The organism is Rhodococcus sp. NPDC055112 (genome assembly GCF_053607505.1).
Window position 1 is genome coordinate 57,672 of sequence record NZ_JBSGTR010000012.1, and the last position, 46,301, is coordinate 103,972.

40 protein-coding genes and 3 pseudogenes (1 of these 43 only partly in view) are annotated in these 46,301 nt (G+C 64.8%); 18 read left to right on the forward strand and 25 right to left on the reverse strand.

Annotation, left to right across the window (positions count from 1 at the left end):
- A protein-coding gene (locus ACWFRB_RS08815; protein WP_452640343.1) for a hypothetical protein crosses the window boundary here: on the forward strand, positions 1-180 show its 3' portion. It extends 129 nt beyond the left edge of the window; only the last 180 of its 309 coding nucleotides appear in the window; its start codon lies off the left edge, out of view; its stop codon occupies positions 178-180.
- Positions 181-1,030: 850 nt separating this feature from the next.
- Here ACWFRB_RS08815 and ACWFRB_RS08820 read toward each other — a convergent pair.
- The gene (locus tag ACWFRB_RS08820) at positions 1,031-1,252 is read right to left on the reverse strand and encodes a hypothetical protein (protein ID WP_452640345.1); all 222 of its coding nucleotides are present in this window, start codon (positions 1,250-1,252) and stop codon (positions 1,031-1,033) included.
- 137 nt (positions 1,253-1,389) lie between these two features.
- Between ACWFRB_RS08820 and ACWFRB_RS08825 the strand changes: the two genes are divergently transcribed.
- The gene (locus ACWFRB_RS08825) at positions 1,390-2,181 is read left to right on the forward strand and encodes a helix-turn-helix transcriptional regulator (RefSeq protein WP_452640347.1); all 792 of its coding nucleotides are present in this window, start codon (positions 1,390-1,392) and stop codon (positions 2,179-2,181) included.
- A gap of 302 nt (positions 2,182-2,483) precedes the next feature.
- Here ACWFRB_RS08825 and ACWFRB_RS08830 read toward each other — a convergent pair whose 3' ends face one another.
- The 4 genes from ACWFRB_RS08830 to mqo all read right to left on the reverse strand — a co-directional run bounded on the left by ACWFRB_RS08830 (position 2,484) and on the right by mqo (position 7,322).
- Entirely contained in the window at positions 2,484-3,239 is a 756-nt protein-coding gene (locus ACWFRB_RS08830; RefSeq protein ID WP_452640349.1) for a GntR family transcriptional regulator, read from the reverse strand.
- Entirely contained in the window at positions 3,236-4,015 is a 780-nt protein-coding gene (gene trpA / locus ACWFRB_RS08835) for a tryptophan synthase subunit alpha (RefSeq protein ID WP_452640350.1), read from the reverse strand. Before trpA ends, ACWFRB_RS08830 begins: the two co-directional genes overlap by 4 nt.
- A complete protein-coding gene (gene trpB / locus ACWFRB_RS08840; RefSeq protein WP_452640352.1) occupies positions 4,002-5,180 on the reverse strand; it encodes a tryptophan synthase subunit beta in 1,179 nt (392 codons plus the stop codon). The genes trpA and trpB overlap by 14 nt, the downstream gene beginning before the upstream one ends.
- Before the next feature lie 726 nt (positions 5,181-5,906).
- Positions 5,907-7,322 (reverse strand): malate dehydrogenase (quinone), encoded by a 1,416-nt coding sequence (gene mqo / locus ACWFRB_RS08845; protein WP_452640354.1) that lies wholly within the window; start codon positions 7,320-7,322, stop codon positions 5,907-5,909.
- 174 nt (positions 7,323-7,496) lie between these two features.
- On the opposite strand from mqo, the gene ACWFRB_RS08850 reads away from it, so the two are divergent.
- The 10 genes from ACWFRB_RS08850 to ACWFRB_RS08895 all read left to right on the forward strand — a co-directional run bounded on the left by ACWFRB_RS08850 (position 7,497) and on the right by ACWFRB_RS08895 (position 18,053).
- Positions 7,497-8,411: a LysR family transcriptional regulator gene (locus ACWFRB_RS08850; protein WP_452640355.1), complete on the forward strand. Its 915-nt coding sequence runs from the start codon at positions 7,497-7,499 to the stop codon at positions 8,409-8,411.
- A 731-nt stretch (positions 8,412-9,142) separates the two neighbouring features.
- Positions 9,143-10,324 (forward strand): alpha/beta fold hydrolase, encoded by a 1,182-nt coding sequence (locus ACWFRB_RS08855; protein ID WP_452640357.1) that lies wholly within the window; start codon positions 9,143-9,145, stop codon positions 10,322-10,324.
- 430 nt (positions 10,325-10,754) lie between these two features.
- Positions 10,755-11,126, forward strand: a complete 372-nt coding sequence (locus tag ACWFRB_RS08860) for a hypothetical protein (RefSeq protein WP_452640358.1) — start codon at positions 10,755-10,757, stop codon at positions 11,124-11,126.
- A 720-nt stretch (positions 11,127-11,846) separates the two neighbouring features.
- Positions 11,847-12,401, forward strand: a complete 555-nt coding sequence (locus ACWFRB_RS08865) for an RNA polymerase sigma factor (protein ID WP_452640360.1) — start codon at positions 11,847-11,849, stop codon at positions 12,399-12,401.
- Positions 12,402-12,440: 39 nt separating this feature from the next.
- Positions 12,441-13,091, forward strand: a complete 651-nt coding sequence (locus tag ACWFRB_RS08870; RefSeq protein WP_452640362.1) for a hypothetical protein — start codon at positions 12,441-12,443, stop codon at positions 13,089-13,091.
- Positions 13,092-13,191: 100 nt separating this feature from the next.
- The gene (locus ACWFRB_RS08875; protein WP_452640363.1) at positions 13,192-13,344 is read left to right on the forward strand and encodes a hypothetical protein; all 153 of its coding nucleotides are present in this window, start codon (positions 13,192-13,194) and stop codon (positions 13,342-13,344) included.
- Positions 13,345-13,445: 101 nt separating this feature from the next.
- A complete protein-coding gene (locus tag ACWFRB_RS08880) occupies positions 13,446-13,736 on the forward strand; it encodes a hypothetical protein (protein ID WP_452640365.1) in 291 nt (96 codons plus the stop codon).
- Between the two features lie 572 nt (positions 13,737-14,308).
- Positions 14,309-15,277, forward strand: coding sequence for a LysR family transcriptional regulator (locus ACWFRB_RS08885; RefSeq protein WP_452640367.1), 969 nt, complete (start codon positions 14,309-14,311; stop codon positions 15,275-15,277).
- A gap of 336 nt (positions 15,278-15,613) precedes the next feature.
- Entirely contained in the window at positions 15,614-16,435 is an 822-nt protein-coding gene (locus ACWFRB_RS08890) for a polysaccharide deacetylase family protein (protein WP_452640368.1), read from the forward strand.
- A gap of 232 nt (positions 16,436-16,667) precedes the next feature.
- On the forward strand, positions 16,668-18,053 hold the full coding sequence (locus ACWFRB_RS08895) for a hypothetical protein (protein ID WP_452640369.1): 1,386 nt from the start codon (positions 16,668-16,670) through the stop codon (positions 18,051-18,053).
- A 698-nt stretch (positions 18,054-18,751) separates the two neighbouring features.
- Here ACWFRB_RS08895 and ACWFRB_RS08900 read toward each other — a convergent pair.
- The 5 genes and pseudogenes from ACWFRB_RS08900 to ACWFRB_RS08920 all read right to left on the reverse strand — a co-directional run bounded on the left by ACWFRB_RS08900 (position 18,752) and on the right by ACWFRB_RS08920 (position 22,733).
- Positions 18,752-19,240, reverse strand: coding sequence for a hypothetical protein (locus tag ACWFRB_RS08900; protein ID WP_452640371.1), 489 nt, complete (start codon positions 19,238-19,240; stop codon positions 18,752-18,754).
- A 288-nt stretch (positions 19,241-19,528) separates the two neighbouring features.
- Positions 19,529-19,612: pseudogene (locus tag ACWFRB_RS08905) on the reverse strand (hypothetical protein); the annotation flags it as partial.
- 846 nt (positions 19,613-20,458) lie between these two features.
- Positions 20,459-21,865 (reverse strand): annotated as a pseudogene (locus tag ACWFRB_RS08910) (MFS transporter); the annotation flags it as partial.
- 141 nt (positions 21,866-22,006) lie between these two features.
- Entirely contained in the window at positions 22,007-22,384 is a 378-nt protein-coding gene (locus ACWFRB_RS08915; RefSeq protein ID WP_452640372.1) for a RidA family protein, read from the reverse strand.
- Complete coding sequence (locus ACWFRB_RS08920) at positions 22,377-22,733, reverse strand: formyltransferase family protein (protein ID WP_452640374.1); 357 nt, start codon at positions 22,731-22,733, stop codon at positions 22,377-22,379. The genes ACWFRB_RS08915 and ACWFRB_RS08920 overlap by 8 nt, the downstream gene beginning before the upstream one ends.
- 280 nt (positions 22,734-23,013) lie before the next feature.
- Here ACWFRB_RS08920 and ACWFRB_RS08925 point away from each other — a divergent pair, with 280 nt between their 5' ends.
- A complete protein-coding gene (locus ACWFRB_RS08925; RefSeq protein WP_452640375.1) occupies positions 23,014-23,640 on the forward strand; it encodes an ArsR/SmtB family transcription factor in 627 nt (208 codons plus the stop codon).
- Between the two features lie 1,105 nt (positions 23,641-24,745).
- Here ACWFRB_RS08925 and ACWFRB_RS08930 read toward each other — a convergent pair.
- Positions 24,746-25,876 (reverse strand): nitric oxide synthase oxygenase, encoded by a 1,131-nt coding sequence (locus tag ACWFRB_RS08930; RefSeq protein WP_452640376.1) that lies wholly within the window; start codon positions 25,874-25,876, stop codon positions 24,746-24,748.
- 477 nt (positions 25,877-26,353) lie between these two features.
- On the opposite strand from ACWFRB_RS08930, the gene ACWFRB_RS08935 reads away from it, so the two are divergent.
- Both ACWFRB_RS08935 and ACWFRB_RS08940 read left to right on the forward strand, forming a co-directional pair.
- Entirely contained in the window at positions 26,354-26,509 is a 156-nt protein-coding gene (locus ACWFRB_RS08935; RefSeq protein ID WP_452640408.1) for a hypothetical protein, read from the forward strand.
- Between the two features lie 408 nt (positions 26,510-26,917).
- Positions 26,918-27,472, forward strand: a complete 555-nt coding sequence (locus ACWFRB_RS08940; RefSeq protein ID WP_452640378.1) for a hypothetical protein — start codon at positions 26,918-26,920, stop codon at positions 27,470-27,472.
- A gap of 163 nt (positions 27,473-27,635) precedes the next feature.
- Here the strand turns inward: ACWFRB_RS08940 and ACWFRB_RS08945 are convergent, their stop codons facing one another.
- From ACWFRB_RS08945 to ACWFRB_RS08955, 3 genes are all read right to left on the reverse strand, one after another.
- Complete coding sequence (locus tag ACWFRB_RS08945) at positions 27,636-28,694, reverse strand: serine hydrolase domain-containing protein (RefSeq protein WP_452640379.1); 1,059 nt, start codon at positions 28,692-28,694, stop codon at positions 27,636-27,638.
- Positions 28,695-29,070: 376 nt separating this feature from the next.
- Entirely contained in the window at positions 29,071-29,367 is a 297-nt protein-coding gene (locus ACWFRB_RS08950) for a hypothetical protein (RefSeq protein WP_452640380.1), read from the reverse strand.
- A 1,940-nt stretch (positions 29,368-31,307) separates the two neighbouring features.
- Entirely contained in the window at positions 31,308-32,990 is a 1,683-nt protein-coding gene (locus tag ACWFRB_RS08955; protein WP_452640381.1) for a CocE/NonD family hydrolase, read from the reverse strand.
- Positions 32,991-33,058: 68 nt separating this feature from the next.
- Between ACWFRB_RS08955 and ACWFRB_RS08960 the strand changes: the two genes are divergently transcribed.
- A complete protein-coding gene (locus tag ACWFRB_RS08960; RefSeq protein ID WP_452640382.1) occupies positions 33,059-33,679 on the forward strand; it encodes a TetR/AcrR family transcriptional regulator in 621 nt (206 codons plus the stop codon).
- Between the two features lie 80 nt (positions 33,680-33,759).
- On the opposite strand, the gene ACWFRB_RS08965 is transcribed toward ACWFRB_RS08960, so the two are convergent.
- Positions 33,760-34,869 (reverse strand): sensor histidine kinase, encoded by a 1,110-nt coding sequence (locus ACWFRB_RS08965; RefSeq protein WP_452640384.1) that lies wholly within the window; start codon positions 34,867-34,869, stop codon positions 33,760-33,762.
- Positions 34,866-35,507 (reverse strand): response regulator, encoded by a 642-nt coding sequence (locus ACWFRB_RS08970; protein ID WP_452640386.1) that lies wholly within the window; start codon positions 35,505-35,507, stop codon positions 34,866-34,868. Before ACWFRB_RS08970 ends, ACWFRB_RS08965 begins: the two co-directional genes overlap by 4 nt.
- A 99-nt stretch (positions 35,508-35,606) precedes the next feature.
- Here ACWFRB_RS08970 and ACWFRB_RS08975 point away from each other — a divergent pair, with 99 nt between their 5' ends.
- On the forward strand, positions 35,607-36,884 hold the full coding sequence (locus ACWFRB_RS08975; protein WP_452640387.1) for a DUF418 domain-containing protein: 1,278 nt from the start codon (positions 35,607-35,609) through the stop codon (positions 36,882-36,884).
- Between the two features lie 295 nt (positions 36,885-37,179).
- Here the strand turns inward: ACWFRB_RS08975 and ACWFRB_RS08980 are convergent, their stop codons facing one another.
- Both ACWFRB_RS08980 and ACWFRB_RS08985 read right to left on the reverse strand, forming a co-directional pair.
- A complete protein-coding gene (locus ACWFRB_RS08980) occupies positions 37,180-39,471 on the reverse strand; it encodes a phosphocholine-specific phospholipase C (RefSeq protein ID WP_452640389.1) in 2,292 nt (763 codons plus the stop codon).
- Positions 39,472-39,908: 437 nt separating this feature from the next.
- Positions 39,909-40,160, reverse strand: a complete 252-nt coding sequence (locus tag ACWFRB_RS08985) for a Ca2+-dependent phosphoinositide-specific phospholipase C (protein WP_452640390.1) — start codon at positions 40,158-40,160, stop codon at positions 39,909-39,911.
- A 388-nt stretch (positions 40,161-40,548) separates the two neighbouring features.
- On the opposite strand from ACWFRB_RS08985, the gene ACWFRB_RS08990 reads away from it, so the two are divergent.
- A complete protein-coding gene (locus ACWFRB_RS08990) occupies positions 40,549-41,235 on the forward strand; it encodes a TetR/AcrR family transcriptional regulator (RefSeq protein WP_452640391.1) in 687 nt (228 codons plus the stop codon).
- A gap of 456 nt (positions 41,236-41,691) precedes the next feature.
- Here ACWFRB_RS08990 and ACWFRB_RS08995 read toward each other — a convergent pair whose 3' ends face one another.
- The 7 genes and pseudogenes from ACWFRB_RS08995 to ACWFRB_RS09025 all read right to left on the reverse strand — a co-directional run.
- Positions 41,692-42,747: a hypothetical protein gene (locus ACWFRB_RS08995; RefSeq protein ID WP_452640393.1), complete on the reverse strand. Its 1,056-nt coding sequence runs from the start codon at positions 42,745-42,747 to the stop codon at positions 41,692-41,694.
- On the reverse strand, positions 42,744-43,277 hold the full coding sequence (locus ACWFRB_RS09000; protein WP_452640394.1) for an RNA polymerase sigma factor: 534 nt from the start codon (positions 43,275-43,277) through the stop codon (positions 42,744-42,746). Before ACWFRB_RS09000 ends, ACWFRB_RS08995 begins: the two co-directional genes overlap by 4 nt.
- 133 nt (positions 43,278-43,410) lie before the next feature.
- Entirely contained in the window at positions 43,411-43,986 is a 576-nt protein-coding gene (locus tag ACWFRB_RS09005) for a hypothetical protein (protein ID WP_452640396.1), read from the reverse strand.
- Positions 43,987-44,333: 347 nt separating this feature from the next.
- Positions 44,334-44,915: a GTP-binding protein gene (locus ACWFRB_RS09010; RefSeq protein WP_452640398.1), complete on the reverse strand. Its 582-nt coding sequence runs from the start codon at positions 44,913-44,915 to the stop codon at positions 44,334-44,336.
- A 6-nt stretch (positions 44,916-44,921) separates the two neighbouring features.
- Positions 44,922-45,311, reverse strand: a complete 390-nt coding sequence (locus ACWFRB_RS09015) for a DUF742 domain-containing protein (protein WP_452640400.1) — start codon at positions 45,309-45,311, stop codon at positions 44,922-44,924.
- 6 nt (positions 45,312-45,317) lie between these two features.
- Entirely contained in the window at positions 45,318-45,731 is a 414-nt protein-coding gene (locus tag ACWFRB_RS09020) for a roadblock/LC7 domain-containing protein (RefSeq protein ID WP_452640407.1), read from the reverse strand.
- 2 nt (positions 45,732-45,733) lie between these two features.
- Positions 45,734-46,301: pseudogene (locus ACWFRB_RS09025) on the reverse strand (sensor histidine kinase); the annotation flags it as partial.

Consider the following 46,301-nt stretch of genomic DNA (forward strand, 5'->3'; position numbering starts at 1 on the left):
GGGTCGGTGCACTCGTGGCTGTCGGCGGCGAACCTGTTCGAGCCGCTGCCCGAGGTCGACCCCGAGCGCACCTTCCCGATCGACGACATGTCCTGGGAAATGGCCGTCGACACCGACAACTCGATGCGCCACTTCGACGCCTGGGTCGCCCAGGCCGAGAAGAACATCCGCCGCGACTAGCTGAAGCGTCGCAGCCTCCTGCTCGCGCCGCACCCTCGCCATCACCGACACTAGGAGGGTGACGGTCGAGTCTGCGGCAACCGGCCAAACGCCGGCCGGCTCACCCGATGCACCGCATAACCGAACACCGGACACGAAAGGCCCGCATCCCGATCCATATCTGCGCGGCGACCACCCGGCCCAGAGCAGTGTCATAGCGTTTTCACTAAGTGCTGCAACCTTCGCTGTACTGCCCCGAACTCTTCTGCAAACGGTTTACGCAGGTAGAACACCACGGAGGGGACTCCGCCGGACTCCCGAATTCACCTCCGGCCGACTTCCCAAGCTGAATATGCGGGTTCGATTTCCGTCATCGATTCCAAGTCGTTCCCTTCCTCCATCCATCCATCCATCCATGCTGGCTCCAGGGTCCTCGGGTCTCCCCCTGGTGCCGCTTTCAACCACAGTCATTTCTGTCGCCCCCCCCCCAAAAAAAAATTGTTAGTTACCCTCGGGGTTTCGCCGCGTGTAAGAAGGTTCGAGGCGATCGATATCGTCGGGTTCGAGCGTCAGGCCGAGCTACGTGAGCGAATCGTCGAGATGCTCGAGCTTGGTCACCCGACGATCGGTGCCGTGACCAGGCCCCGCTGGCGAACCCAGGCCAAGCCGACCTGCGCCCGCGACACTTCGTGACGTTCGGCATGGTAGAACGCCTTCGCGTCCGCGAATGGCAGCGTCCACGCACGATTGCCGCGCCCGGGATCCCCGCAGCTCATGCAACCCAGTATCAGCTCCGAAACCTGCAGCCCACTGTCGCCGAGTCGGCGATACCGCATCGGCCGGTCCCTCCCGACCCCAATCGCAGCGGAGGTCACCGGCTCAACCATCCGTGGAAGCGCCGAGTGAGGAACGGCATGACGACCCACACCATGGAGGCAACCACCCCCGGCACGATCACGGCCAGCCGGGCCGGTACTGGGACACCACCCATCAGCGGGGTCAGGACGGTCACCATCACGGTCAGCACCGGATAGATCCCACACACGGTCAGCAGCCACACCTTCCATCGGCGAGGTGCGAATGTCGTTGTCACTGAGTCCTCCACGTTCGTCTGTTGCCAACACGGTTCAAACGAGTCTTGGACCGAGCCGGGCAGAAGTGAAGGCCGAACCGTTCCTGGCAGTGACACACCCAGGAACGAGTGGGCCCGGTATTGGCAGAATTCGACTTGTGAGCACATCCGGACCACTGGGCGAGTTTCTGCGATCACGCCGGTCGATGGTCGGACCGTCAGATGTCGACCTGCCCATCCGTCCCGGCCTGCGTCGAATCCCCGGGCTACGCCGGGAGGAACTCGCAACGATCGCCGGAGTCAGTTTCGACTACTACACGCGGCTGGAACAGGGACGCGAACGCCGACCGAGCCGCGCAGTCATCGATAGCCTGGCCCGTGCCCTGCGGCTGAGCCCCGACGACAGGCATCACCTCGACCACCTCGCTGCCTTGACCGCGGACCCGCCCTCAACCGCGACCCGGGCTCCCGCCGAGACGGTGCGGGCAAGTATCGAGCAGCTCCTGGCGCGGTTGAGCCCGTCGCCTGCATATGTGCTCAACCGGGTCAGCGACATGATCGCCACCAACCCCGAGGGGCTCGCACTTTTCCACGGCATCGGATTTTGGCCACGTCGGCAGCGCAACACAGTTCGGTACATCTTCACGCACCCTGCCTCGCGCAGACTCTTCGTCGACTGGGAGGCCACAGCACGGGCCAGTGTCGCCCAGTTGCGGACGATGAATGCGCACTGCCCCACAGATCCGCACCTGCTCAACTTGGTCGCCGAACTCGAGTCGGCCGACCCGGCCTTCCACGACCTCTGGACGAGCCACGCTGTCGGGCCACGCCGTCACACCACGAAGGAGTTCAACCACCCCGATCTCGGCGCCGTCGCGTACAACTTCGAGTCCCTGCACCTACCGGACGACGAAATGCGTATCTCCGTCTACACGAGCACCGCCACCTGAGACCGTTCCATCAGCGCACAGGCTCGATCGCGATCCAGTCACCTCGGCATGCAACCCACTCCAGACTGGTGTGATCAGGCGCCCCCGTTAAGTGGGATCACCAACTGGTCAGCCTATCCAATCCGTCTGCGGCCCAGAACGAACGGCATGGGTGAACACCCCCCATCTCTCCATCCATCCACATTCATCCATCCCACTCCGGCTCGCCATTTCCGTCGTCGACCGTCGTCGTCGAGCCAGCGTCTGCATTGTGGGGCCCAGGAGAAATTCGCACCGGCCAACCCGGCCGTGCCCACATGTCGTCAGGCGTCCCGGTCGTTGATTCGATAGGTGACTCGAAGCTGCTGGGGGCCGCGGTCGACGTAGATCTCGGCGATGTCGGACGGGATCAGGGCGGTGTCGTGCAGGACCGGGGTGCCGTCCTCAGCGACGTTCGTTCGATGACTGAGCATCGCCGGGCTCTGCTCCGGTCGTGCCAACAGTTCGGCTTCGGCAGCGCCGAGCGTGGTGATGGTGATCGACTCGTTTGCCGAGGCGACCGGGTAACCGTGTTGTGCGAGAACTTGATAGAGCGACGCGTCGACCAGTTCATCCGGCGAGATTCCCAGGCCCCACGGTATGTAGGAGTACTGGAGCACGGAGGGGTGCGTGTCGATCACGCGGTGGCGCGTGACCACGAGCACCTGCTCGGTCGGCCCGATGTGCAGGGACCGGGCGACCGCGAGTGGCGGAATTTCCCGCGCCGACCCGAGAATGCGCGTCTCGACGTTGGCGCCCTGCGCCCTGAGATCGTCTGCAAATCCCGACAGGTGGAGCAGATTGTAGGTGTACCGCTTGTTCGCCGGGAAGGTTCCCGCTCCCGGGCGCATTTCGATCAGGCCGTCGTTCTCCAGCAACTGCAGCGCCTGCCGGAGGGTCATGATCGTCACACCGTAGGACGCCGCGAGTTCACGCTGTGGGGGCAGTGCGTCGTCGGACTGCCATTCGCCGGTGTCGAGCCTGGCCCGTAGGTCGTCGTAGATCGCCAGGTACTTGGGCAGTCGGGAGTGCCTGGTCACGGAATTGCTGCCTCGTCGAGTCGTTGGCGGAAGTCTTGGACGGTTCCCATGATCGACGCCGCGGTAGCACCGTCGAGCACCGGGGCCATCAGCGCCGAGGCGACGACCACGCCGTCGGAGTGCCGAACGGCCCGTGCTGCCCGCTCGGGTGAGTCGATTCCGAACCCGATCACGACCGGCAGACCGTCCGCCGACCGGAGGCGGTGCGCGGACTCCCACCCGCCTTCGCCCGTGGTCCGGTGCGGCCCGGTCGGTGCCATCGAGCCCATCGCGTAAACGAATCCGCCACTGGCCCGTGTGATCTGCTGCGCCGTGTCCGCCGACGTGGACGGGGCCGCCATAAGTACCGGGGACACGCCCGCAGTGCGGGCGGCCGCGATGTAGTCCGACGACTCCTCGAACGGCAGGTCCGCGACAATGGACCCACCGATACCGGCGGCAGCGATCGCACCCAGGTAGTTCGGGACGCCGCGCGAGACCAGGTGGTTGCAGTAGGTCATGGCGATCAGCGGCACGGACACGTCCGGGAGTTCGTCGAGAATGCGCTCCACCCGTGCGCCCCGCTCCAAAGCGGCGAGCGAGGCGCGCTGGATGATCGCCCCGTCCAGCATCGGGTCGGAGAACGGAAGTCCGATCTCGACGGCATCAGCACCCCCGTCGATCATGGCCTGCACGAGGTCGGCCCAATCCTCTCGGATCCCGCCCATGACGTAGCCGATCAGGCACTTGGAGCCGCTGTCGCGGACCTGGTGGAGGGTCGTCTCAAGCACGTTCACGGTCGAGTCTCCTGACTTGTTCGGCATCCTTGTCGCCTCGACCGGACACCGTGACCAGGACGGTGGAGTCGGGGGCGAGCTGTCGGTCGCAGGCGGCCTGCGCGACCCAGGCGAGCGCGTGCGCGGACTCCAGGGCGGGGAGGATGCCTTCGAGTCGTGCGAGCTGGCCGGCGGCTTCGAGGACCTGCTCGTCGGTGACGGTCACGTACTCCGCGCGTCCGAGTTCAGCGAGGTGGGCATGCTCCGGCCCCAGTCCCGGATAGTCGAGACCGGCAGCGACGGAATGCGCTTCGAGTACCTGGCCAGCATCGTCCTGCAGATACAACGACATCGAGCCGTGCAGTACGCCGGGGGTTCCGTTCGTCGCACCAGCGCCACCGGCTCCCTCGACACCGACGAGTCGCGCATTCGACGAGGCGAACCCGGCGAACGTTCCTGCCGCGTTCGACCCGCCGCCGACGCACGCCACGACGACATCGGGGACTCCGCCGTCGAGCAACTGCGCGCACTGCGCCGCGGCCTCGATCCCGATCACCGATTGGAACTCGCGAACGATCCACGGGTAGGGGTGCGGCCCGAGCACCGAGCCCAGGCAGTAGTGGCTCTCGTCCGTGCGGGTGACCCAATGCCGAAAGGCCTCGCTGGTGGCATCCTTCAGCGTCCTGGCTCCACTCAGAACCGGAATAACTTGCGCGCCCAGCATTTCCATCCGGTAGACGTTGAGCTCCTGCCGGGCCATGTCGACCTCGCCCATGTACACGGTGCACTTCATGCCGAGCAGTGCTGCGGCCGTTGCCGTCGCGACGCCGTGCTGGCCGGCGCCGGTTTCCGCCATGAGTTCATGCTTGCCCATTCTGCGAGCCAGGAGCGCTTGTCCCAGAGCATTGTTGAGCTTGTGGCTGCCGGTGTGATTGAGGTCCTCACGCTTGAGTAGGACGCGGACGCCGAGCGCCTCGGAGAACCGCAGTGCCCGTGTGACGGGCGTCGGCCGTCCGCAGTACTCGGCGAGCAGTCGGCTGAGTACTGCCCGGAACTCCGGGTCCGCCCACGCATCACGGAAGCCCGCTTCGACCGCGCGGCATGCCGGTGCGAGCGCCTCGGGGACGTATCTCCCACCGAATCTGCCGAACCTGCCAGACAACCCGGGGTCTCCCATTGGTGACATGGCCACACCCACCTCCATACGTTCTAGTGTTCTAGTGTTCTAGAACAGTAGCAGAGAGTGGTCAGCGACAGAGGCGCTGCCAGAGCCATACTGTGGCGATCAACGGCAGCCGCGACTCGACTGCGACGATGAAGGAGCCTTCTGCACCCTGGAGCTCATCCAGATTTGTGTGATCTGGACCCGTCCTTAGGTGTGATTACCGACCGGTGGGCATACCCAATCCGCATGCAGCCCACCACGCTCCGTCATTGGTGAACACCCCTCCATCCATCCATCCATCGGATCGGTCTCTCTCAGTCGGTCTGTCTGTCGCGAGGGTGTTCACCCAGCAAGCCCGCTTGGGTTCACCAATGCGCACCGGCAGCGATCGGATTGTCCGGATTCCACCCCTATACGGTCGCCCCTTCATCCCTCCACGGCTGCGCGGGCGCGCGCATGAACGAGATCGCGAGTAACAACCGTCCAGTACGGCGCGACGAACAGGGCATGACGAAGTTGAGAGCTGCGATCACAGTGGGGCTGGTTGGTGCGCTCGTATTGCTCGGAGGAGGCGTGGCGAACGCAAGCCCGCCAGGGTTTGACCCGTTGGGTGGTCTACCTTTGCCGGTCGCCGACTTCCTTCGCTCCGTCCTCACACCCGTCGTGCAGTTGGCCGTGGATGCCTGGAACTTCTTCGGGGCCTTGTCGTCCTAGCTCTCACGTCACGCCTTGTAGCGCGATGGATCGCTATGCCACGCCGAGGATTCGTCCGGTGCGGTCGAGGTTGCTGTCGACACTGCGCTGGTCTGCGTCCACTCGAGTCTCGATCGCTGGCATGAGCTCAAGCAACGTCGGCTCCCATTGTTCGTGGTGTTCGGGGAAGCACGTGGCGAGGAGATCGACCATCACGGACGGGGCGATCGAGGCACCGGGTGATGCGCCTAGCAGTCCCGCGATGGTCCCGTCGGCCCCAGTGACCAGTTCGGTCCCGAAGGTCAGTACACCGACCCTTCGCGCGTCCGGCTTGATCAACTGGGCGCGCTGGCCCGCCCGCACCAGCTCCCAGTCGGCGGGGTCCGCGCCTGGATAGAAACGCCTCAGCTGCGCATGCTTTCGTCTCCGTGATGCCAGCAGCTCACCGATCAGGTAGCGCAAGAGCGGCAGGTTCTGGGCGCCGACGGCGAGCAGCGGCGTGATGTTGCGCAGTCGGATTGTGGTGAACAGGTCGGTGAGCCTGCCGTGTTTGAGGAGCCTGGTGCTGAAGGTGGCGTAGGGCCCGAACATCAGCGACGGGCGACCGTCGACCACTCGCCGGTCGAGGTGGGGCACCGACATCGGTGGGGCACCGACGGAGGCTTGGCTGTAGACCTTCGCGTTGTGCCGTGCGACGACGTCGGGGTTGCTGGTGCGCAGGAACTGCGCGCCGAGTGGGAAGACTGCGTACCCACGCACCTCCGGAACCTTTGCCTTCTGCAAGAGCTTGAGCGCGTATCCGCCAGCACCGACGAAGACGAACCGAGATCGGAGCCGAAAGCGTTTTCCGCCGGTGCGATCACGGCCCGCCACGGTCCACAGACCATCGGCTCCCCGCGCCAGTCGGGTGACCTCGTGACGCAGGCGGACCTGCGCCCCACGGTCGGTCATGGCGTGGACCAGGGCCTGGGCCAGAGCACCGAAATCAACGTCGGTGCCGGCCTCGTAGCGCGTCGCGGCGATCGGCTCGGCAACGGTACGGCCCTCCACCAACAGTGGCGCCCACCCGCGGATCGTCTCGGGATCCTCGGTGTACTGCATCGCCGAGAACAGCGGCGAGCGCTGCAGCGTGGCGAACCGCTGCCGCAGATAGTCGACATCACGATCGCCGAAGACGACGTCCATGTGCGGCGTCGAGTTGATGAACGACGCGGGAGTGGGCAGGTCACCGCCCTCGACCAGCGCGGCCCAGAGCTGGCGAGAGAGGTGGAACTGCCGGCCGATGGCCTCGGCCTTCGCCGAGTCCCCGGGATCGGGCATGTAGTTGAGCTCGCACAGCCCGGCATGGCCGGTACCGGCGTTGTTCCACGGACCCGAACTCTCACCCGCGATCTCGCCGAGACGCTCGAGTACGACCATCGACCAATCAGGCTGCAACCTGGCGAGCAACGCACCCAGCGTTGCGGACATGATGCCTCCACCGATGAGGACGACGTCGACTACCTCGTGGTCGATACCCGTTCCCGCGCTTACTGATTCACTGTGGTCCATGGGATCGCACTCCTCGTCGCCGGTGGTGGTACCCAGGGTGCTCCCACGCCACTCATCCGTCCAATGACCAGATCGAGGCCTTATGATCCGAATATGGATCGGTTCCTTTCGGACGAGGCTGCGGCCGCAGTTCCGCTGCTGGCCGCCTTCGACACCGCCGCCCGTGAAGGCCACATCACGCGCGCAGCGGAACAGCTCGGCGTGCCGCAGTCGTCACTGAGCCGACGCCTCAAGGCCTTGGAGCACACGCTGGGGGTGCCCCTGTTCCAACAGATCGGACGCGGAGTCTCCCTCACCACCGCCGGACGCGAACTCCACGAACGAACCCGAGACCTGGTGTGGGCACTCGATGACGCCGTGAGTGCGGTGCGCAGCAACGCCGACCCCGACAGCGGTCTCGTGCGCTTCGGGTTTCCTCTCACCCTCGGACCGGTGAGCATCCCCTCGTTGCTCGCCGAGTTTCACCGGGTAGCGCCGAGAATTCGACTGCATCTTGTGCAGGCACACGGTGAAGCGCTCGCCGGGATGGTGCGCGACGGCCGCCTCGACCTCGCCGTGATGATCCCGCCGCCCGACGACCTGCCCGTGACGGTCCTGGGACACCAGCGCATCCTGCTCCACGTCGCGCGCACCCACCCGCTGGCCAGACGCACGCAGGTCGACCTCGCAGAACTCGCCGCAGAGCGCTTCATCGCCAGCCCACCGTCCTACCACCTGCGGCAGAGCCTCGACTCATGGTGCGCCGATGCAGGGTTCAACCCGCACGTAGCATTCGAGATCAGCGAGTTCGAGACGATCCGGGTCCTCGTCGGGCACGGTCTCGGTATTGCCCTGCTACCGGCCGCGGAAACCCCTCACCCCGACCTCGTGAGCATCCCCCTGCCCGGGGTGAGCCACCGGACCATCGGGCTCGCCACGGGCAATCATCGGCCGACCGCCGCTGTCACCCGCCTGCACGACCACATCACCCACCGCGCGAACGAGTTCATTACGAACTCGACTAGGTGACTCTGCAACGCGAGGAACAGCTGCATCAGTGGCGACGGAACGATCGATCTGCACCCTGGAACTCATCCAGTTCTTGTGTGATCTGGAGCCCTCCTTAAGTGTGATAACCGACTGTTCAACCTATCCGATTCGCATGCATCCCAGCGCGAACCGGCATAGGTGAACACCCCTCCATCCATCCAGTTCCACCCACCATTCCATCGCGATTCAAGGGTGTTCACCCATCAGCGCTGTTTGGGTTCACCCATTGCCTCAGCAGGCCCCCTCTCGGCCGAATTTTCCAGGAATCGGGCAGTCAGTCGCTGTCAAGCGTGGCGGACGCCAGGCAACAAGTCGAATACCGCTCCCTTAGCGGGCCGATTGTGCTCTGTAGTCGCGGAATTGCCGGGCGACCCCGGGGGCGAGCCTGTGCAAACCCAGCTCCTCAGTTGAGGTGGCCGCCGAAATTCCAACACAGCAACAGAACCAGCGGAGTGGTTTCCCATGGGCTACAGTCCGTCCGCTCAATGAGCAATGGGCGGGACCGGCAGGGCACGGCGTCTGGTCTGTCCCATAACAGGGAGGGACAAGTGCGCTGATCACCATGCCTACTGTGCGGCTGTCGGTGCCGGGTCGGGCGTGAAGGCGGGTGGCGTCTTGTCGACTGAGGGAATCTCGTATGCGGGTGATTGTCAGTGGCTTGTGGGGTGGACTTCCGGCATGAGCGCCGGTTGTGGTGGAGAGGTTGGGCGTTGATCAGCAGTGTTCGGATGGTGCTGTCCGTGGCGGCGGTGGCGATGGTGTGTGGCCTGACCGGGTGCCGCGCAGCGCACATCGACCTTTCCCCGTTTGTACTGCCGGAACCGGGCGGGGCGTCAGAGGTCGGCACGATGACGTTTCACGTAAGAGCAGATCCCGTCGCGGAGCGGGAGCAGACCATGGTGCAGCTCTGGTATCCAGCCAAGACACGGGCCGACCAAGCGCGGGCCACATGGTTGGAGCCGGAGGTCGCCACCGTCCAGGCCCCCGCCCTGGCACAGCTGCTGGGGGTGGATGCCGCAAGCATCCCCGGCCTCGAGCGCATCGTCACGAACTCGGTGGCCGGTGCGGATGCCGCGGGGGCGGGGGCAGGCGTCCCGGTGGTGGTCTTCTCACCCGGGCTGGGCAGCACCCGGACCACCAGCACGGCGATCGCGGAGCAGCTTGCCAGCGATGGGATCGCGGTGCTAGCCGTGGATCATCCGGGGGACTCCGCGGCGATCCGATTCCCTGACGGGACCGTTCGGATAGGAACGCGGGCTGCACAGTTCGAGAATGCCGCCTCCGACACCGACCGTCTCCGCGCGCTGTCCGACGACGCGACTGCCGCGCGGGCGCGTGACCTCATCGGCGCACTCGATCTGCTCTCGGGCTTGAACGGTGGCGGAACGGATCCGGACGGGCTGGCTCTGCCTGCCGGCCTGGCGGGCGCGCTGGACACCTCACGGGTGATCGCGATGGGCCATTCGCTTGGCGGCGCCGCCGCGTTGCAGGCGGCAGCGGATGACCGGCGCATCGTCGGGGCCGTGGACCTGGACGGGACGCCGTGGGGGCCGGTCGCGAATGTGGGCGCCGCGGTCCCCACGCTCGTGGTCACGAGCGCCGATACCGACCCCGATACGGATCCTGCCCTCTCCCGGCTGCTCGGGCTCCCCGGACGGGACATCGCATATGTGGCCGTCCCCACCGCACGTCATTACTCGTTCACTGATCTGGAATGGTTTGCCCCCCAGCTCGGCGACCTCGGCGCGGAGATCGTCGGCCACGCCGACCCCGCCGAGCTGCATCGCGCGCTGGGCGCCCTCCTGACCGCGTTCGTCAAGGAAGGTGCTGCAGGCAAGACGGGGCTGGTGGATGCCGCGATCACCGACAACCCCATCCTCCACCACAACTGACGGCCCACGGCCGAGACGCATTCAGAAGTATGGGTGCAGCTCGAGCGGGCGGTCGACGCGGAGGAGGCGGTGAAGGGGCCAAAACCGCGTTCCACCGCCTTGCGGCCGCGGCCCGGCGCGCGGCGGTAACGCGACGCCCTGCATCGTCGATTTCCTGAATGTGCCACTCCCATCCCCCTGTGTGTGGCACACGAGCCCTGGCGGTGCGCAACATTCGGCAGGGCTCGTTTCATGGGCGAGGCCGTCGGCGCCCTGACACACCGGCGGCCTCTCGCAAGCATGCACGGCCCAAGGGAATACGACCGACGCCGTGCAGGCGCGGTCCGGTCACCAGACTCCACTCAGACCACCGCCACCACAAGACCTCGAGAGAGAATTCCCCGCCGATCTTCCACAAACCGGCCCGTCTCGCTACCGATACGATCAATCCGTGCTCGGCCTCCCCCTGGCGGTGGCCAGATTCAACTACCGGCTCGCACGCCTACCGCTCCAACTGATCGAGGACGTCGCCATCGTGCGACTCCCCGAAGAGTCCCCACTGCGTCTGGGATACGAGCGAATCCTCATCGACTGCGATCGCGCGGCCGCCTACCTGCTCAATGACGAGTCAGCCGCCGCTCGAGCCCGTCAACTGCACGACCAGACCGCACCGGCGCGCGTCACACGCGCACTCGAACTGCGCCGAGTCGAGCAGCACGAGGAAGCCATCGATGCCGCCGAAGCGGAGCTGCTCCGCGGACATCGCGAGAGGTTCCTGCACCGCCTACGGGATCACATCTCCCAGAGCCCTGCCGGGCGATAGCCGAAGGGCGCACGAGGGCCGACACCCTCTGCGGTGCCATCCGCTCCCGAGGTGGGTGACACCAGAGCCCGCCCGGCGGATGACGAAGGCCGCCGGGCGGGCACTGAAGTAGGCACTTACCAGAGCGACGACCACCGATAGCGGTCCTTCATTGCCTCGAACGCGCGTTTCGGGGATACGAAGCAGTGGAACCGCCGCGTCAGCGCCCGTGGCAGCTATCGCGCCCTACTCACCGAATTTGTGGAGCGACGCACCGCTCTCGTATTACCAGCGGCTTCGACTCCAGCGGCGCCCCGAACTGCTGACGAACGCGACACTCGGCCTCGACCTGCTGGGCCGGGCCGCCAACACGCGCCGCTACGCCCGGTATACATCCCACCAATTTTCGGTAGCCGACGACGGGCATCACCCCATACAGTCCGCGCAACCGACACGGGCCCCAACGCCTTTGGCAATACCCGCACACGCTCAATCCGAAAGGTCCCCATGCGTAGTACCCGCGCCCGCCGTGCCTCGATGATCGGCACCGCCGCACTGCTCCGGGTCGCGCCCTGCGCGACCCTCGGCGCCACATAACCCTGTCAAAACCCCGCCACCTTGGGCTGAAGGTCACAGGGGCTGGTTGGTTTAGTCGTAGGTTCGGCAGCCATGCAACCGATCCGGTCGTGGGTTCCGTTAGTAGGGCATGAACAGTTTCGATCCTGCGAACTCGGTGGTGATATGAAGTCGGACCGCGACACTGAGTTCGAAGGATTCGTCCGGCAGCGGCGTGCGGCGCTTCTGCGATCGGCAGCACTGCTCACCAACGGCGACGCGCACCTGGCCGAGGACCTTGTCCAGGTGACGCTCGTTCGCCTCTACCTCAAGTGGTCGCGTGTCCGGAAGACGAACGTTGACGCCTACGCCCGCAGGGTGTTGGTCAACAACCTCATCGATCATCACCGCCGGCCGGCCGTGCGCCGTGAACGCTGTGTCGATGATGTTCCCGATATTGCATTCACCTCCCACGGCCATCCGCTCGACGTGGTGGACGGATGCATCGACCATCAGCTGCTGTCGGCATTGGCGACGTTGCCGCCGCGTATGCGGGCGGCGGTCGTGCTCCGGTACGTCGAAGGGCTCAGTGTCGAAGAAACGGCCGATGCTCTCGACTGCAGCGCCGGCACGGTCAAGAGTCAGGCGTCGCGCGGTCTCGAGAAGCTGCGACGTCAGCTCGAGCCCGCCCCTGCCGTGATCGACATCGCGACACCCACCCCACTATCCCGTTCCGTCTAGGCCCCAACCGGCCTACCAGATCCATCTGAGGAGAACCCCATGAATGTCAATGAGCGTCTCGCGCAGCTGAACGTCGATGTTCCGTCGTCTGTTGCCGAGGAGGTGATCGGTCAGGATCTGCACCGCGGACGTGTGGCCCTCACCCGCCGCCGTGTCCGTCGGGGCGTTGTCGGCGTGAGCTTCGCCTTCGCGGTCGCCGCCACCGGCGTCCTCGGTCACACCGCCATTACCGACTCGGCGACGAACCCGCCGGTCGCTGTCGGGCCGGATAGTCTCGTGCACTCCGAGCCCTCTGTGCGCCTCGTGGCCTACACCGGGCAGCAGTTGCCGGGCTTCACGGTCACCAGCATCCCTGAGGGCTACGTCCTGCAAGGATCGGAACCCGCCTACCTCACCATCGCTCGCGAGGGAGACAACACTCCTGCGAACTTCTTCATAGACAAGATCATGGTGGCGCTCAAGTCCGGGAACGCCCCGACCTCATACGAGGGAACCCCGGTCACCGTGAACGGTCAACTGGGGGCGATCGCGGTCGGGGTCGAGGACGGCGTCCGAACGCTTGAATACACCGTCGGGAACAACTCGTTCGAGATCCAAGCCTGGAGCAATATCGGGCTGACCGATGCCCAGCTCGTGGCCTTCGCTGAAGGTGTAACGGCCACCGACGCGGTGGTCGCGCCAGTCGGTTAGAGCGCTCGAATCCAGTGCGGTCAGTCTCGAGTCGGCGGACACAGCGCCCTCGGTCGAGGAGGGTGCGGTCTCGGTCCACGGAGCGCCGGCGGTGATCAACGTGGACGAGGGTACTCGGACGCTGCACTACACGGACGGAGTGCATTCGCTGCTGTTGCAGGCGTGGAGTGGCATCGGGTTGACCGATGCCCAACTCGTGGACCTGGCTGAAGGCGTGACCGTCACGCCCGACGCCGTCGCGCCCGTCGGATAAAGCGAGCGCAGGGGCAGTGTTCGACAACACGTCGCCTGATCACCCAGATGCCCTTCCTCGCATCGGATCTCCCCGTTCCCCGTATGTGAGAGGACCTGACCATGACGATGCTCGACGGAGCAGAGGTCGCGCTCGTAGCCGCAATTCTCGACACCGAACCAGCGGTCACCGGCGTTGTGCTGTGCGCGGACGAATACAGCCCTGTGCCGAAGTGGGACCCGGTGGCAGTGGTGTGCCTGCGCGGCGCCAGGCAGGCGCTCGAACTCGAGGAGCGCGATGTCGCGGCATTCGCGACAACCCACCCTCCCGTGGCCCAGTACGAGATCGGCATCGACGACGACATGCGCGCGGCTGTCGAGCGGTCCCGGACCGACCTGCCGCGTGCATCGTGACTCTGCCAGAGCTCGCGCCGTGACCTCTCCAGTTACGCGCCGACCCTGCTTCCCCCTTGACTGGAAGGACCGCGAATGCGCCGAGCCAACGGCAGCGCGATATCGGCCGACGGATCGACACCGGTAACGGCGGAGATTGGCGAGGAACTGAGAAGGTGTTCGCCGAGGAGGTCGAGGCCGCGTTGCATGCACCTCCGTCGATCTCCGATGCCCCGGGTAAGGAGAGGATCCGCTGTTCGCATTCTGGTGTACGCAAGGAATCGGACCGCGCCCCGTAATGACACCAATGCCTTGTCGATTCGTCGTGGACTGCTGTTTCAGATCTTCTTCCACTCGCACTATCGCCTCTCTCGTGGATCGACCGTCGCGGCTGTCGCGAGGTCCACGCATCGAGAGGGTGGGCCGGAACGCAGGGTCCTGTTCCGGCAGGCCGGAAACCCGCGTTCGGCCGCCCTGTGCCGTCCCCTGCCCCACCGGCCCAACCGCCTGTCAAGCCGCCGGATTGAGCTCGGCGACAGGGCGAGGCCGGCGTTCGGGCACCGATCGGCACAGACCAGCGCGGGGGCTGAAGAGTGGTAGCGGGGAAGGAGATCCAGTCGCGTCAACTCCGGTACTTCGTCGCTGTCGCGGAGGAGCTGAGTTTCACCCGCGCGGCGCAGAAGCTGTACTTCTCGCAGCAGGCACTGAGCGTCCAGATCAAGCTGCTCGAACAGTCCCTCGGCGTCACGCTACTGGCGCGCACCACACGCAACGTGACCCTGACTGCTGCCGGTGCGGCGTTCTACGAGGACGCCACCGCGACGCTGGCTGCCATGGACGCCGCGGTCGGGCGCGCCCGCTTGATGCAGCGCACCGAAAGCACGCGGTTGGTGCTGGGCTTCGTCGAGGGGGCCGCGCTGACCCTGACCGAGCCGATCATGTCGGCGTTCCGTGATCGCCACCCCGGCGCCACGATCGAGATGCGCCAGTTCAACTACGACGATCCGTCCTGCGGGCTGAATGACGGATTGGTCGACGTGGCGTTCGTGCGCCGCCCACTGACCACCGACCGAGTCGACTTCCTTCACCTGTTCACCCAGCCATTGGTGGCGCTGGTACGGGCCGATCACCACCTCGCCGATCGCACCTCGGTCTGCGCGGCCGACCTGATCGACGAGCAGCTGTCCGGGGCGGCGAGCACCGACCCGGTGTGGAACGCGTTCTGGGAACTCGACGAGCATCGAGGCGGAAGTCCCGGACGGGTCGTGACCCGCTCTACAGGCCTGCTGGAGGTGTACCAGAAGGTGATGGCCGGCGTCTGCATCTCGGTGTCGGTGGCGTGCGCACGCTGGATCCCCCATCCCGGGGTGAAGCTACTGCCGATCACCGACGTCGAGCACAGCGAGGTCACGGTCGCGTGGCCGCGCGACACCGACTCGCCACTCGTCCGCTCGTTCGTCGACGTCGCCCGGCGGGTGCGTGATGGGCACCCGAAGCTGGTCACACGGCTACAGGAGCCGGACTTCAAGGGGCGCTCAGGCGTGGCGTCATCCGAACGCTGACGACACCAGCGAGGCTTTGTGGGCGTGACCTCGGTGTCGGCGCGGACCGGCCCGGGTGGTCCGGCGATGTCCTCGAGTTCACCTTCGAGGAGGGCTACGTCGACCGACTGGTGATCGACCCTGAGACCGGACCGCTGCTCAGCACCGGAACGACCGACTGCGAAGGAAAACTCGTCGGTGGAACTGCCCGTGCACAGCTGCCCCGGCTGCTCGGGCAGTTGTCCGCACGACGAGCTCGGTGGATCAGGCATCACTGTTTGCACTCTCCGACAAACACGAGGGCAACAGCCCGCCAGACCGCTTACACCCCCACTATCGAAGGTCAATAACCACAACATGTTTCCGCCACAATTCGACAGACGGGCCTTCCTGGCCATGTTCGCCGCAGGCACCACAGTCCTCTCCGGCTGCGCGCCGACCTCCTCCGCCCAGCAGGGGACAGCGACACCAGCTGAACCGCTTGCCCCGGCCCCGGCAACGCCGCTGGTCAGCACCCAGCCAGCCCCGCTACAAGGCCCACCGGCCCGGTCCGCGCGGGTACCCGTCCCAGCCGGGGCGGTCACCGCCATCCCCGGCCAGGGCAACAATCTGGCACTGACCGTCGACGACGGGGCAAGCTCCGAGGTCGTCGGCGCCTACATCCGCTTCGCCCGCGACAGCAGCGCCCGCTTCACCTTCTTCGTCACCGGCGCCTACGACTCGTGGACCGACCACAAAGCGGCACTACGCCCACTGGTCGAGTCCGGCCAGATCCAGCTGGCAAACCACACCTGGGACCATCCCGACCTGACATCACTGTCCGCTACCGCGATCTCATCACAGTTCACGCGCACCAAGACGTTCCTGCACAACACCTTTGGGGTCGACGGCACCCCCTACTACCGACCGCCGTTCGGATACCGCAACAGCACTGTCGACAACATCGCCGCGGACCACGGATACACCGTGCCCACCCTCTGGTACGGCTCATTGTCCGACTCCGGACTGATCACCGAGCAGTACCTGCTCGAATGCGCCCACACCTACTTCAACCCCCAGACAATCATCATTGGACACGCCAATCATCCGCCGGTCACCCACGTCTACGGCGAACTCCTCGACATCATCCGCGCCCGAAAACTGGCGATGGTCACCCTCAACGACGTCTTCACCACCTGACACTGCCTACCAACCCACCCGGCACCGAAAGCGGACAGTCGTGCAGGTTGAGAAGGTTAAGCACGGCGAGGGTGAACCCGATGAGCAAGGTATAGCGGCGGATTCCGAAGCCACGAAAGTACCCGCGGTGCACCGTCAGCCGGTTCTGGTCCAGGCGTCTGGACCAGACCTCGCGGCCAGGCCCACTCGGCCCTTTGCGGACGTAACGGTCCGAAGCGGACATTATGGTCGCATGGGCATGCATCGCACCTCCTCAACTCGCGTCGTGGTCGGCTTTGCCGTGGCCGCCCTCACTGCCACGACCCTGCTCGTACCCGCGCCGAGCCGAGCCGACACTCCGGTTGCTTCGACCTCCAGTCCTAGCCAGCAGGCGTCCTCCGCCGCGGCATTCGTCGACTCGATCGGCGTCAATGTCCACCTGCACTACACCGACACCATCTATAACCGATTCGACGACATCATCAAGCCCAGGCTGCTCGAGCTGGGGGTGAAGAACCTCCGTGACGGGATCTATACCTATCCGGCAGCTAGCGCCGGTTCGACCTACTATCAGCGCCTGCGCGACCTCGCTCAGTCCGGCATGAAGTTCAACCTCCTTTCCTCCATGCAGACACCTTGGGGCCAAGCCACCGACTTCAACAAGCTGGCCGATGTCGTTGCGTGGTCCGGCGGAAAGGACGCCGTCAGAACACTCGAAGGCGTCAACGAACCAGACGCACAAAATGTCTCAGACTGGGCGGCAAGGACGCGCACCGTTCAGGAGCGACTGGCCTCAACGGTGCGGTCTACTCCGACCCTCAATGGCGTCGGAATCATCGGGCCCTCGTTGACCAAGACCGAATCCACGCGGGCCCTAGGCGATCTGAGCAGCCTTACCGACTACGGCAACATTCACTACTACCCGTCCGACAGAAACCCAGAGACGCGAGGATGGGGCCCGAACGGCTATGGGAGCCTGCTCTGGAACCTCCACTACATCGCACGACCCGTCACAACACAGCAGCCGGTGATAAGCACCGAGACCGGTTACTACAACAGCCCCACATCTGACTCAGGCGTGAGTCGAACAGCTGCGGCCATCTATATCCCGCGACTCCTTCTCGGCAGCTACGACGCGGGGATCAGGCGGGCCTTCTTGTACGAGTTGGTCGACCAGAAGGCCAATCCCAATGACAAGGAGGCGAACTTCGGGCTGCTCGACTCCACGGGTAAGCCGAAGGAGTCCTTCAAGGCGCTTCAGGGCCTGATTCGCCTTCTGTCCGACCCACAGGGGGCGAACTTCCAGCCGGGCCGGCTCGACTACTCGCTCGCAACTCAAGCGCGCGACATCCAGACCTCGCTGCTACAAAAGTCTGACGGCACGTTCTTCTTGGCCGTCTGGCGCGCTGCACCCGTGTGGGACGTCAACGCTGATCGCGAGCTGCAGGTGCCGGCGGCACCCCTGCATGTGACTCTGCCGGAATGGTCGAGGGCGCGCGCCGTTCATGAGCTTGGACAAGACGGGCTCATGAGGACCCGCGCCTTGTCCGGTCGTCAGGCCGATCTACAGGTAGGACCGACCGTGCAGCTGGTCGAGATCGGGACGTCCGCGCCTCAGCTCACAACCCCGACGCCCTGATCCTCTTCCAGTTCGTCCTCCCCAACCGGTTCTGCGAGCAACTGAGATTGGAAACCTTCCAGATTTGTGTGATCTGGAGCCATCACCAAGTGCGATCACCAACTGGTCAACCTATCCAATCCGCGTGCAGCGCACCAGAACCGGCATAGGTGAACACCCCTCCATTCCATCCACCCATAGGGTCTTCACCCATCAACTCCCGTTGCGTTCACCAATTGGACCCGCTGCCGGGTTTCCGAGACCGATTCCCCTCAACTGGACCTCGCTGGCCCGATTCAGCGGACCTCCGACCCGATTACGGCGCGATTCGCATCCAGACTGGGCCGAATGTCGATCCCGCTACGGACGACCGCTTCCGTGATGTGGTCGAGGTCGAGCCGCGGAATCCATGGATTTCGCTGCCGGGGCGGGGTAGCTATCTGCCGGAGCGGGCTGCCGCTGACAACTCCTCGTGTCGCACAGAGACGAGGTGACGCCGCCGCCGGCGTGGCGAGCACGTCGGTCGTCGTGCTGGGCCGGATCGTCTCGTCGGTTGGCAGGTCGTTCACACGGGCGACCTGGCTGTCGAGCAGGCCGTCCTTCCAAGCGCGCGCCGCGCGCTCGCGAGACGTCGCCGAGTACTCGTCGAGCCGAACAGCTAGGTATGGGAAAGCCCCCGGTACATGTACTGCATCGGGGGCTTTCGTCTGTGCATTGACCTACCGGATAAATGAAACCCCTACAGCAGGTCCGTTGTCAGGGAGCTGAACGAGAGGGCTATGCAGGAACTTCTGAGAGGTATCGTCGAAGATCGGCCACGAGGAGGCGAGATCCTCCGGATAGTACTCACGCATGTTCACGGAGATGGTGTCGCTGTTGCGGATCATCCAGAACGTGTCCGGAGCCTCTGCCCCAAACCCGATGAACTTCGTGTAACCCGTACCCAGATCATCGAAACTCCGCACCCTGCGGTACTCGAAGATCTGCATGGTGCCCCTCGGATACTTGCGGTTCTGCATCGACACCACCGCATAGATAGGAATGTGAGCATTCCATGCCGCCGTCACTGCCTGACCCGTGAGTCCAGTCGGCGCCATGATGTTACCAACTGCCAGACCGGACGCCGTCGCACCAATTGAGTCCAGGTCGGATGCAGACGCTGCAGTCGTACCAGAGAGCGCCACCCCCATCGTTACTGCTGCAGCCATGATCCCGACTGCACACTTCCTAGCCACTGACACTAGAAACCCCCTCTGTTTGATCCGCTGCCAATGTGGGCGTCAAGATCTGACGTCTCTTGAGGTATCCCTCAGATGCCCATGCTTGTTACTGATGGCTTGCAACGAACAACGGCATGAACAGATAAGGAAGACCCACTTCGGCACTCTGTTCGAGATCAATGCCCAGCGGGAGTTTGGCTTCGAGGTGTAGATGAGATCGACTACCGAATCGCCGGACGCCAGGTCGACGCCAAGTGGAGCCAGACAAGTGGTTCGTGGATGCTGCCTCTGCATCACGCCGTTGACGAAGTCCGGCTCCGGGATGCCCGCCACCTCGAGGATGGTCGGCGCGATGTCGATGTGACATGGCAGAACTGGAACGTATCCAAATTGCTGTGTGATTCGCGGCCATCGTTAGGTGTGATTACCGAGGGGTCAGCCTATCCAATCGGCATGCAGCCCACGACGAACCGCCATAGGTGAACATCCATCCATCCATCCATCCATCAGTCCACTCTCCACATCATCCATCCATCCCATAGTGGTGGCGTGGCAGTAGGGACTGCCCCTACTACGGTCCATCAATCAGTCAGTCAGTCTCTTCTCTCTCCATCCATCGACCCGTCCATCCACATACGGGGCAGCGCGTCGACGATTTCGCGGGGAAGGCGCAATCGGACTGTTCGTCAGCACGGTGCCGGTCCGGATCGTTTCCATTCGCCCTCCGCGCCTACACGAATCGGTGTTCGGCGGAGCGCAAGGCGGCCCGACCGTCCGCCCGTACTTCAGTCCCGGCCGATCTTGATCGTCGCTCTTCGGTTGTATTCGACCGCCACCGAAGTTCTCTGTTTGACGATCGAGATTCGGGACGACCTGGGCGGCCGTCACCGGAATCGACTGTGAACGCAATCGCCCGGAGCCCGCCGACTTTACGACCGACACGACCTCTCCGAGTCAGGCGTCAGGAGCGCTCGGCGATCGGACGCGTCGGGATGCCTACCGCAATCGCCTCGTCGCCGTTCGCAGCGGCCTCGGCCGAGGCGCACGGATCGGTGCGGACCAGGCTCGCCGCCGCAGTCGACCGCAACCATTACCTCACTGAGCAGGCCGCCCTGCCGCGCATCGAGAAAAGAAACCCTGCGCAGCCGAGTTCTTGAGACTCGCGCATCTATTGAACGCTAAGCACATCCAGACAAGGATGCGGTCTTATCGCACGGACACCGGCGGCACCTGCTGGCGTGCTGTAGGTGTTCGTCCACGGGCCGCAACGAGTGCGGCCGCCAGTGCCCACACGACGATGGATACGACGGCGCAGATGCGCAGACCATGTGTGAATTCCGAGGGTGAGGAACTCATTCCGACGAAGGCACCGAAGATCGCTACGCCGACCGCACTCCCGGCCTGGCGTGCTGTGTTGTTCACTCCGGATGCTATTCCGGAAAGATCCGCGGGGCTCGACTGCATCGCCAGCGCCACCACCGATGGGGTGAGCAGGCCCATGCCGAGTCCGAGGCCGAACATCCCGGCTGCGATCAGCAGGTAGGGGCTCGTGTTGGTGGTGGCAACGAGTGCGCTGCACCCGAGGGTGCCGATGCCGAGGCCCGCGACAATCGGGGGGCGGGGGCCTACCCTCGCGGCGAGTCGACCGGTCAGGGGTGCGCAGACGGCGAGCGGAACGAACAACGGCAGCATCTTGATCCCGGTGGCGAGCGGTAATTCCCCCTTGATGGTCTGCAGATAGAGGGAGAGCACGAAGACAATGCCGATTCCGACGAAGTTCATCGCAGCGGACACCGCTGTCGCCGTTTGGAAGTCCCTGCTTCCGCGCAGCACCGAGAGAACGATCGGGTTCGCGGATCTCATCTCAAGTACAGCGGCGGCCACGATCATCACCACAGCGGCGATGCCAGCAGCAGTGCAGTGCTCCCATCTCCTCTGTCCAGCAGCGATGGCTGCGACAACGACCAGGGTTAGCGCCGCGCCCAATGCGAGCATGTTTGTAGCGTTGATCGATCCGGTCTGGCGTCCAGTCGTGTGGGGTAGCAATCGCCTGCAGCCAATCAATGCCACCCCAACGATCGGCACGTTGATCAGGAAGATCCACCGCCACCCGCCGTGTTCGGTGAGAAGCCCGCCCATGAGTGGCCCTGCTGGAAGCGCCAGAGCGGACACACCGGCCCAAATCCCGATCGCGCGCGCCTTCTCGGCCTTGTTGACGAACGTCTGATTGATGACGGCGAGGGTGCTCGGTAAGAGGACCGCTGCTGCGACTCCCTGCAGCACCCGCACAACTACGAGCACCTGAATATTGGGTGCTACGCCGGCGCCGAGCGAGGTGACGATAAACCCAATCAGCCCGATCAGGACCATCCGTCGAGTCCCGAATCTGTCGGTCAGCAAACCCCCAGGCAGGAGCATCGCGGCAAGCGCCACGGTGTACCCGTCGACGATTGCCTGCAGCCCGGCCGTCTCTGCACCGAGTTGCTCTCCGATCCTGACCAGCGCGACGTTGACGACCGTGACATCCAGCTGGACGAGGAACATGCCGATGCACATGAGAGCGAGCAGGGCACCACTGGTCGACCTAATCTTCATGCTCCTCATCGTTTCTCCTGGAAGGTTCGCTGATCGAAAAACTTTTCAGTTCAAGCGATTCGGACGACCGCAGCAATCTCGACGGGAGCGTCGAACGGCAGACCGGCGACGCCGTAGGCGATCCGAGAATGCTGACCAATCTGGTCGCCAAAATGCTGATCAGCGTCGATGAGGCCGGGTTGAACACACTTGGGAAGTCGGTGAAACCAGGTGCGGAGTTGACCAGCCATCAAGGCGGAGCCATTGCTGCACTCGGTCGAGGTCGCCCAGCGTTGACTCCAGCGTGGCCGTCAGGCTCAAGATCGCCGCAACGGCAAGCTTCTGGGCCTCCTCCAGACTGACAACGTCCCCAACCTTGCCGAAGGGACCCGTCACGGATCCGTCGGCCGACGTTGCCAGGTGGCCCGAGAGGAACGCGTATTGCCCGTCGATCCGGATGAATTCCGCTGGTATCACGACGTCCGGCGGCAAGGCCCAGGGCTGAGGCAAGTCGATGCCGAGTTCGGCCAGTTTGCTTTGAGTCGTCGCCTCAGACATGGCTGGCTTCTGCTCGTGCGGCGTCTGCCGAGACCGGGGTCGCAGGTGGCCTGCCGAAATAGGTCCGCTCTGCTGACGATTGTTCGACGGTCCGGTAGGTGCGGTCAATCAGCGTAGGCAGGACCAGGTCGAACAGCCGCCAAGAGGCCTCGAAGTGACTGTCGCGGATTGCGCGCTCAGTCTCGTTCCCCGAGAGGCGAAGCAACTGCCGGGCGACGATCGGGCCATCGTCTAGAGCCTCGTTCATACGGATGGCGGAGACTCCGCCCTCGGTCTCGCCCGCTTCCGCCATCCAGTAGAACGGCGCAAGGCCGGCGTACTTCGGAAGCGGGCTGGATCGCCGAGCCATCCGAGGTTGCGATCGACGCGCTCCCAGTAGAAGGCATCGTCATAGTTGCCACGAAATGACGGTCGGTGCTCGAGAAGCGAAGGTGACAGTGTCACGGGTCTCCGATCTATTGCGGTTGCAGCGAATCTGACTTCTGTAACTTGCTCCGCTAACAGTTCGCCCGGCAGCGAACTGTGGATCGACCCACAATGGTGGGATGTCACGAGCATTCCCCGAGTCGCTACCCGACATCGCCAAGGTTGCTGCCGTCTTGGGTGACCCTTCGAGGGCAGCAATGTGTATGGCCCTGATGAACGGGCTCGCCTGGACGGCGACAGAGCTCGGGACCTACGCCGGAGTGGGTGCGCCGACCGTGTCCAAACATCTGGACAAGCTCATCGAAGCTGAGGTCGCCCAGGAGGTGCGTCAAGGACGCCACCGGTACATCCGCTTGGCGGGCGACGAAGTGGCCCACGTCATCGAGGGCCTCGGCGCTATCGCTCAGGCCCCCGTCTCGTCCCCGCAGTCCTTGCGGGCATCCAAACGAAATGACCAGATCCGTACCGGCCGCACCTGCTACAAGCATCTCGCCGGCCAGCTCGGTGTCGGCTTGACCGAGCAACTCCACCGACGCGGTTACCTCGGCCCCGACTGGCAGCTCACCGACGATGGCAGCTCCCTGCTCAGTGCGTGGGGCATGCGCAAGAGCCCCGAGCACCCAGCAACTCCATGCATGGACTCGACCGAACGTCGATTCCACCTCGCAGGCGAACTCGGAAAGCGACTCTGCACGCTCATGTTCGACAACGGCTGGATACACCGCATCGGCACCTCGCGAGCTGTCAAGCTCACACCGCGCGGTCAGGAGCAACTGGCAGCCTCGGAACTCACACCACTAGTCATGTCGAGGGATCTCTCAGCGAGCTGAGCGCCACCATCTGCCCCATGTCGACCCCGCCTTCGCCTTCGCCACGAAGACATGGAGAAGCGGCTGGTCGACCTCAATGGCGGGTCCGTCACCGACCTTCTCTTCGAACGGACAATGCGTGATGCTCAACCAGGTCAGGCACATTGCTCGTCCTCGATGGCAGCACTACCCATCGCCGTCTACTGAGGTGACCCTCCAACGGTTGGTGATCCAGACGCCGTCCCCGACCCAAACCTCCTTGAGGACCGTTCCGCTGTTGAAGCTTCTTGATGCTCAGGGGGTATTGGATCGTCATAGAACCAATAGCGGGAAGCGGTCCCACTGTTCAGTGAGATCCATCGCCTCAACCGCATGAATTGCCAGCCCAGCCCGGGCGCACCCCTCCGACAGGCCAGTCTCGCGAACAACCGTGTCATCGAGGGGGATCAGTCCGCGATTGGTGAACACCCCTCTCTCGCTCCATCCATCCATCGTTCTCACATCTCTTCTCTCTCCTTTCTCTACGGCGTTCACCCATCGAGCCCTTTGGGTTCACCAATGCGCACCGGCCGCGGCTGACTGCTTGAATTCCACCGTCGATGCCGATTCCGCCGACCTCTGCCCGCACTCGAACGCAGCAATCGGACTGACACTCGCTTCTCGATGCGTTACTGCAGTAGCCGCGGACCAGCGAAGGCCACGAATCACCTTCACGTCGAGCGCGTCTCGCCGGGACCTTGGGTCTCGGTGCGGGTCACGGCAGCTGGTGCTGCCGCATGGTGCCGGATGTGGCGTGAGCTCGGGAACAGACTCGGCGCGCACGGGCGGATAGGGGGCGGCTCGGATTCGCCTCGACGGATTCACTGTGCGCGGTGGGTGCCGCGTCGCCCGGTCGCATCGATCTCGGTGCCGTTGGGCTGCGCACCCGAGCGGGAGAAACGGCGGGACCTCGGAAGCGGCGGGCACCGCCGTGCACACATCAACGGCGCCACCGAACTCGAAAACTGCAGCACCACAACAGATATAACCGGAATCACCCAGTGGCTTAACAACCCGACCGCCAGGGTATGAACCTGAAGGCCGAACGCGGCAAGGTCGTGCTCAGTTCGTCAGTGCTCGACCACGGTCAGGTGACGGGGCAGCCGGAAGCCTGTGTCCGGGTGACGAAGTTCGGCCGGACGTCGAGATCGGGCTCGTCGTAGAGTCGGTGGAAGGTCGGTGTCAACGCCGCGGACATCGGCGGGTTGATCCATGACCAGTCGGTCGGGCAGGTGCGTCCGGCCTTCTCCTCGCGGCCGACGAAGTCGAAGAACTGCTTGGCCACCGTGTGGTGGTCGACCATGATCACCCCCGCCTCCCGGTAGCTGTGGATGACGGCCCGGTTCAGCTCGACCAGCGCCCGGTCCTTCCAGAGCGTGCGGTCCGAGCTCATGTCGAGGCGCAGCTTCTTGGCGATGGTCGGCAGCATGTCGTACCGGTCCTCGTCGCTGAAGTTGCGGGCACCGACCTCGGTGCTCACGTACCAGCCGTTGAACGGCGCGCAGGGGTAGGTGAGCCCGCCGATCTCCAGGTCCATGTTCGACACCGCGGGCACCGCATGCCACTTGAGGCCCAGCTTCGCGAACCACTTGTAGTTCGGGTGTACGAGCGGGACCTCGAGGACCAGGTCCTCGGGCACCTCGAACCACTGCAGCGGCTCGTCGGGGACCGAGATCAGCAGCGGCAGGACGTCGAACCGGGTGCCCTCGCCCCGCCAGCCCATCTTCGTCACCTGTTCGGTGAGGGCGACGTGCCACGGGTCGCCGGTGATGCTGCCGTCCTCGTTGCGGTACCCCGCGTAGCGGATGAGCTGGGGGCTCAGGATGCGGAACTCCCTGCCGTCCGGGAGCGGCCGCGGGCCGATGGTGATCACCGACTGCAGCGCGCCGCCGTTGGTGGCGACCCGCAGGTGTTCCCAGCACGCCTCGGCCAGCGCCGCCGCGGTCACCGCGTGGCGGGCGTCGATCAGCTTGAGGGTGCGCCAGTGATTGCGTCCGACGCAGCGCGCGTGGTTCCGCCAGGCGAGTTTCGCCCCGATCAGGAGTTCCTCGGCGGTGTGCTCGTAGCGCCCGGTGAGCGCGAACTCGTCCAGCGCCGCCGTGTGCCGTTCCGCGGGCAGGTGCGCCAGCTCGGGTTGCGCGAAGAAATCGGTGCATTCGCGCAGCCGTAGCTCGATCCCTTTGTGGCCCAGCACTTCCTCGTCGTGCGTGATCGTCACGGCGTACGTAGTCCTTTCGGGTGGCAAGGTCGGTTCGCCTGTCCATCGGTCGGGGCAGGAGTGGAGTCGAGCTGCGGTTTCGTCAGCCGGGTCGCAGGGTCGGCCGGTGCAGGAAGCTGTCGTCCGCGACCGGGACGGGCATCCGGGTCCGCAGTGATCGGGACCTCGGTCGCCAGGGTGGTCTTCCTCGTCGCGGTCGCCCCGTCGACCGCCACCCGCAGCGGGTATCCCGGCCTCTCGCAGTCCAGCCGAGCAGCGACCTCGGCGATGACGAGCTCACGCTCCCTGCCCACCGGACCCCTTCCCACTCCACCCGACCTCGAGGGCCATCCGAGATTACTGAAACCGACCAGCCGATCCGCACATACGGAGATGAAGCCTTGATTGATCAGCAACATCGGATATGAAACCACGAAACATCCGTATCCACTGATTCATTTCAGCTTCGATCCAGGACCCGGGAAGGAGGGGCCCACCGTGGGTGTTGGACTCACCACCACCATCGACACGCTCTGCGCGTACTGCGGAGTCGGATTCGGATTGGTCCCGGAGATCACCACCGACCCCGAAACGGGACGTCGTAGGGCCTCGAAGTCCTCGGGCCCGGTGCGCACGGCCACGGGCTGGGCGTGAACTCGGGGTCGATATTCACACATGGGACAAGTGCCCTGTGGACCGAGTCGGACGGGTGATGTGATGCGGGCGATCTCGAATCGTTCGATGAGTCGCGAGCGAACTGCTCCGGCCTGTGATCACCGACTGGTCGACCTAGTGAATCCGCATGCAACCCAGCACACTCCACCAGGGGTGAACACCCCTCCATACATTCCATCCGAGGCGCGGCCATCCATCCATACCCAAATTGGTCGAGGGTGTTCCACCCATCAAACCGTTTGGATTCACCAATTCGCCCCGGCAGCACCGGCCCCGCCGGGGCTGTACGTTCTGCCCGGCCACAGTCGGTTCCGCGGCACCGCCAAACTAGGTGTCGGTTTTGCGCATTCGCCGTGTCCACGTGGGCACTGCCGTACCGTGCGGCTCATGGGGATATGGCGAGTGTCGGCAGGACTAATTGCCATCGCAATGCTATCTAGCTGCGGCGCAACAGACACTGCCGCTGAGGGGTCCGCTGCCCCGGCCACACAGGCGTCGACCTCGGCACTGACGAAGCCCACGTGTCTCGCCGAGAATCTCCTCGACTACATCCGCAACGGAGTCACGGTCCCCGAGCCCACTACCATTCCGGCAGACTTCATCCCCACCGCCGCCATCACCTGCGCAGGCGACTGGGGCGCCGGCGTCACCGACCATGCAGTGTCCTGGGTAGAGGAACACCGACAGGGCAGCCTGGACGGCGTGCTGGCCGGGTTCGCGCCGTCCGAGCAGGACGGCACGTGCTTCACGGATCAGCCCACCCCGCCGGCAGTCTGGCTCGTCGACGACCGGGGCCTGGGCATGCGGCCAGTGGTACCGACCGGGCGGTGCGGCGAGTTCAAGTGGGACGCAATCACTGCGATCAATGCGTTGCCGCTCAGCGAACGGATCGTTCATCAGATTCCAGTGGCCCCGGAGGTCGAGGCCAGGTTCGCGCAGTAGCACGCGACCTCGGAGATCCGAAAAAGGCAATGGTCCCATCACCGTTGGGCAGTTCAAGGAATCGTGGCGCCGTATCCAACTCATCCAAGCTGATGTAATCAGGAGACCTCTAAGCCCATTCAAAAAGAGAAGCTCCACCACCAGCTTCCGGCGCGAGAGGGCATCAGAGCGCCTTCAGTAGATCGAGACCCTCCTTCTCGATGTTCGCGACCTGATTGGTCTGGATGACGACCGCTCGGCCTCGGGCTCGGTCCATCATGATGACGCCCTGGAAACCGCCGGTCCCGCCCGCGTGCGTCGTGTACTCAACACCGTCGCGGTTGAAGACCGTCCAGGACATCCCCCCTCGCGTGCCGCCGATCTTGTCCCATCGAGGCGTCATCGCACTAGAACCGGGCGCCGTCCCGGACAGCAGCGCCGACGTGTAGCGGACCATGTCGGGAAGGGTCGAGCGCAGTCCACCGGCCGGTGCATAGGCACCGATGGGCCAGGGGTCCTGCGGCCTGCCCTGGGCGTTGAACCCGGCGCTGACGCCGGGCGGGAGGTCGGCGGTCGTCAACGGCAGCCAGGTGTGTGCGAGGCCGAGAGGTTCGAGCATCCGCTCGCGTAGGAGGGTCGCGTAGTCGGTGTGTGCGGCCGCGGCAAGGGCCTGGCCGAGCAGTGCGTATCCGAGCGTGGAGTACGAAACGACGAGGCCGCGACCGACCAGGGGTGACCAGCGTGCCTGGTTCAGAAGTGCTTCCCGGTCGAAGGTGAAGGGATTCTTCCCCTCCAGTTGCCACGCGATCCCGCCGGCGGCCATGTCGGGCGTGAGGGCGAACTGGGGCAGACCGGACTTGTGGCTTGCGAGCTCGATCAGCATCACGTCCGCGACGGGGGTGCCGGCCACGGGGAGAAGCTCGCCGACCCGTGTGTCCTCGCGGACCTCGCCGCGAGATATCGCCTCGGTAAGCAGCCCCGCGGTGAAAGTCTTTGTGATGGATCCGATCTCATACTCGGTATCCTCCGTCGCGCCGAAGTAGGCGTAGCGGGTTCCCGACGAGTCGATATACGCGACACCTGCCTGATCGTGGGGCGCCCGCTCCAGGATCGGTCGAGCGACCGCCGCAAGCCTCGCATCACTCACGGCGGTGACCGGCGCCAGGGCGGCCGCGGTAGGCGCAGCGCCCACCACCAGCGCGGCCGCGCAGGCGGCAGCGGTCATCAAAATCGATCGGCGCATGTCTCTATCCCCCCGGAAATGTAATGGACGGTCGGTATATACCGGCTGCGGCGCGGAGCGTTACGCAGCTCTGCACAAACCGGGAAGGGCACGGCATTTCACATCCGGCCCGCCTGCGCCTCGAAGGGCGCTCCAAACCGAGATCGGCCCACACACCTGTTTCATAGCCAGTATGGAATCTATCCAGATTTGTGTGGTCTCGAGCTGCCGCTGAGTGTGATCACCCACCGGTCAACCTATCCAATCCCCATGCAGCCCAGAATGAACCGGCATAGGTGGACATTCCATCTCACCATCCATCCACCCATGCCGCCGATTCAGCCAGACGTACGCAGTGGTGCCGACAGACAGCTGAGTGAGCCGACGGGCGGTGGGGTCAGCCGACGGACGGCGGGGTCTGCCACACCGGCGGCTGCGGCACCGTGGACTCCTCGCGTCGCTCCTGCCTGCGTTCCAGTTGCTGCCGCAATTGTTCGTCGCGACGCTCCCGCGCGTCGCGGTGCCGATCCCGATCCCGGGCATCGTCCGCACGATCTCCGAACGAACCATTGATGCTGGCCGCCGCCACGGGTAGGGCGGCGATGTCTGGGATCGGCGACGAGTTCGCGATCGGTGTAGCGAGAGTGACAGCCCCCGCCGCGAGGAATCCGGTAAGCCAGGCAGTCCTTTTCATGATCGTGCTTCCCTTCCGATACGGAAGACCGGTCGCGGCACACAGCGGTCATCGACAGACCACGTCGCTGATTGTCGCCCAGCCCTCCGGCAGGCTTCTCATACGAGTGACTCGCGAGGGAAGAACCGTCGCCATCCCTCGGATCTCTCGGTCATATTGTCGGTACCAATGGACTGTGCCATCGGCACCCGCAAGATCCAGTACAGGGGTAAACGCATCGCGCCCCGCACTATTCCCCCGGCGAACGACACATTCAAAAGCTGTTCGTACCGCCCCATCTGGATCACCGAAAGGGGCGAGAGCACAAACCCCGCTCGAGCGCCCGCTCCTGGAGCATCTGCTCACTCACCGGATCCGGGACCGCAGGCATACCGTGACCATCTGGGTCGGCGCCGCGGAGTTCAGCCTCCAGTTCGGAAAGCAGCACCCTCCGATCCGAACCGCGGACACCGGAACGTCGCCAGAGGCTGTTCGCCTGTCGGATGGTCTCGGACCGTTCGGCACTGTCATCGCGTGCGATGGTGTTCATACGACATCCATTCCACTGTCAGCTGTCCCCGCCCAGCGGGCAGCTCCCCCCCATGAAGTGTTCAGCGGGGATCGTATTCTCTGAGCGCTTCTCGCGGCACGACCTGTCGAGGACAGTCGGCGCATCGCCTGGTGGCGTGGTTGTCACGCGCGGTTTACCAGAGTCGTTTCGCAACTTGCCGTTTGAGACACCGCCTGGTCCGGCGACCAGGCGGCGCCTCTCCGCCCAGCCTGTGGGACGTTTGCTGAGAATTCACTGAGTACCGTGGCGCGCCGACGCACAGGCCACCTACCGTCCTCCCCGCTATCCCGGTTAGGAGATGGGTCGGGACGGCGCGTCGGCCTCGCCGCTCCCCCAGTTGGGCGGCGAGGCCTTTCCCAAACCGGCGTCACGCGAGTCGTGCGCCCGCGGCAGTGCTGCCCCGTCCTACTCCGCGTTCCACCGCGCATCTTGGGGCCGCGGCCCGGCACATGGCGGCAACGCGACGCCCTGAATCCTCGAGTTTCAGAATGTGCCACTCCCCTCCTCCGTGTGTGGCGCACGGGCCTGCCGGATGCGCCAACATTCGACAGCTCGTTTTTGTGGGCGAGGCCGTCGGCGTCCCGACGCACCGGCGGCCCCTCACAGGCATGCACGGCGGAAGGGGTGCGACGAACGCCGTGCACGCGCGGTCCAGCAACTCGGCTGCGCGTTGCCCCGCCCCGCCTGTGGGGCCTTTTCCTGAGAATTCGCTGAGTATCGTGGCGCGCTGACGCGCGGGCCACCTACCGTCCTCCCCGCTGCCCCGGTCAGGAGCTTGATCGGGACGGCACGTGGGCCTCGCCGTCATGGATAGCGGCGGGGCCCACACTCATACCCTGATCGGCGCTGATGGAATCGCCATTCTTATACACGGTCCTGCGACAGCACCGCCCCGACGCGCGGCGGTAGAGCGACGCCCTTCATGGGCGAGGCCGTCGACGCCTGTGCCTCACGCCGGCGGCCTCTCGAAAGCGCGCGCGACCGAAGGGTTGACGCCGCGCACGCGTGGCCCAGCAACAAGGTTGCACCCGCGCTTGCTGCGGCCGCGAGCGGTTGCGAGAACGGCGTTCGCCGCCCTCAACACGCATTCTGAGAATTCGCTGAGTATCGAAGCACGCCCCGAACGGGGTCGCCTATCGTCCTGTCTCGCCGTTCCGGTCCCAGCCAGCGGCGGCGGCCTCGCCACCCACCGCATGGGGTGGCGAGGCCTTCTCAAACGATGGGCAATGAGGTGGAAGCCAGCCCCGAGCACCTTCGCAATAACCTCGAAGACCGCATCACACCGAGTGGGGCTCAACCGACGACGAGGCCGGGTCCACCGTTCATCGCACACTCCCGTCTCGCGCGGGTGACTGTTGTCGGTGATGCACTGAAGCCATTGCGGCGGTATTTAATTCGATGCGACCGGCCGCCAGGTAAGGGTCAGCGCGCTCGGGGTGCCAGGGCCGGTGTGGATCGTGCAGGCGGTATTCGGGGATTGGCGATACCAGGCGGGGAACTGACCACGCAAGGGGTCACGGGCGAAGGGCCAGCGGCCACTGAGCTCCAGGCGAAGTTGTTCGCCGCGCCGCAGACGGGTGGCATGGGGCAGCAGGGCCAAGCCGATAGGGGTGGGGTGGCCCGGGGTGAGGGGTTCGGGCTTGCGATGGATATGGACCGGTTGCAGAGGAGTGGACAGGGCCGGGTCGAGAGTTTGGTGGGCCAGGCGCTGCCAGCCCTTGGTGACGACATCGGCATTGAATCCGTAGGAGCCTTCGAAGCAGATCTCTCGGCCGTTGCGGAATTTGCGGAGGACTGCGAACAGGTTGAGGTCCTCCGCGTCGGCGAGGGATACGTGCAGGTGCAGAGCGGACGGGCCCAGGATGTCCAGATCGGTGGGCGCGGTCCAGGTCCAGGTCAGGGGGCGGCCGCGGGAGTGGAAGGAACGTTGTCCGTCGGTTGACCCAGCCTCGTCGGACAGCAGGCCGTCGGCACGCAGGTGGAGGGTGGCGGTCTCGACGTCCCGGGGCGGCCAGTCGTCTGCGTAGTGGACCTCGGCCGGGCGCGGGCCCTGCTCGTGAACGGCGATGCGGACCGCGGGTCGGGTGTCCCACCCGTTGTCGGCGTCGCGCAAGACGTGGTCGAAGAAGCGAATTCGCTCGGCAGTGGCCTCCGGGCCGTAGTAGTGCGACCACTTGCCGTCGCGGTGGGTGTAGAGCCATTTGCGCTCGGAACCGGCCCGCCGGAACGCCTCGAAGCTGCCGCGGCTGTGCAGGCTGTGGTCGGAGAAGGAGGCACACACCAGCATGGGGACGGTGATGCGGGCCAGGTCCGGTGTGCGGTCGGCATACCAGTCGTCGCGGTCGGGGCGGCTCAGGATCTCGGCGCGGATGTCATCCGTGACGCGCGCCTCGCGGGCGGTGGCCTTGCTCCAGAAGACGCTGAAGCCGTCCTCACGAATTCCGCCGGGGTAGGCGAAATCTCGATAGAAATCGGAGAAGCCCTCCCAGACACACAGGGCGGCCAGGTGGGGCGGGCGGAGCGCAGCCACCCGGTACTGGTTCAGGGCCAGATAGGACACCCCGTCCAGACCCACGCGGCCGATGCACCACGGTTGTGCCGCAACCCATTCGATGAGGTCGTAGTAGTCCTGGGCCTCGGTCTCGGTGAACAGCGAGCCGACACCCTCGGAGGTGCCGCCGCCGCGCAGATCCGCGTTGACCACGACGAATCCGTGCTCCGTCCAGATCTGCGGGTCGGGTGCCTCCCAGCTGGTCAGCTCGCTGAACCGGACGCGGGCGGGCTGCGGCATCAGCCGGTACTGGCCCGAGACCGCGCGCCGATTCCTGCCGCGGGCAGGGGTGCGGTCCTTGCCGTACGGGTGCGCGGACATGATCACCGGATGCGGTCCCGCCGAATCGGGGTGAAAGACATTGACCCGCAACACCGTTCCGTCACGGACCGGAACCGCCACGTCGTAGTCGGCGCGGACGTCCGGCGCGGGCGCGATGTCGACGCCGGGCCGGATCAGGTTGGCGATCCGGTGGCCGGCCCGGCGCAAGGCCGCGGGTCGGCGAAGGTAGGACCTGCTCATCGTTTTCCCCTGTCTCGTCGGTGCGGTACGCCCACTGTGGATCGCACCGCTGCCTAGAATCAACGGTGATGAATAAACCCGGACCCCGAGGCCGCCGCTTCGGTGCGCCCGATACCCGGCGCGGCATCCTCGACGTCGCGCGGCGGCGTTTTCTCGCCGAGGGCTACGTCAAGGTGACGATGCGTTCCCTCGCGGCCGATGCCGGTGTGGACGCGGCGCTGATCAGCTATTTCTTTGGTTCCAAGCGTGGACTTTTCGCTGCGGCCATGGCGCTGTCTGCGAACCCGGCGGACCTGTTGGCCGGGGCACTGCCCGGTCCCCCGGCGGGATTGGCCGCCCGGGTGCTGACGGCCCTGGTATCTACCTGGGACGATCCGCAGCGCGGCGGCACGATTCGCGTACTGCTCACCGCCGCCACGCACGACGAGGATCTGGCCCGGCTGATCAGGGAGATGATCGACCGTGAACTCGTCACCGCGCTGGCCGATCACCTCGGCGGCACCGGGGCGCGCGCCCGCGCCGGACTGTTCGCCGCACAGGCGCTTGGCGTCATCCACGCCCGCTACGTCCTGTGCCTCGAGCCTACGGTCTCGATGCCCGCTGATGAATTGGTGCGCGGGCTGGCACCGGCATTCACCGCAACACTGTTCGGCGCGCCGCCGCGGGCGCCGCGCCGACTCTCCGGCTGACCCCTCCATTCACCCATATGGATCCACGGGAGTGAGGAAGTGGAGGGTTCACCCATATGGGAAGTGGCTGCCGGGGCTTCTCAGCGCGGGCGTGACGACCAAGGCAGACACAGTTCGACCCGGAAACTCCCGTCGGATTCCGAGTGCGCGCTGAGCGTGCCGCCCAGCAGTTCTGCGCGTTCTGTCAGCCCGCGCAGCCCGTGCCGTGAACCGGGTAGCTCCATTGCAGGAGCATCGGTGTGGCTGTTCACCACAGCAACGGTGATATGTGTTGTACTCGAACCGTAGTCAACTGCGACCCGCGCACCGGGTGCGTGCTTACGGGCATTGGTGAGCGCCTCCTGCACGGTGCGATAGATCGCCCGCTCGATCGCGGCAGGCAGATTCGGCGGCAAGTTGCCGCGGACCGAGACGTCGAGTCCGCTGGACTCCACGAGCTCGACCAACTCGGCGGCGGTCGGTTGGGGAGAAAGACCGGTTGCGCTGGTGCCGGATGCGCGCAGCACGGTGATCATGTGTCGCAGCTCGTCGAGCGTCCGAACACTGAGTGTCCGGATGGTCGCCGCGATGTCCACGGTGAGCTCGTCGCGACTGCTCACCTCCAACGCACCGGCCTGCACCGCGATCAGGCTGACCTGATGGGAGACGACATCATGCATCTCGCGAGCGAGCTGGGCACGGTCACGGGCGAGTGCGGTCTCGGTGCGCAGCAGGTCACCCTCCTCGTGCGCACGGGTGATCTCGGTAATCTTGCCCTGCAACGTGATTCGGGATGCAACCAGACGACCGAGGAGCACCGGGGCCGCAGCGAGCATGACGATGAAGATGAGGTCACTGACGAACCACCGCGTATCGATCCGCCAGTCGATCGGATACCGGCTCACGATCCCCGCGACGCAGAGCGCGGCGACGCACAGCACCACCACAGCATTCTGCCGGGTCCAACGGCCCACGCTGTAGATGGCGATGGCCGGGATCAACACCGACACCCCGAGCGCCGCGACCGGCAAGGTCGCCACGAACGCTACGACCGGAAACCGGGAACGCAGAAAGAGCGCGGCAATACCTATCGCGACGGCAACCTGCACCCGCCCTTCCATACCGCCACCACCGACCAGCCAGATATCCAGCGCCGCAACAACAATCAGCGCCACGAACGCCAGTCGCGCGATCACGGGGTGATCGATCACGGCTGCTCACCGGCGATCAGCCCGGCCTGTTGGGCGATCAAGGCGGCCTGAACGCGGGTCGCTACGCCGAGTTTGGCAAGCACCGCGCTCATATCGTCCTTCACCGTGCCGATGCTGTGCTGGATGAGTTCGGCGATTTCCCGGTTGGACCGGCCAACCGACGCGTGTGCGAGAACGGTGCGCTCTCGCTCGGTCAGCTTCGCGACCGAGTTCACGGACGCGGCGACCGCACTGGACGCGGCGAATCCGCTTATGACCGACCTGGTGACACGGGGCGACAGCACAACGCCACCGGCCGCGAGAGTCTTCACCAGAGTCGCGAGTTGACGAGGATCGGTGTCCTTGAGCAGGAACCCAGACGCGCCCAGCTGCAGTGCCTCGACAACGTATTCGTCCGCGTCGAACGTGGTGAGGATGGCCACGGCGGGCGGTTCGGCGCGTCGCAGCGTCTCGCGCAGGATGGTCAACCCGTCGATGTGCGGCATGCGAATGTCGAGCAGCACCACGTCGGGGCGGTGCAGCTCGATCCGGTCGAGCGCCGTTCGGTCGTCCGCCGTCGCAACGACCTCGATCTCCGGGTCCTGGCCGAGAATCAACTCGAAACCGGTCCTGACCAGCGCTTCGTCGTCGATCACCATCGTTCTGATCATCGGCAGCAACGATACGCCGGTCGACCGGGCGACGAGTGGCCGAAGTTTGTGCAGCCAGGTGGCTGGCACGAATCGTCCCCAAGGGCGATGCCGGGCAGTCTGCCGCGCCATAGCGTCGGACACCACTTGAGAGGAAGGGACCGCGTCGTGACGACCACTGCCACAGCCGAAGCCACTGTGGGGGACAAACCGAAGAGCGAGCGAGTTCTCACGCTGGATGTGCTGCGCGGTATCGCCATTCTGGGCACGCTGGCCAGCAATGTCTGGATCTTCACAAGTGGCTTCGGGACACTCCAAGGCTCGGAGGCCACGAGCAATTGGCTGCACATGTTCTCGGCATGGCTGCCGAACGGCAAGTTTCTGGGGCTGCTCACCATCATGTTCGGTATTGGGCTCGAGATCCAGCGTCAGTCCGCACTGCGGGCGGGCGCGAGATGGCCGGGCAAATATCCAGTACGCGCTCTGCTGTTGTTCGCCGACGGTGTACTGAACTACATCTTCGTCGTCCAGTTCGATGTGCTGCGCGCCTACGCCGTCGTGGGTGTGCTCGTCGCGTTTCTGCTGCTGACGAGCGAACGGGTCCAGTACTGGCTGATCGGTTTGTTTCTGACCGTGCATTTCGCGGTGATGGCCTGGCAGGGCCACCGCGACAGCGTCGATCCCCCGGAGATGGACCCGGCACGGATGGACCCAACACCGATAGACCCGACGCGGGCCGACACACTGCCCAGCGACACCATTCCCAGCAGCTACCTCGCCGACGTGGTCTCCAACATCAAGAGCCTCGGCTGGAGCTTCGGCTACGGATCGGAGTTCCTGACCATCCTGCTCATGGGACTGGGCCTGTTCCTGCTCGGCGCGAAGCTATACCGAATCGGCATCTTCACGGAGGAGAGGCGCCGGCTGCGGTTCGCATTGATGAGCTTCGGATTCGGTGTCGCATTACCACTCGACTACCTACTGTCCATGACCTCGGTATTCCCGCCGAACCTCAACCAGTTCGCCAGGTACGGTGCCGCCGCCGGCGTCGCTCTCGGCATCCTGGCACTGACCGGCGAGTACATCGGCCGACGCGGTCGGGTCGGCGCCCCGGGCCGCATGCTGTCCAACGTCGGCCGGATGGCCCTGAGCTGCTACCTGCTGCAGAACGTACTCGGCGTGCTCGCTCAGCGGTTTCTCTTCAACCGTCCGTTCTTCCAACAACTCGATCCGACCTACGGCACGTACGCGGTATTCGCGACGATCTCCGCGCTCCTGATCGTGTTCTCGTGGGCCTGGTTGCGGAAGTTCACCCGCGGCCCCTTCGAGCTGGCCTGGAACTGGTCATATCGCAAGCTCACCCGCGAGGGCCGCAGTACCGGATAGCGAATCCGGGTTGGCTCGTTGGCGAGACAACGGCCGAGACAGGTTGGGTGCCTGCGCGATCCTCCTCTCCCCGTTCGAGCGTTATGAGCGGACCTGCTGCTGCGCCGCTAGGCCCGGAGGAGGGCGCAGCCGGCCGTTTCGGTGTTCGAGGACGGTGGGCGCCGTGCGGATCCTGCTTCCACGCAGCACATCGCCGCTGGGGTGTCCACAGCACGCGATGCCCGTCAATCGACAGAGACGGTCAAAATGACACCCAGGAAGGCCCCGGCCCCTGCGGTTCGGGGCCTTCCTGGGATCAGCGGGGTTGCCGGATGGGGGCTGCCATGGCGGGATCGCTGGTGCTGTGGCGTCCGGTCTCCACTCGTCCGGCCAACCGACGCTCGAAGCCCGGAACGTCTGGGCTCGTGACAGTCAGGTCGTACCAGTTCCCGCTGTCGCGCAGCGAAACACGGTGCTCGACCTTTTTGCGTGGTTCCAGCGAGAGATCCCAAGGGCCGTCCGCCGAATACTCGTTGACAGCGATGGTCACCGCTGTCTTGGAGCGGCCGACGTTGGAAATGTGGATCGTGAGCTCATCGCCCCGCGTTGTGGTGGTCACCTCGAGTCCGGGCGATTGCTTGCCGGGCCCGGAGCTGCCGCCAGAGCCCGAGGATCCAACGCCGCCGGGGGCCGAGTCGATCAGGGTTCCAGCGAACTTCCGGTACCAGCCATTCGGCCCATACACCTGGAGCGCGTAGCGACCATCGTCCGTGCTCACATCCCACGTGCCGGCCAGCTTGCGGCGTGATTCGACGGTGTACCGCCGCGGAATCGCACCGAGATGAAGGAGATCATAGACATGGAACACCGCACCGGCTCGGCCTTTGTTGTCGAACTCCAACTCCAACTGCCCGCTCTTCACGGTCGCGGTGGCGTGGAGGTCATAAGGAAGCGCACGCGAGTAGCGGACGCCGGGTTCCTGCCACACCGGTTGCGGCTCCGCCGGCGGCAGGGCAACGGGCTTGCCGGCCTGCTCGGCCTCGATCCTCGCGAAGCCGCTGGTGTCCGGGAGCTCGGGCCTGGACGGGTCGTTGGGCGTCTCGAAATCAAACGCGGAGGTGAGGTCGCCGGAGACAGCGCGATGCCAGGGGCTGATGGCCGGGACGGTGATGTCGAACCGACGTTCAAGGAACTGCCCGACGGAGGTGTGGTCGAACACCTGGGAGTCGACCCATCCGCCCTTGCTCCACGGAGAGATGACATACATGGGGACGCGGGGCCCCATTCCCCAGGGCCTCAGATCGCCGGTCCGATTGTCGCGGGGATCACGGTAGGGGTACCTGACAGGCCGCCCGGCTTCATCAGAGCTCAGCTCGTCCAGGATCACGCCCTTGTCGTCGCGGAAGTACATCCCCTCGACCGGGACCGTCGAGGCACCGGCGAGATTCCCGTCCGCCCGATACGAGGGCACCGCGGGCGGTGGCATGTGATCGAAGAATCCGTCATTCTCGTCAAAGGTGAGGAAACACACCGTGCTACCCCACACATCGACATTCGAGGTCAGCACTTCCAGTATTTTGTTGGTGAAATCGGCTCCGCTGAGCGCGCTTGAACCTGCGGCATGTTCGGATTGCGCCTGCGACGGCAGAATCCAGGACACCTTCGGAAGTGTTCCGCGCTCGACATCGTTGGCCAGATCCTTCAGCGACCACCCTTTGAGTCCGTTTTCATAGATCGGGGATCCGGGCTTCGCGGTGCGGAAACTCTCGAACGCCAGGCCGCCGTGCATGGCGCCGGTCCAGTTGTCATTGGGATCTTGGTAGATCCGCCAGGAGACTCCGGCCTTCTCGAGAACGTCGGGGATGGTGGGCCAACGGAAAGAGCTTCCCCGATACGTGTATCCCGGGTCGGGGAAATGGCCCTTGACCCAGGCGCGCAGGTTGATCGGTTCGGAGTCGGCGTCAGTGCAATTTATGCCCTTCTTCCGCAGTTCCGGGTTGAAGTTGGAGCCGGAGAAGAACATGATTCGGTTCGGGTCGGTGCCGCTCTGCACCGAGCAGTGGTAGGCATCGCAAATCGTGAACGCCTCGGCCAACGCGAACTGGAACGGCAGCTCTTGTCGCTGGTAGTGACCCATCGACAGACCGTTCGGGACCACCTGGCCCGTCGTCTTGGCCAGCTCGACGTCATACTTGTAAAGCGGCCAGTGGTCGAGCTTGCCCTGCCCCCAGGCTGCCTGAGCATCGGGGAAGTTATGCGCCGTCGAGTGAATCTTGATGGCATTCATCTGGTCTTTATCGAGGTGGAACGGAGGCACTTCTTTGGTCCCGTCGGATTGATACCAGACAGGCTTTCCGCTATCGAGGGGAATCGGGAATCGGTCACCGAATCCACGGACTCCACGCAAGGTGCCGAAGTAGTGATCGAACGAACGATTTTCCTGCATCAGGATGACGATATGGTCGACGTCCTTGATGGAGCCCTCGCGAACATTGGCTGGTACCGCCATTGCCCTGCGAATGCTGGGCGGAAGTGCAGAGAATATTGCTGCGGCACCGGCTACCGTCGCACCATTTCGGAGAAAACTCCGCCTACTCAAGTCACTCATGAATTTTCCTTCCACTACGTAGGGATCGCGCGGGTTCGCGCGGCGTGGGCTACCTTTTGCCGTGGCCAAAGGCCCGCAAGGAATGGCCCCACTAACCGGGACTTCGTTTGCGTTCAGATTGGTTATCGTCAGTCTCGCGGGGTTGGTCGACTGGCAGAGATTCCGCGGACATCGGGACGGAGCTCGGGCGTGCTAGCTACCGAGCCTCGAGCCCTTTGTCTCGGAGCGTCCGCCGCCCGAAGAGCCCCCGCCAGGCGGGGCCTGCATGAAGGCCGGGTTCTCGACGTCCACGGGCGCACAACTCGCGGGCGCGTTCACCGGGTTGCAGCGGGCCGGGGTGCCGCCGGGAACCTAGACGGCGTATTCGTTGTTCAGCCTTGGGTCCGGTTCCGGATAGTCGGTGCTGACGTTCTGGACACCGGGTGTGAAATACCGCGTCACGAGCGGCGATGTTGATGGTTTCGGGCCTCGGCGTGGCTGGCATCGGCACGGGTGCGCACCAGGTAGCCGGCTTCGACCAGCTCGCTGATCCGGGCGGCGTTCTGGACCGACTGGAGCGCCAGGATCACCGCGGCATCCGGGTTGCCCGGCTGCGAAGCGGAGAACACAACGCGGCCGGCCAGACTGCCTCCGGGCGGAGGAAGTACCTGTGGGATCAGCCCGGAGGGATACCTGTTGTGCGTACCCATCGCCTGGATCTGGTTCAGGCGCAGCGTGTCGTCGAGCGGGTGCGATGACCGAGGACAGGGCCGCGGCACGCGCAACCCAGCGCAGCCGCGACCGGCACTTGGGCAATCTCATGGACACCTCTCCGTTTCGAGTCGGAACGAATAACCGCAGTTCAAGGCGGCCGGTGTGAGTGCCTGCCGCGCTGTGATCGCAAATGCTAAGTGCGCACTCGGCATTTGTCTAGCCTCTGAAACGGTGGCGTTCCGGCGCCCGCTGCGTCCTCGGGTACCACTGGTCCGATGCTCTGGCGCGGCGTCGGCCCGGGTGCGAGTCGTCGACCGATCCATTGGGGCGAGCCACTAGGCTGGACTGCCGATAGTCGCTCGCGCATGCAAGGGAGGGGCCGCGATGGCGCCCGAACAGACGGACTCCCCGGACGGCACACCCGCGTCCAAGCGGCGGCCTCGCCCGCGGCGCAGGTATGCACCGGGGGAGGACACCCGCGAGCGGGTCCTCGCCGCCGCAATCAACCACTTCTCCCGCAACGGCTACGCCAACACCTCCATCGCCCGGATCGCGGCGGACGCCGGCATCAGCGATGCCGCCGTCATCCACCACTTCGGAACGAAGCAGGAACTGTTCTTCACCGCCATCGACCTGCGCGAGCAGCCGTTCATGCCCGCCTTCGCGCCGTCCCTGTCAGTGCGGGAGCTGTTCCAGCAGCTCGTCACGTCGGTCCGCGAGAGCATGCGACACCCCGAACTCGTGCGATTCCGCGCCGTGCTCAACGGGGAAGCGTTGCTCGAATCGAATCCCGCAAGCGAGCGGATGCGGAGCAACATGACCGGAATCCACTCGGCCCTCATTCCGGTTCTCGAGCGGGGCATAGCCAACGGCGAGCTCAAGCCAGATGTCGACGCGCGGCAGGTGGTCCTCGAACTCCTCGCCCTCATCGAGGGGCTGCGATCGCATTGGGCGATCCTGCCCGACGAAATCGACCTTCCCGTGGTCTTCGAGGCGGCGGCCGACGCACTGCTGGCACGCATAACCGTTGACGGAAAAGGCCTTTCGATGCTCGACGGCGTCGACCGCTGAAGCATCCGACGGTGCGGTGCGCACTACCGCGCACGACTCTGCAAACCGGACAGGGGTTCTCGGAGCACCCTCGCCATCGGTGCCATGTGGCACCATCGGGAACCCGACACGCAGACTGACGCTTCGTCGACAGCCCAGAATCGGATTCGTCCGTTCAGATGGCCGTCACGCCAATCTAGAACTCATCCAGATTCGTGCCATCGGGAGCGCCCGTCACGTGGGATCGCCGACTGGTCAACCTATCCAATCCGCATGCAGCCCAGCATGAACCGGCAATTGTGGCACCCCTCCATCGATCACTAGAGCGTTCACTCATTGACCCGTCGTGTTCACCTATCGAATCCGCGGGCGGAATTGAAACCACGTGCCTGCGTATTGCGGCTAGTCATATCGAAAAGGTATGTGTACGGCGGGTCGCGCTCAGCCATTCTGGCCTGGCCGCCATCTCCCTACCGATCACCCGGTCGAATCCACGTAGGCAGCGTCAAGCCATACCGTGTAACTCACGGTGGACGGCAGCGGGATTGAGACCGAGGCAGCGGCCGGTTTCAAGGCGATCTGCTCATAGTCCAGCAACGCACCCGTTGTCTCATCGAAGACGATGACGAGCCGCTTGTCGGCCGTTGTGGTGCTGATTGCGACACCCGGGCGCCCTTCGCGGTCGTCGACTGCCCCCAGAACCTCGATGTCGTCCTGGTCAGCGAGAACGCGAAGGAAAGCGGATTGCAGTCCCGGGGAGACGATCTGCGAGCTCCAGGAGTCGGTGAACGCCGCGAACCACTGCGCCGCAACCCGACTCGAGCCCTCGGAGAGAAGACGGGCACGAAGCGACTCGACTGAAAGACCGCCTGAGTCGAGTCGGCTCCACGGGAAGTCGCTGGGCCCAACGTCTGACGATCGGGTCTCACCCTTCTCGGTGTCAGCGATGCGCCCTGATCCGTCTTCGGCCGTCCACTGCTCGCGGTCGATCTCCGCAATCTCGGAGCTGATGACCCCTCCCTCGGTGGTGCGATCCGAGGATAGGTACCACCCACGGGTCTTTCGATACTCGTATCGACCTTCGCCCCGCGACGGAGGCTGGTCCTCAGCCTTGTTGGCGAGGTGCTCGAGTAGATCCTTCGACGAGACCGGCTTGCTGTAGGCCACGAACTCCAGCATTGGTGCGGTGGGAACGTCACCTGGATGCCCGATCGGCGGGGAAAAGACCATCTCTTCGGAGTCGGTCGGAGGAAGTGAAAACGACGCTCCGGACGGGGATGTGACGCCGTCCGCCGGGCGCTCGTTTACCAGGATCGTTGCGACGCCTGCGACCAACCCCGCCGCGACCACGATGCTCGCGGCGACAAACAAAGGGCTTCGGCGCAGGCTGCGCGACTGCGGCCCCAGCGGCACATCGTCTTGCGTTTGGGCGAGGATCTCCTCCAATTGCCCGTCCGGTGGTGCCAGGTGCGCGTTCGGCGGGAAGGGGTTGTGCCGGCCCATCCTGGTGAGGACTGATCGGTCGTCGTTCATTTCGCATCCTTTCCGATCCGAACCGTGGAGACGACATGGCCTGCTTCTTGGGCGATCAGTGCGGCCTCTAAACGACGGCGGGCCCGGTGGTGACGGACCGCGAAGGCTGTGATGCTGCACCCCATAACGTCGGCCGACTGGGCGTGGGTGAGCCCATCCCACACCGTCAGCATCAGTGCTTCCCGGTCTCGCTCTGACAGTGAGTCGATAGCGCCGAACACCGCCAGTCGTTCTAATGCCTCGTGGTCTGCGCCTGGCTCGGATGCAGACATACGCGGCAACATTCGCGCGACCAGCGCGTCCTGTCGTCCGTCCCTGCGCTGGTGCTCCGACAGGACATTCCGCGCGGTGACAAGCAGCCACGGCAACGGGTCATGGGGAAGCTGGCACAGCTTCTTCCATGCGATCAGGAAGGTTTCGTCGGTAGCCTCCTGCGCTACCGATTCCGGAGCCCGCCGGCCTGCGTACGATCTCACCCGGACATACAGCCGCGTGTACATCTCGGTGAACCTCACCTCATCAGCGCCCATCGAGCCCCCTCCGCCCACATCGTCAACTAGTAACCGTCGCGCGGGAGCGGGAACTTACACAGTTCGCTGAATCCCACTCCTCACGATCGCCAACGAACCGTGAGTCGAGTCCAATCGCGTTACGTGAGGGTCGCTAGTGGGGACAGGTGATCGTGCCGACCGCTGTCGTTGGCGATCCTTCACTTCGGTTGCCCTCTGCCGTGTTGATCATCGAGAACGCCACCGCAGATTTGTCGCCACTTGAGTGGACGGCAATGCTGTTGCTGTCGGGTGCCGCCATCTGGACGTATGTGCCTGTCGAATCGGCGAATGCCAGGATGGCCTGCGCGGTCCATTCGTCCGTGCCCTCCAACCGCGCCTCATCCATGACGACCACGGAGAGGATGTAGAAGTCCTCGGTCGGATAGTTGTCGACGCCGGAGAACTGTTTCGTCGTCTGCGTCGTGAGGTTGTATGTCCGGCTCTTGTTCTCGGCGTCATCGGTGCACGACAGATCTGCTGGGTCGTTGCTGACCGCTGTTCCCGACCACAGTCCATCGAGGGTGAATCTGGCACCCGGCGTCGTCGGGGCAGGGAGCTCGGGTACCTCCGGTAGGGCCCGCGAGCCCGTGTGACCGTTCTTCGAGAACACGGCCGCGGGTGAAGCCGGGTGCGGGTTGATCGACTCCGCCGCACATCCGGTGATGAGACCGAGCGTCAGGAGCGGCATCCACACCCGACGGTTGATCGCTCTTCTCTTAATCGTGTGCTCAGTGTGCACGAGGACAGACTGTGCCCATGCTCGTTCGATTCCGCCTGTCGTCCAACCTGGGGCCCGCCTCCATGCCTCTCCATCGCTCCGCCCCACCCGTCCGTCCGCTCCCCTGCCGCGGACACCGAGTCTTGAGAAGAATCGGACACGTTGAGATTTGGAGCAGAATTCGGACGTTTGATCTCAAGACTTGCGTCGTAACCCACCAGCGGGCCGCAGCTACTGGAGGTGGACGCGCTGCGGTGTGCGAACCGCCCCGCCGACTCCGGAGCCTGATCCGGCCGCGACGACGAACGCTGCGTTGCTCAGGCCGCTGAGTTGCTGACCTGGGTAATGAGGTGTTCGACGAGCGTTATCAGTACAGACTTGCACGACTCGCGATCACGAGCGTCGCAAAGCACGACGGGGGTATTGGTGTCGAGGTCGAGCGCCTCGCGAACCTCGTCAGTTGTGTAGGCCTGGGAGCTTTCAAAGCAGTTCACCGCGACCGTGAAGGCGACACCGCGCCGTTCGAAGAAGTCGATGGCGGCGAACGAGTTCTCCAACCGACGGGTGTCTGCGAGAACGACGGCGCCGAGGGCCCCGCGCACCAGTTCGTCCCAAAGGAACCAGAACCGGTCCTGTCCAGGCGTGCCGAACAGGTACAGAACCAAGCTTTCATCGAGGGTGATACGACCGAAGTCCAGGGCCACGGTGGTCGTGGTCTTGCCCTCCACGCCCGACAAATCGTCGATGCCGGTGGACAATTCGGTAATCGTTTCCTCGGTACGCAGTGGTGTGATCTCGCTGACGGAGGCCACCATCGTGGTCTTACCGACTCCGAAGCCGCCGGCTACGAGGATCTTGACCGAAGCAGCCAGGTCGGCTGAGGACGCATTGTCAGGCATAGTGGTCTACAGCTTTCGGATTCCGTCGAGTACTGCTTGCAGAATGTTCAGGTCGCCGATCCCGGCAATATCGTTGTAGGAGTCGGGGCTGGCGGGAGCCCGGAAGTTCAGCATTCCCTCGGCGATGAGATCACCGACCAGGATTTTGGTAACCGCCAGAGGCAGATTCAGGTGCGCCGAGACCTCGGCCACCGACTGCGCAGTACTGCACAACTGAACGATCTCCGCGTACTCCGTTTCGACGTGCTGCAGCCGCGGAGCGGGGGACACGGTCACTACCAGCGTGAGCATGTCGAGATCGTGTCCCGCGCCCATCGTGCGGCCCCGCGTGACGGCGTACGGGCGCACCAGGGGGCCGGCCGCATCGTCGAACCACGATTGCCCAATACGTGTCACGGCAATCTACGCTCCCTGCTCGGCCACACCGGTACGCGGATCGGCGGACAGGAAGCTACCGACACGCTGCACAGTCAGGTTCATTTCATACGCGACCATGCCCAGATTCGCGGTGTCGGCGGCCTGCAATGCAATACATGCGTTGCTTCCGGCCGCCGTCACGAACAGCACCGCCTTCTCGAGTTCGATGACGGCCTGGCGAACGGCGCCGCCTTGAAATCGATGTCCCGCGCTGCGTGCGAGCCCGTACAGGGTGGCGGACATGGCGCCGAAGTGCTCGGCGTCCTCACGACTCATGGAGGTGGATCGACCCAGCAGCAGCCCATCGGTGGAAAGCACGACTGCGTAGCGCACCCCGGCGAGACGATTGACCAGATCGTCGAGAAGCCAGTTCAGATCACCTGAGTTAGAAGTCGTCACCTTCACCTTCCTTCACCTTCCATTTCGTCCCTGGTGGCATGCCCGATCGGGGGTTCCGAATGCCGAGCCTGCTGGGTACCGTACGCGATGGCGGACATCAGATCTCGCGCTTGCTCCGCCGATTGTTGCGGCTGCTGCGCTTCCACCTCGAGCTGAGTATCGTGCGCCAGCTCCGGTGCCAGACTGGCCTGCCGACGACGGCGCGGCAGGCTTGGGCGAGCGCCACCGCCGTTGTCGTGCAACGGTTGCGGGGTATGGGACTCCGGTTCGACAGCGGGGGCCGGCGGCTCGTGCCACGGGGTTTCCACAGGATGTTCCGTGCGCTCGGCGTGTGGCGCGCCATCGATGTGCTCGAGGTGCGCCCACGCCCGCGGCGGGGCCACCGACTGTGCCGGCTGTTCGATGGGAGGCACTGGAGCCGGGGGCGCCAGTGTTGCGACACCACCTGCAGCCGAGGAAGATTCGGAAGAACCGAGTTCTGGAATCGGGCTGGCCATCCGCATCTCGGGCCGAAGTCCGGCGAACCGATCTGGCAGATGGCCGGCCATGGGTCTCGCATCGGCGGCGACC

Coding starts and splice junctions, on each gene's coding strand:
- ACWFRB_RS08955 (WP_452640381.1), bottom strand. CDS start 32,990: ATGAGCAGGTCCTACCTTCGCCGACCCGCGGCCTTGCGCCGGGCCGGC.
- ACWFRB_RS08985 (WP_452640390.1), bottom strand. CDS start 40,160: ATGGGTACGCACAACAGGTATCCCTCCGGGCTGATCCCACAGGTACTT.
- ACWFRB_RS08920 (WP_452640374.1), bottom strand. CDS start 22,733: ATGGCTCGGCGATCCAGCCCGCTTCCGAAGTACGCCGGCCTTGCGCCG.
- ACWFRB_RS08990 (WP_452640391.1), top strand. CDS start 40,549: ATGGCGCCCGAACAGACGGACTCCCCGGACGGCACACCCGCGTCCAAG.
- ACWFRB_RS08975 (WP_452640387.1), top strand. CDS start 35,607: ATGCCGGGCAGTCTGCCGCGCCATAGCGTCGGACACCACTTGAGAGGA.
- ACWFRB_RS09010 (WP_452640398.1), bottom strand. CDS start 44,915: ATGCCTGACAATGCGTCCTCAGCCGACCTGGCTGCTTCGGTCAAGATC.
- ACWFRB_RS08925 (WP_452640375.1), top strand. CDS start 23,014: ATGGCCCTGATGAACGGGCTCGCCTGGACGGCGACAGAGCTCGGGACC.
- ACWFRB_RS08900 (WP_452640371.1), bottom strand. CDS start 19,240: ATGGCTGCAGCAGTAACGATGGGGGTGGCGCTCTCTGGTACGACTGCA.
- ACWFRB_RS08970 (WP_452640386.1), bottom strand. CDS start 35,507: ATGGTGATCGACGACGAAGCGCTGGTCAGGACCGGTTTCGAGTTGATT.
- ACWFRB_RS08940 (WP_452640378.1), top strand. CDS start 26,918: ATGGGGATATGGCGAGTGTCGGCAGGACTAATTGCCATCGCAATGCTA.
- ACWFRB_RS09005 (WP_452640396.1), bottom strand. CDS start 43,986: ATGCCGCTCCTGACGCTCGGTCTCATCACCGGATGTGCGGCGGAGTCG.
- ACWFRB_RS08890 (WP_452640368.1), top strand. CDS start 15,614: ATGTTTCCGCCACAATTCGACAGACGGGCCTTCCTGGCCATGTTCGCC.
- ACWFRB_RS08945 (WP_452640379.1), bottom strand. CDS start 28,694: ATGCGCCGATCGATTTTGATGACCGCTGCCGCCTGCGCGGCCGCGCTG.
- ACWFRB_RS08915 (WP_452640372.1), bottom strand. CDS start 22,384: ATGTCTGAGGCGACGACTCAAAGCAAACTGGCCGAACTCGGCATCGAC.
- ACWFRB_RS08865 (WP_452640360.1), top strand. CDS start 11,847: ATGAAGTCGGACCGCGACACTGAGTTCGAAGGATTCGTCCGGCAGCGG.
- ACWFRB_RS08980 (WP_452640389.1), bottom strand. CDS start 39,471: ATGAGTGACTTGAGTAGGCGGAGTTTTCTCCGAAATGGTGCGACGGTA.
- ACWFRB_RS08870 (WP_452640362.1), top strand. CDS start 12,441: ATGAATGTCAATGAGCGTCTCGCGCAGCTGAACGTCGATGTTCCGTCG.
- ACWFRB_RS08850 (WP_452640355.1), top strand. CDS start 7,497: ATGGATCGGTTCCTTTCGGACGAGGCTGCGGCCGCAGTTCCGCTGCTG.
- ACWFRB_RS08950 (WP_452640380.1), bottom strand. CDS start 29,367: ATGAAAAGGACTGCCTGGCTTACCGGATTCCTCGCGGCGGGGGCTGTC.
- ACWFRB_RS08960 (WP_452640382.1), top strand. CDS start 33,059: ATGAATAAACCCGGACCCCGAGGCCGCCGCTTCGGTGCGCCCGATACC.
- ACWFRB_RS08895 (WP_452640369.1), top strand. CDS start 16,668: ATGGGCATGCATCGCACCTCCTCAACTCGCGTCGTGGTCGGCTTTGCC.
- trpB (WP_452640352.1), bottom strand. CDS start 5,180: ATGTCACCAATGGGAGACCCCGGGTTGTCTGGCAGGTTCGGCAGATTC.
- mqo (WP_452640354.1), bottom strand. CDS start 7,322: ATGTCCGCAACGCTGGGTGCGTTGCTCGCCAGGTTGCAGCCTGATTGG.
- ACWFRB_RS08995 (WP_452640393.1), bottom strand. CDS start 42,747: ATGAACGACGACCGATCAGTCCTCACCAGGATGGGCCGGCACAACCCC.
- ACWFRB_RS08880 (WP_452640365.1), top strand. CDS start 13,446: ATGACGATGCTCGACGGAGCAGAGGTCGCGCTCGTAGCCGCAATTCTC.
- ACWFRB_RS09000 (WP_452640394.1), bottom strand. CDS start 43,277: ATGGGCGCTGATGAGGTGAGGTTCACCGAGATGTACACGCGGCTGTAT.